The following is a 57,671-nucleotide window of genomic DNA, read 5'->3' on the forward strand; positions in this document are numbered from 1 at the left end:
AGGCCCGCGCGGAGCTTAATCCCCTGCGCGTGCTCGATGACAAGCGCCCAGAGGTCCAAGAGCAGCTTGTCGACGCCCCCCTGATGCTCGACCACCTCAATGCCGAGTGCCGCGAGCACTTTGAAACGGTCACCGGCCTGCTCGATGACATGAGCGTGCCGTACACCATCAACCCGCGCATGGTCCGCGGTCTTGACTACTACACGAAGACCTGTTTCGAGTTCGTCCACGATGGCCTTGGCGCGCAGTCCGGCATCGGTGGTGGCGGCCGCTACGACGGCCTCATGGCCCAGCTTGGTGGACAGGAACTGTCCGGCATCGGCTACGGCCTTGGTGTGGACCGCACTATTCTGGCCCTCGAGGCAGAGGGCGTCGAGCTTGAGGGCGTCGACGAGCGTGTAGCTGTTTATGGTGTGGCCTTGGGTGCTGCGGCAAAGCAGAAAATGGTCAGCATCATTAATGACCTGCGCAAGGCCGGCATTTCTGCCGATATGTCCTTCGGTGACCGCGGCCTTAAGGGAGCGATGAAGGGCGCTGACCGCGCCAACGCCCGCTTCGCGCTCGTCCTCGGTGACCAAGAGCTAGAGGCTGGCTCCGTGGCGCTCAAGGACCTGCGCGCGCACGAGCAGCAAGACGTCCCCGTTGGGGACATCGTCAACCAGCTCCGTCAGCTGGTTTAGCACTCCACCTGGGAGACGGTGAAGCCCATCGTCTTCGCTAGGCCGCCGAGCGAGGTCTCCTTGTACTTGGAGAGCATGTCGCGTCCGGTTTCGGCCATGGTGCGCACCGCGTTGTCGAGGGTGACGTGGTGCGTTCCCTCACCCATGCGGGCCAGGCGAGCGGCATTGATGGATTTGACGGCGCCGATGGCGTTGCGCTCGATACAGGGGATCTGCACGAGCCCGCCGACAGGGTCGCAGGTCAGGCCGAGGTTATGCTCAAGCGCGATCTCGGCGGCGTTTTCCACCTGTTCTGGGGTTGCACCGAGCAGCTCCGCCATGCCGGCCGCCGCCATGGAGGAGGCGGAGCCTACCTCACCCTGGCAGCCCACCTCAGCGCCGGAGATGGAGGCATTGGACTTGATAATGATGCCCACGGCACCCGCAGTGAGCAGGTAGCGGCGAGCATCGGCGCGCGTAAAGTCCGCCATGAAGTCGCGGGCATAATGGAGTACCGCCGGTATGATGCCACAGGCGCCATTCGTCGGCGCAGTAATGACGCGGCCGCCGGCGGCGTTCTGCTCGTTGACGGCGAGCGCGTAGAGGTTTACCCATTCCATCGCGGAAAAGCCACAGGACTCGTCGTCTTGCTTGGCCAACAACTGCTGGTACATCTGCGGCGCGCGGCGGTTGACGCGGAGACCACCAGGCAAGATTCCCTTGGTGGAAATTCCTTCGGTCACGCATTCGCGCATGATGTCCCACACAAGGTCGAGGTGCTGGTAGACGTAGTCGAGCCCACCTTCTTCGCGGTGCAGGACTGCCTCATTGGCGGCGACGATTTCCCAAATGGCCATGTCGTTGGCCGCGCACAGGTGAAGCAGGTGCTCACCAGATTGGAATTCATAAGGAACGGTGTCCTCGGCGGTAGCCGCAGCGACACCGGCCGGAACGCCAGTGTCGGTTTCGAGCTGGGCGTTGTACTCCTCGCGGGACAGAATGAAGCCGCCGCCGACGGAGAAGTATTCCGCGTTCTCGGCGAGGATGGAGCCATCTTCGTCCCAAGCGGTGAAAATGAGGCAGTTCGGGTGCTCTGGCACCGGCTCGTTGTTGAACTCGATGATGTACTGCACATCGCCTGCAGGGCCTGAGATGGAGCCCTCGCTAGGGATGAAGGCATCAGCGCGCGGCTCGGCGTCGAGCGGTACTGACAGCGGGTCCCAACCAGCAAGGCCCAAAATTACGGCGCGATCCGTAGCGTGGCCGCGGCCGGTAGCAGAGAGCGAGCCGCGCAGCACGACGTGGACCTTTGCAGGGTGTTCATCCAGTGTCTCGAGGAAAGCCTTGGCGGCCCGCATGGGGCCGACGGTATGAGAGGAGGAAGGGCCGATGCCGATGGAGAAGATATCGGTCACGCTAATTGTCATGTGGGGTCAAACCTCCTTAGAAGCGTTAAATAAGTTACGCCTTACGATAGTACCGAGAGCCCTCCATACCTGCTTAGTCCGGTTGGCCGTCGTGGCGGGACAGGAGTGCGCGGAAACTGGCAGGATCCGAATCCAGTATGGCTTCGGAACTGTCCTGCGGCGTTTCCTGCGTTTCGCTGAGGGGGCCGGTAAGCCCAGCGACGCGGTCGAGCGGGCGCACCATGAGGTCCGCTAATTCCCCAGCGGCGCGCTCGATGCGCCTTTCATTACGCGCGCCTTCCGCGGTGCCATAGTCCTCCGTGGCTTGGAAGACACCGGTAGGGACCACCGTGGCGTGCAGGTAATTGAGTAGAGGCCGCAGGGCATAGTCCAGGACCAGTGCGTGCCGGCTGGAGCCGCCTGTGGCCGCGATGAGGGTAGGAAGCCCCTCCAGGGAATGCGGCTCTAAGGTATCGAAGAACATCTTGAACAGGCCCGAGTAGCTTCCTTGGAAGACTGGACTGACGGCGATGAGACCGTCGGCATTCAGTACGGCGGACTGTGCCGCGTTCAGACGAGGCGTAGGCGAGACCCAGTTGGTCATGGCTTCGGCCAGCTCACCCGCGAGCTCGCGTAGCTCCACGACGGTGATATCCACGCCCTCACCCCGGGCAGTGACGTGAGTGGTGGTGGCGGATGAAAGGGCGTCGCCAAGCGCGCGCGTCGACGACGGCGAGGACAGCCCAGCCGTAACAAGCACGAGTGAGCGCATTTATTTCTCCTCTCCAGGGCTGACCAGTGCGTGTGGGGCATAGGAGCCGAGCGTGGCGTGCGTTGGCGGGTCAGAAGGTACATGATCTGGGCGGCGTTCCTCAAAGCGGCGGCGCAGTTCCGGCACTACCTGGGTGCCGAGGATTTCGATCTGCTCAAGCACCACCTCTTGCGGCAGTCCGGCGTGATCGATGAGGAAAAGCTGGCGCTGATAGTCACCGACCCAATCAGCAAACTGCAGCGTGCGCTCTACCACTTGCTCTACGGTGCCTACCGTCAACGGGGTCTGAGCCGTGAATTCTTCTAGGGAAGGGCCGTGGCCGTAGACCGGAGCGTTGTCGAAGTAGGGGCGGAAGAAGTCCTTCGCTTCCTGCTCGGTAGACCCGATGAAAACATGTCCGCCGAGGCCCACGATGGCCTGATCGGCACGGCCGTGCCCATAGGATTCATAGCGGTTGCGGTAGAGGTTCACCATCTTCGCGGTGTGTTCTTTGTTCCAAAAGATGTTGTTGTGGAAGAAGCCATCGCCATAGTAGGCGGCCTGTTCGGCAATCTGTGGGGAGCGGATGGAGCCGTGCCAGACAAAGGGTGGGACGCCATCGAGAGGTGCGGGCGTGGAAGTAAAACCCTGCAGCGGGGTGCGGAACTTTCCTTGCCAGGACACGACGGGTTCGCGCCAGAGGCGGCGCAGTAGGTGGTAGTTCTCAACGGCGAGGGGAATGCCCTCACGGATGTCCTTGCCAAACCACGGGTAAACCGGGCCGGTGTTGCCGCGGCCTAGCATGAGGTCGACGCGCCCATCTGCCAGGTGCTGGAGGAAGGCGTAGTCCTCCGCGAGGCGGACGGGGTCGTTGGTAGTGATCAGCGTGGTGGCAGTAGAGAGTTGAAGGTTCTTTGTCTGTGCCGCGATATAGGCCAGGTGAGTGGTGGGTGCCGATGGGACGAAAGGTGGGTTGTGGTGCTCGCCGGTGGCGAAAACGTCGAGACCTACCTCCTCCGCCTTGAGCGCGATCTCCGTTATCGCGCGGATGCGCTCGGCCTCGGTGGGGGTGCGGCCGGTGGTGGGGTCTTGCGTGACGTCACCGATGCTGAATACTCCAAATTGCATGCCAATCTCCTTTCTGTGACGTGTCAACAATAATGTACCAGGAGATTATTCCCATTCGAGGGCGTCGACCAATACTGCGAGATCCCCCGGTGTCGCGATACCCAGCGGACGCTGCGAAGGCTTTCCGTGCTCGGTGAGGAGAACTGCGCTGGCATGGACGCCATCTGCGGTGGGCTCCGTGAGAGCGTCGATGACCTCTTGCGCGCTGGCTGTGCGAGGCAGAAATTCGGCGCGGTCCTTCTTCTCGGCGAATTCCAAAACGGCGCTAATCGACGCCGCGTTGACCACGCCATCGTCTCCCAAATCGGCCGCAATCCACCGCGCGATGACGTTGGTCGTGAGCAGCGCCTGGTATGCCCCCGACTCATAGATAGGTATCTGAGAATAGCCGGTCTGGTTAATGAGCCGCAAGGCCTCCATGATTGGGGTATCTGGGGCAAGGATCGTCACGTCACGGTCAGAAAGAAGGGACTGCGCCGTAGGCGGATCCGTGAGCAGGCGTCGCAGGTTTTCCAGCTGCGTGATGACCTGTGGGTGCGGGGTGGCGATGGGTGCGCCGTCGAAGTAGCGGCCATGGGCAATGGCATTGCGTAGGTTGCCAAAGTCTTTCAGTTGTTCTGCTTGGCGCTTGCCCAATAGATGCTTGTCGTGTGCGCGATCAACAATCCACCAGAAAGAATCTGAATTCTTCGCCCCAATAGCCTGGCGGAGGAATTGTTCTATGTCGCTGAAGTCTTAGAAGGCGACGCGGAGGATGGAAACCGTCACGGCTGCGATGGCAGCTGCTGCCGGGAGGGTGATAACCCACGCGAGGGCGATAGGCTTCATCAGCTTCCAGTTGGCGGCGCGGTTTACGATGCCGACACCAAGGACAGCACCGATGAGGATGTGGGTCGATGAGACCGGGAGGCCCAGGAGGGAGGCTGCCATGACGACGGCCGCGGCGGCCAGCTCAGCGGCGAAACCGGAGGAAGGGTGCATCTGAGTCAGGCCCGAACCGACCGTCTGGATAACGAAGCGTCCAATGAACCAGAGGCCAGAAATCAGGGCGATACCCATGGCCACCATGACTGGGAGGGGGACAGTGACTTCATTGGAAATCTGGTTCGTCTGCAGGACGTCGAAGACGGCGGCGAAGGGGCCAATCGCGTTAGCGATATCGTTCGAGCCATGTGAGAACGCGAAGGCCGAAGCAGTGAAGACCTGCATCCAAGAGAAGAGAAGGAAGGTCGATCGTGACAGGGACTTCTTCTTCAGGGAGCGGGCGAAGATGAACACTGCCATCCAAACCACGGCGCCAATCATGCCCATGACCAGGAAGGTCTCCAGGGTGGAGAAGTCAACGCCGGTGTTCTTCAGACCCTTGAAGAGCATCATCGCGGAGATAATGATGGCGCCCAAAGCGGCTAGCAGCGGGACCCAGTTCTCCAGTGCGCGATGCGCGTTGATGTCCTCGAGATCCTTGTTGAGGTTGTGCAAATCCCGGTAGTAGTCGGACTCGAGGGCCTCTGGGTCGTAATCATCTTCCGCGGTGAGGGCGGCATCACGGGCCATGGCGTTGGTGTAGGAAATCTGCTGTAGTTCGTTCATGCGCTCGAAGCGGGTCTTGTGCTCCTTGCGCAGCGCGGCGCGGCGAACCTTGATCTCGCGCAGGCGCTCGTCTGCGGTGTCGTTGTACACCAAGATGGACGTCTTGATCCACTTGAAGAGCAGGAAGGCGGCAACACCACCAAGAACTGGGGAAAGGACCCAGGAGAAAGCGATGGTGCCAATGCCGCCCCACTGCACCATATCCATGCCGCCCTTGCCGGTGATGAAGCCGACGGTCAGTGCGGCGCCGACGATACCGCCGACGATGGAGTGGGTCGTGGAAACTGGCCAGCCCATGCGGGTGGCGACGAGCAGCCAGATGGCAGCGCCAAGCAACGAGGCCATCATGATGTAGACGAACTCCATGGGGTCGAGCCCGTCAATCGCTTCCAGGTCCACGATGCCGGAGCGGACGGTATCGGTCACCTCGCCGCCTGCGAGGATGGCACCGGATACCTCGAAGACTGCTGCGACCGCGAGGGCCTGCTTCATCGACAAGGTTCCTGCACCCACGGAGGTACCGAAGGAGTTGGCGACGTCATTGCCGCCAATGTTGAAGGCCATGAATACGGCGAAGATGATCGCTGTAACCAGGACTACGCGATTAGCCCCCTCAGCAACTTCGCCGTTGCTCCAAATGATGAAGAAGATCAGCGTGACAGCGGTGATGGCGCCGAAGAACAAGTGCCAGATCCAGTCCTTGTTCTTGCCATTCATCGATTCGAGGTCAGGCATCGTCGGCGTGGCGGTGCTCAAAACGTCGTTCCTTTCATGAAGAGAACGTTGCGTGATGAGGAAGCGCGGGCTGCCGCGGGCAGGGCGGATGCGCCGTGAAAGCAGGGGATAGTGTGCCTGTCGCGGTGCAGGGTGATGGCATCACGCATGGTTCTTTTATGCTTTTAAAGACAGAGCGGAACCCACCGCAAACCGGCGGGAACTTGATCAGGGTAAAGCATCAAGATTGCCAGCAGGTAAACACTTCATGTATTTGAATTTAATCTGCATTTTTGTGGCACATTTGGGGGTGGTGCGACCTTGTGGCGACCGCACTAGCACTATTTAAGCTCAGTATTAAGACTTGTATACGCCTCGGCCCAAGGTGTCGCACTGTTCCATCTTGCCGGTGTTATATCCAGCGAGGAAGGCCTGAGCGCGGTCCTCGGAGGAGCCGTGCGTCCACATGTCTGGGCGTACTTCGCCGCCCGAGCGGCGCTGGATGTTGTCATCGCCCACAGCACGAGCGGTGTTCACGGCATCGGTTACTTGTTGTTCAGTAATCGTCTCGAGCAGAGCGTCTTCGCCCTCATCGGCGTAGTGTGCCCAGAGGCCGGCATAGCAATCAGCTTGCAGCTCAATCTTCACAGCGTTGGAATCCTCGCCGGGCTCGTTGTAATTGGACAAGCTGAGCGTGCCTTCCAGCTTTTGAATGTGGTGGCCAAATTCGTGGGCCACGATGTACATCTGTGCCAGAGGAGCATTCTCGCCGCCGAAATTGCGGAGCTGATCAAAGAAGGCGGTGTCGAAGTAGGCCGACTCATCCGCCGGGCAGTAGAACGGGCCCGTGGCGCCGGAGGCTTGGCCACAGCCGGACATGGTGGTGTTGTTGAAGATGACGCGGCCCGGTTCGATGTACTCGATGCCTGCCTGATCCGGCAACTGCTGGGCCCAGACCTTATCGACGGACTGGGCGGCAAACATGACGCGGCAATCGTCGTACTTATTGCCGTCCTCGGCAGTTTGGCAATGCGCAAATGCGTCTTCGCCGCTTTCCTCTGGTCCCACCTGGGTCTGGTCGGTCTGGGGATCGCTTCCGGTGATGGCGCCAGGATCGCCGCCGAGGAGTAGATAGAGACCAATAAGAAGGAGAGAGCCAATGCCGCCGCCGGTAGCGATCATGCCGCCGCGGCCTCCACCGCCGGAGCTAGCTCGCTTACCATCAAAATTGGCGCCAGATTTAAAAGTCATGCCAGAGATTTTGCCACAAGCTGTAGGTGGTGTCTGCTCGATGAGTGGACTGCCGACAAGCACACGGTGTTCACCCTAGCGCTGAGCAAGTCCGGTGCGGGCGGTAGACTTGGGCCGTTCAAGTACTTGCATCCCTCGGCGCGTGCTGTCTACGCGTGGCGTGTGTGGGTGCGAGCGTCAACGATGAGAAGGGATTGAACGAGAGTGCTGCGTACACATTTGGCAGGCGAACTACGCAAGGAGATGGCAGGGGAGACCGTTACCCTGACGGGTTGGGTCGCTCGCCGCCGCGACCATGGGGGTGTTATCTTCATTGACCTGCGTGACCGCTCTGGCGTTGCCCAGGTGGTTTTCCGTGAATCTGAGGTAGCTGAGCGTGCCCACGATCTGCGTTCTGAATACTGTGTCAAGGTTACCGGCGTTGTGGAGCCGCGTCCGGAAGGCTCGGCTAACGCAAACCTGGCATCTGGTGAGATTGAGGTCAACGTCTCGGTTCTGGAGGTGCTCAATAAGTCCGCAGCGCTGCCGTTCCAGATCGATGATCCGTCTTCTTCCGGTGAGGTCGGTGAAGAGACCCGCCTGAAGTACCGCTACCTGGACCTGCGCCGCGAACGCCAGCACGAGGCGCTGCGCCTGCGCTCTGCCGCTAACCGCGCCGCCCGCGAAGTTCTGGACAGCCACGACTTCACCGAGATCGAAACCCCGACCCTGACTCGTTCCACCCCGGAGGGCGCTCGTGACTTCCTCGTGCCCGCCCGCCTCAAGCCGGGTAGCTGGTACGCACTTCCGCAGTCCCCGCAGCTGTTTAAGCAGCTACTCATGGTGGCCGGCATGGAGCGTTACTACCAGATCGCTCGCTGCTACCGCGATGAGGATTTCCGCGCGGACCGCCAGCCTGAATTTACGCAGCTTGACGTTGAGATGTCCTTCGTGGACCAGGACGATGTTATTGCCCTAGCGGAAGAGATTGTATCCGCTCTCTGGAAGCTCATCGGCTACGAGATTAAGACGCCCATCCCGCGCATGACCTACGCCGATGCCATGAAGTACTACGGTTCTGATAAGCCGGACCTGCGCTTCGACATCAAGATCGTGGAGTGCACTGAGTTCTTCAAGGACACCACCTTCCGTGTCTTCCAGAACGAATACGTCGGTGCTGTTGTCATGGACGGCGGAGCTTCCCAGCCGCGCCGCCAGTTCGACGCTTGGCAGGAATGGGCAAAGCAACGCGGTGCGAAGGGCCTGGCTTATATCACGATCGCCGAGGATGGCACCCTGGGTGGCCCAGTGGCCAAGAACATTACTGATGCCGAGCGCGAGGGCATTGCCGAGCACGTCGGTGCTAAGCCGGGTGACGCCATCTTCTTCGCCGCAGGTGACGTAAAGTCTTCCCGTGCTTTGCTGGGCGCAGCGCGCGGTGAGATTGCAAAGAAGCTGGACCTCATCAAGGACGGCGACTGGGCCTTCACCTGGGTTGTGGACGCACCGCTCTTCGAGCCGGCCGCTGATGCCACCGCTTCGGGCGACGTAGCTCTGGGCCACTCCAAGTGGACGGCAGTCCACCACGCCTTTACCTCGCCGAAGCCGGAGTACCTGGATAACTTTGATGAGAATCCGGGAGAGGCCTTGGCCTACGCCTATGACATCGTCTGCAACGGCAACGAGATCGGCGGCGGCTCCATCCGTATCCACGACCAGGATGTGCAAAAGCGCGTCTTCGATGTCATGGGCATTGGTGAAGAGGAAGCACAGGAGAAGTTCGGCTTCCTACTCGAGGCTTTCCAGTTCGGTGCTCCGCCGCATGGCGGCATCGCTTTCGGCTGGGACCGCATCGTCTCCCTGCTGGGCGGATTCGATTCCATCCGTGACGTCATTGCCTTCCCGAAGTCGGGTGGCGGCGTAGATCCCTTGACCGATGCTCCGGGCACCATCCCTGCTGAGCAGCGCAAGGAGACCGGCGTAGACTTCAAGCCGGAAAAGGCCGCTAAGGCTGCACAAGGGGAGAAGGCTGGGAAGGAGTCTTAAGACCGCGCAGCGCCGGTAATGTAGTTGGGCCTACGACAAGTGGAGGCAGGCAAGCAAGTGAATTCGATGGGACACGAGTCCATGAATAGTTCTGCGGCTGATGCCGTGGTGACGGAAGCATCGCTGATGATTTCCCGCCGCTATGGCGGCGAGCCTGAGCTGAGTGACATTCAACAGCTCACCGGCTCGGGCAATGCTGTGGTACTTCGTGCCCGCACGACACCAAGTGCCTTCTTTCCACATCGGTCGGTCGTCATCAAGTACAACCCGGTCACCGGGCACACTATTGATGACGCTGCGCTTCTACGCGAAGTGGTGGCCTATCAATTCACCACGGCGCTGTCTGAAGAGGTCCGCCCAGGCCCAGTCCTGCTTGCGCACGATGTGGAAAAGCGCATCCTCGTGCTTACCGACGCCGGCGATGGCGACACCTTGGCGGATACCCTCGCCCACAGCAGCGATGAGGATCGCGGTGAGCTGCTCCGATCCCTGGGCAGCGCGCTGGGCAAGATGCACGCAGGAACGGCGGGGCGCGAAGAGGATTACGAGGCCCTGCTGAACCGTCAGCTGCGCCGGCATCCCGAATATGCTGAGCACCAGGCGCTGCGTGATGATTCGCTGAAGCGCTCCATTATGATCGGCGCTGACATTCTCAGTGAGGCCGGACTGGAACCGCCGGAGCACGTCCGCGACTTGGCTCGCAGCGCCATGCAGAGCTTTAGCTCTGGCCGCAACCGCGCTTTTACTCCCTTCGATCTGTCCCCAGACAACATCATTGCGGGGACAACGTTGACCTTCCTGGATTATGAGTGGGCTGGTTTCCGTAACGTTGGTTTCGACGTGGCCTGCGTTGTTGCTGGCTTCCCGCAATTCCTGTTCTCACGGCCGATTACTGATAGTGAAGCGGATGTCTTCATCCAAGCCTGGCAGCGCCGCATCGTCGATGTATGGCCCCAGTTTGCTGATGAGAAGACACTGCATGAATTGCTCGTGGCCTGCCTCATCGGTTGGGCTCTGTCGAGCGTGACAACCATGTATGCCGGTGGGATCGAAGGTGTTGTAGCTCTGGCGGAGGGCAATGCCGAGATTTATCGTGACCCGCGTCGCTCGCTGCTTCGCCGCTCCGATCAAGGGCCCTTCACCGAAGATGAGGCCCTCATCCGCCGTGATCTTTATGAAACCTTCGAGGCGCTGTCGCGGTTTGCCGCGCAGTGCAAGAATGATGGATGCTCCGCGGTGGCCGCATTTGGCCGCGCAGTAGCTTCCCGTCTCCGGGAGTCCTGATGGGGCAGGAGTCACTCTTCGGCGATGACCAGTCAGCGCCACGCCTGCCGGGTGGCCCCGATATGTTTGCAACTCATTCCGGCTCACCCCTTGCCGCTCGTATGCGGCCGCAGAGCCTTGATGAAGTGGTGGGGCAGAAGCACCTACTGGAGCCGGGGACCCCGTTGCGCCGGCTGGTGGAGGGCTCGGGGGAGGCCTCAGTCATCCTCTACGGCCCGCCGGGAACCGGAAAGACAACGCTAGCCTCCCTCATCGCTTCCTCCTTGGGGGATAACTTCATTGGGCTTTCTGCCCTAGACTCTGGGGTTAAGCAAGTCCGCGAAGTGATTACTCATGCGCGCCGCGAGCTCATCGAGGGCCGCCGCACGGTGCTCTTTATCGATGAGGTACATCGCTTCTCCAAAACCCAGCAGGATGCATTGCTGGCTGCCGTGGAGAACCGCACTGTCCTTCTCGTGGCCGCGACCACCGAGAATCCTTCGTTCTCTGTGGTGGCGCCGCTGCTTTCGCGTTCGCTGCTGCTGCACTTGGAGCCGCTTGACGACGCCTCCCTCCGCAGCCTCGCGGAACGGGCGCTGAGGAGTGAGCGCGGTTTGGCGGGGCGAATAACCGCATCGGAAGACGCTTTGGATCAGCTGGTGCTGCTCGCCGGCGGTGATGCGCGACGCACGCTGACCTATCTCGAGGCGGCTGCCGAAGCGGTACCGGATGGCGGCGAGCTCACCGTCGACATTCTCAAAGACAACGTCAACCGCGCGGTGGTGCGCTATGACCGTGACGGGGACCAACACTATGACGTTGTCTCCGCCTTTATTAAGTCCATCCGCGGCTCCGACGTGGACGCAGCGTTGCACTACCTCGCCCGCATGATTGAGGCCGGTGAAGACCCACGCTTCATCGCGCGCCGGCTCATCGTGCATGCCTCCGAAGACATCGGGATGGCGGATCCCACCGCTTTGCCCACCGCCGTGGCCGCGGCGGAGGCTGCGGCCCTGATTGGCCTGCCCGAGGCGCGCATTCCGCTGGCGCAGGCCACAATCCACCTGGCCACGGCGCCGAAGTCGAACTCTGTTATTAATGCCATCAACGCCGCCCAAGCCGATGTCCAGGCCGGTAAGAGCGGGCACGTGCCCGCGCACCTGCGCGACGGTCACTACGAGGGGGCTAAGCGCTTGGGAAACGCCGTCGGCTACCAGTACCCGCACGATGATCCACGCGGTGTGCTAGCCCAGCAGTATTTGCCGGAGACGCTGGCTGATGCCGAGTATTATCAGCCCACCGACCACGGCGCGGAAAAACGGGTGCGCGAGTACCTGGGGAGGTTGCGGGACATCATCCGGGGGCGGCGTCGCTAAGCACAGCACCGGACGGGTAAAGTTGAGCGCTGACTAGAAACCATTCAACAGTGAAGGACTTTTGCTCGTGAAGACTCATGAGATCCGGGAACGCTTTACCCAGCACTTCGTCAAGGCCGGCCACGAGGCTGTGCCCAGCGCATCGCTGATCCTGGATGACCCGAACCTGCTCTTCGTCAACGCCGGCATGGTTCCCTTCAAGCCCTACTTCTTGGGCCAGCAGAACCCGCCTTTTGCTAACGGTACGGCGACCTCTATCCAGAAATGCGTGCGCACCTTGGATATCGAGGAAGTAGGCATCACCACCCGCCACAACACCTTCTTCCAGATGGCAGGCAACTTCTCCTTTGGCCAGTACTTCAAGGAGGGGGCCATTACCCACGCCTGGAACCTTCTGACGAACTCGGTAGAGGATGGCGGCTTGGGGCTCGACCCCGAGCGTTTATGGGTCACGGTCTACCTCGATGACGATGAGGCAGCTGATATCTGGCACAACAAGATCGGCGTTCCCCGCGAGCGCATCCAGCGCCTCGGAATGGAGGATAATTACTGGTCCATGGGTATCCCCGGCCCGTGCGGTCCGTGCTCCGAGATCTATTATGACCGCGGTCCGGAATATGGCCAGGACGGTGGTCCCGTCGCGGACGATAACCGCTACATGGAGATCTGGAACTTGGTCTTCATGCAGAACGAGCGCGGCGAAGGCATCGGCAAGGGCAACTTTGAAATCATTGGTGAGCTGCCCAAGAAGAATATCGATACCGGCATGGGCATCGAGCGCGTCGCCTGCATCCTGCAGGGCGTGGACAATGTTTATGAGACGGATCTGCTGCGCCCGGTTATCGACGTAGCCGAAGAGCTCACCGGTGCGAAGTACGTTCCGGATGCGCCGAAGGAAGACCTGATCCGTTTCCGCGTAGTGGCAGACCACTCGCGCACCGGCATGATGCTCATCTTGGATGGCGTTACCCCCGGTAACGAGGGGCGTGGCTACATTCTGCGTCGCCTGCTTCGTCGCATCATTCGCTCCGCTAAGTTGTTGGGCGCGAAGGGGGCGACCATGGAGCGTTTCATGAACACCATCATGGACACCATGACCCCGTCCTACCCGGAGATCGCAGAAAACCGCGAGCGTATTCTGCGCGTTGCCGTGGCGGAGGAGAAGGCCTTCCTGAAGACGCTGGAGTCGGGCACCAAGCTTTTCGACGAAGCCGTGACCGAGCTGAAGAACACCTCTCGTGCGGCCACTCCGAAGGTCCTCTCCGGCGAGAAGGCTTTTGAACTGCACGATACCTATGGTTTCCCCATCGACTTGACCCTGGAGATGGCGCAGGAAGCCGGTTTGACCGTAGATATGGACGGCTTCGACGCCGCCATGGGCGAGCAGCGCCGCCGTGCCAAGGCTGATAACCAGGCCAAAAAGCATGGTCATGCTGACTTGTCGCTCTACCGCGAGTGGGTGGATAATCACCCGACCCTGTTCACGGGCTATGAAACCTTGGAGTCCGAGGCCAAGGTCATTGGCCTTGTGCGCGATGGCGAGAAGGTCACGGAGGTCGAGACAGGAGACACCGTCGAGGTAGTTCTGGACCAGTCGCCGCTCTACGCCGAAGCCGGCGGCCAGACCGCCGACCGGGGCCGCATTATCGCTGGCGAGACCCTCCTTGAGGTCAACGACGTGCAGAAGATCGGCAAGAAGCTGTGGGTCCACAAGGCCACGGTGACCGCCGGCGGCCTTGAGTTGGGCAATGGCGTGACCGCCGCAGTTGACGAGCAGTGGCGCCACGGCGCCGTGCAGGCGCACTCCGCCACGCACCTCATCCATGCCGCGCTGCGCCAGGTGCTTGGCCCAACCGCCGTCCAGGCTGGTTCCTTGAACCGTCCTGGCTACCTGCGCTTTGACTTCAACTACACCGACCAGCTCACTCAGGAGCAGCTCGATGAGATCGCTTTGGTGACCAACCAGGCGGTAGACCAGCACTTCCCGGTCAACACCATCGAGACCTCCTTGGATAAGGCCAAGGAGATGGGCGCGATGGCCCTCTTTGGTGAGAACTACGGTTCCGAGGTTCGCGTCGTGGAGATGGGTGGTCCCTTCTCCATCGAGCTCTGTGGTGGTACGCACGTAAAGAACACCGCAGAGATCGGCCCGGTGTCTGTCCTCGGCGAATCCTCCGTGGGCTCGGGCGCGCGCCGTATCGAGGCTTATTCGGGCCTGGATGCATTCCGCTACTACTCGAAGGAGACCGCCCTCGTAGAGGGGGTCTCCCGCGAGCTCAAAGTCCAGACTGAGGACCTGCCGGAGCGCATCGCGCAGTTGACGGAGAAGCTCAAAGCCGCTGAGAAGCAAATTGCCGAGCTTCACAAGGCCCGGCTCATGTCCCAGACCGCGGAGATGATCTCGACGGCGAATACCATCAACGATTTCACCCTCGTGGCTGCCAAGCTACCAAAGGGCGTGAACGGCGGTGACCTGCGTACGCTGGCCTCCGATATCAAGAACCGCCTCGGCGATGTCGCTGCTGTGGTCGTCTTGGCGTCGGAGAATGAGGGCGGCAAGTTGCCATTCATCGTGGGGGCTACCAAGGCTGCCAACGAACGTGGTGTCAAGGCTGGGGACTTGGTTAAAGTGGTTTCCGGCTATGTTGACGGCAAGGGTGGCGGTAAGCCCGATATGGCACAAGGCTCCGGCGCCAACGTCGAAGGCCTCCGGCAGGCCTTCGACGCCGTCCGTGATGAGCTCGAAGCCCACTAACGAGCGCGCCTTAATTGGCGTGCAGTTGTAGCTGACTCGCAGAACCAGGAGGAGCACGATGGCCGTAGAACCCGACAAACCAGGTGTGGACGATCCCGGCCCGGGGCGCCGATTGGGCCTCGATGTCGGTACCGTCCGTATCGGCGTGGCGGTATCTGACCGGGACGCGCGCTTGGCCATGCCGGTCGAAACCGTCCGGCGTGAGACCGGGTTTAAGGATCGCGACAAGGGCGATATTGACCGTTTGCTTGACCTGATCCATGAGTATGACGCCGTCGAGGTGGCTGTTGGTTTGCCGCGTGATCTCAAAGGCAATGGCTCATCAAGTGTTAAACATGCCAAGGAAATCGCGTTTCGTATCCGCCGCCGCTTGGCAAAAGATGACAGGATGAAGGAACCTCCGCCCGTGCGAATGGTGGATGAGCGCCTCACTACGGTGGTGGCAACCTCTGCTTTGCGGGCCTCTGGCGTGTCAGAGAAGCGTGGCCGCTCGGTCATTGACCAAGCGGCCGCGGTGGAAATTTTGCAGTCCTGGCTGGATGCGCGCCATTTCGCGTTGAACGGCCACAGCCCTTCAAACGTAGGAGACGAAGTACGTGAGCCGTAAACCTTCACGCATCGGACGCTCGATGGAACCTCAATATGTCAAGCGCCGTCAGCGCGGCATGGCCGTGCTCATTGCGAGCTTGGTCCTCATCATCGGTGGACTCGGCTACATCGGTTTCCGCCTGTTGGGAGGAGGCAGCACCTTGGACTACGAGGGACAAGGTAATGGAGTAACCCAGCTCGTTCAGGTCCCAGAAGGCTCATCCATGGGTGAACTGGCACCCGAGCTGGCAGAAAAGAACGTGGTGAAGACATCCGAAGCTTTCTCCTCAGCGGCCAACTCCAACCCACGCGCAAGCCAAATCAAGCCCGGCTTCTACCGTCTCCAGGAGGAGATGAGCGCGAAGGCAGCCGTCGAAGCGCTGCTCGATGAAGCTAATATGGTGGACCTCCTCGACGTCCAAGGCGGTGCAACGCTGCTCGATGTCAATGTGCTCGGCGGTGATGTTCGCTACGGCATTTACTCCTTGATTTCCCAGGTTTCGTGTAAGGAAGGCGGCTGCGTTTCCGCTGAAGAGCTCGAGAAGATTGCGGCCACCGTGGACCCGGCTGAGCTGGGCGCACCGGAGTGGGCCCTGGAAGAGGTTCGCGCACGAGGCGAGGACCCGAAGCGCCTTGAGGGGCTGATTGCCCCAGGCCAGTATGTGCTCGACCCGAACATGGATGCCCAGGAGATTCTGACGGATCTGATCACCCGCTCGACGAAGAAGTACAACGACACCAACATCGTTGACCGCGCCCAAGCAATTGGTTTGAAGCCCTATGAGCTTCTGACTGCGGCTTCCCTGGTGGAGCGCGAGTCCCCGGCTGGTGAATTCGACAAGGTTGCTCGAGTGATCCTCAACCGTCTCGATGAGCCGATGCGCCTGGAGTTGGACTCCACCGTGAACTATGGCCTCGAGGACGTGGAGCTGGCCACCACCGATGAGGACCGCCACCGCGAGACGCCATGGAATACCTATGCCAAGGACGGTCTTCCTGATTCGCCGATTGCCTCTCCTTCGGAGGAAGCTATCCAGGCCATGGAGAACCCAGCGGAAGGTAACTGGCTCTTCTTTGTCACCGTCGATGACAAGGGCACCACGGTGTTTACCGATAACTACGATGAGCACCTCGCCAACGTTGATGATGCGGTGCGCTCCGGCATCCTGGACAGCCAGCGCGAGGCCGTTGGTGAGGCACCGGCCGAGGAGCAGTAATCTGATGCCGCGCGCCGCAGTCTTGGGCAGCCCCATTGCCCACTCGCTTTCACCAGTCCTGCATAACGCAGGGTATGAGGCCTTGAGCCTGAAGGAGTGGGACTATACCAAGCATGAGGTGACGGACTTGCCCGCCTTCCTCGCCGAAGTAGGCGAGGAGTACTGCGGTTTCTCCGTCACCATGCCGCTCAAGTTCGATGCCCTCGCCTGTGCTGATATCGTCAGCGATCGAGCTGAGCTCATCGGCTCCGCGAACACCTTGGTGCGCACCTCGGAAGGGTGGCGCGCGGATAACACGGATACCGAAGGCGTGCTGGGCGCGCTGGATGAGCTTCTGGGCTCTTCCCAGCCGTCTTCGGCGCTGCTCATCGGCGCCGGCGGTACCGCGCGGCCGGTCCTGTGGGGTCTGGCTCAGCGCGGCGTGAAGCATGTTACCGTGTTGAATCGCTCCGACCGTTTAGCAGAGCTGCGCCCGCTCGCTGAGGCCCTCGGTCTCACGCTCTATGCGGCAGACTTCGAGGATGATCTAGCAGGGCTTGCGAGAGCAGCAGATCTCCTTGTCTCCACCGTGCCCTCTGCTGCGGTGGAGGGATACCTGACGCAGCTGGCCAAGGCGCCGGTCTTTGACGTTGTTTACGATCCGTGGCCTACTCCGCTCACAGTGTATGCGGCCGCTGATGGCTACCCGACCGTCGGCGGGCACATCATGCTGGCGAACCAGGCCTATTCACAGTTTGAGCAATTTACCGGGCACACCGCCCCGCGGGCAGAGATGCTGGCGGCGCTCAACAAGGCGCTCAAGCTGCTCTAAGCAATTCCCCGCAGCTTACCGCGTGCGTCTTGTCCGCCCACGCGGTAGGCTGCGGGACCATGGGGGACGTGCTTTTCTTGGCGTGGGGGTGCACCTTAATTATTTATGACCTGCGTTTCAAACGCCTGCCTAACTATTTGACCCTGCCTGCCGCCGTACTGTCGCTGTGGTGGTTCGACCCTGCCGGGCTGCTGTGGCCAGGACTTTATATTCTGGTTGCCTTGCTGAGCCGTGCCGGAAGCGTGGGCGGGGGAGACCTAAAGCTGGCGCTGCCGCTAGGAATGGTGACCGCCCATGCGGCGGGAGTACCGGGGGTCGCGCTGGCGATGATGGGGGCGTCGTTAAGCACGGTGCTCTGGGGCTATATAGCCAGGGATAGGACACCTGCGCATGGACCCGGGATGCTGATTGCCGCAGGACTTGTCGTGATATTTTGCCCCGACACGGTGTAATAGTCGGCCTAGTGGCCCCGAAGGAAACCCTGGCGTGTGATAATAGTCCGCATGCTTCGTTGGACTACCGCAGGTGAATCTCACGGCCAGGCACTCGTTGCACTCATTGAGCACATGCCAGCCGGGGTTCCCATTTCTCAAGACGATATTGCTCTCCAGCTCTCTCGCCGCCGCCTCGGCTATGGCCGGGGCGCCCGCATGAAGTTCGAGGCCGATGATCTCACTCTGCTCAGCGGCATCCGCCACGGTCTTACCCTGGGAAGCCCCATCGCGATCATGATCGGCAACACGGAGTGGCCAAAGTGGACTACCATCATGTCGCCCGAGGCCTTGGATCTTGAGGACCCAGAGGTCGCTAAAGCTATGGCCTCCGGTCGCGGTGCCCCGCTGACTCGCCCGCGTCCCGGTCACGCCGATTTCGCTGGAATGGTGAAGTTTGATCACTCCGAGGCTCGCCCCATCTTGGAGCGCTCCTCCGCGCGTGAAACCGCTGCTCGCGTGGCCGCAGCCACGGTCGCGCGCAACTTCCTCCGCGAAACCCTGGGAGTCGAGGTGCTGTCCCACGTCATCTCCATTGGTGCCTCTGAACCTTATGAGGGCCCGCACCCTAGCTTCGCGGACCTTGAGGCTATTGATGCTTCACCGGTACGTGCCTGCGATAAGGCCGCAGAGGAATCGATGATTTCAGAAATCGAGACCGCCAAGAAGCAGGGCGATACCCTCGGCGGCATCGTAGAGGTCATCGTGGAGGGCTTGCCGATTGGCTTGGGCTCGCACACCTCGGGTGAAGACCGCCTCGACGCACAGCTCGCCGCCGCCTTGATGGGTATTCAGGCGATCAAGGGCGTCGAGGTCGGCGATGGTTTCGCTGAGGCCCGCCGCCGCGGTAGCGAGGCACACGATGAAATGGTCCGCACTGACAATGGTGTGGATCGTGAGACCAACCGCGCTGGTGGTCTGGAAGGCGGTATGACCAACGGCCAGACGCTGCGTTTGCGTGCGGCGATGAAGCCGATTTCCACGGTCCCGCGTGCCCTGAAGACCGTTGATATGTCCACCGGTGGGGCAGCCACTGCCATCCATCAGCGTTCTGATGTCTGCGCAGTTCCAGCGGCTGGTGTAGTGGCCGAAGCCATGGTAGCTCTCGTCCTTGCGCGTGCCGTGTTGGAGAAATTTGGTGGCGATAGCTTGGCCGAGACCAAGCGAAACATTGCTGCCTACCAGGATTACGTGGCTAGCCGCCTGGATTGGGGTGAGGCATGAACTCCCCGCACGTCGTTCTCGTAGGGCCTCCCGGTTCCGGAAAGACCACGATTGGCAGGCGCCTCTCCCGGGCGCTGAACTGCGAGGTTGTTGACTCCGATGCCCTTATCGAGGCCCGCTACGGCAAGGCTTGCGGCGAGGTTTTCTCTGAGCTGGGTGAACCAGCATTCCGTGAGGTCGAAGCCGAAGTAGTGCGCGAGGCACTCGCCACTACTGGTGTGGTGAGTTTAGGCGGCGGGGCAGTACTGACTGAATCCACGCGAGCCCTGCTCGATGGCCTGACTGTTGTATTCCTTGATATCACTCCCGAAGAAGGCGTAACCCGCACGCTGGGGGATAGCAACCGACCTGTGCTGGAGTCTGCGGACCCGCTGGCGCACTACACCCAGCTTTTGGAAGCGCGCCGGCCCCTCTACAGCGAGGTGGCTGACCTAAAGGTGCGCACGGGTGTGCGCTCCCCGCAGCAGGTGGTGGGTGACATCTTGAGCTTCCTCGAAACCTTCTAGGAAAACGAACCTTCTTTACCCGCTACATGTCAACGCCTCACGAACCTTGCCACCCCAGCCAAAGGAGCACCACCCATGCACACCATTGCTGTTAATGGACCATCACCTTATGAGGTCACTCTTGGCAGTGGCCTGAGTACCGCCATGATTAAGCGCGCCGCGGCGATTGGTGCGGCTAAGGTCGCAATCATCCACCAACCGCCGCTCGCGCAAGCTGCCCATGACCTAGTTGAACAGGCTCGAGCACAGGGGATTAAAGCCACCTCAGTTGCGGTCCCCGATGCCGAAGCCGCAAAGCAGCTCGACGTGCTCGCTCGCTTGTGGGATATTTTCGGCGAGGCAGGGTTTAGTCGCCGTGACGCAGTCATTGGCCTAGGCGGTGGTGCGGTGACAGACCTGGCTGGGTTTGCTGCGGCCACGTGGATGCGCGGTATCCCGGTGATTCAGGCACCGACGACGTTGCTCGCCATGGTGGATGCCGCCGTGGGCGGCAAAACCGGCATCAACACCGCCGCGGGAAAGAACCTGGTTGGGGCTTTCCACGAGCCGGACTCAGTCTTTGTTGATCTGGATCATTTGCGCACGCTACCGGCCGACGAAATAGTCGCCGGTTCTGCAGAAATCATCAAGACTGGCTTCATCCATGACCCGCAGATCATTGAGCACTACCTGAAGGATGCCGCTGCATGTCTTGAGCCCGACGGCCTGCTGCCGGAGCTCATCGAGCGTTCTATTGCGGTCAAGGCACACGTGGTGGGCCAGGACTTGAAGGAATCCGGGCTGCGCGAGACCCTCAATTACGGTCACACCTTCGGCCACGCAGTGGAGCGTCGCGAGAATTACTCGTGGCGCCACGGCCGCGCGGTGGCGGTGGGAATGATGTTCATTGCTCACCTATCCCACGCGCGCGGGCTTATCGATGCCAACCTCGTGGCCACGCACCGCGACATCTTGACCCGGATCGGGCTGCCGACCACTTATGAGCAGGGACATTTCGAGGAGCTGCTGGATGCAATGCGCCATGACAAGAAAAACCGCGGCGGCCACATCCGCTTTGTAGCGCTCACCGGGATCGGGGAAACCACGCGATTGGAAGATGCCACTGATGAGGAGCTGCGCGCAGCCTACGCGCAGCTCACCGCTTAGGAATTTAAGGAGTTCGCCATGACTATTCTCGTCCTCAACGGCCCGAACCTTAACCGCCTGGGCAAGCGCCAGCCAGAAATCTATGGCAGCGAAACCTTGGAGGATATAGAGACTCGCGTCCGTGCGGCGGCGGGGGAGGAAGAGATCGTCTTCTTCCAATCCAACCACGAGGGCGAACTCATTGAACAGGTGCATCGCGCTGCCGATGAGGGCTGGCCGGTCATCATCAACCCGGGTGGTTTTACACATACCTCGGTGGCCCTGCGTGATGCCTTGGCGGAGGTAGCCGATGGCCCAGGATTCGTTGAGGTACACCTCTCCAATGTGCATGCGCGGGAAGCGTTCCGGCAGCACTCTTACATAAGCCCCATCGCTCGCGGTGTTATTGCGGGCCTCGGTTCTTATGGCTATGTCGCGGCACTGGGGTACTTCCTGGCGCATTAGCTATCATGAAGTATCGCTTGAATTGATTGGAGTGGTTCTCTCATGGCATTAGCCGATACTCGTTATAGCAACCGCCGCCGCAAGCTCATGACTGAGCTGACTGGTCAGCGCATTGACGCCATTATCGTTACCCACCTGACGCACGTGCGTTACTTGACCGGGTTCTCGGGGTCGAATGGTGGACTGCTGTTGCGCAAGGACCTCTCCGCGCTCATGGCAACGGACGGTCGCTATACCACGCAGATCGCCGAAGAGGTTCCAGACATTGAAGCCAGCCTCGGTCGCGATGTGGGCCCGCACTTGCTGGGGCAGGTTTCCCAAGATCTACGCGTGGGCTATGAAGCCGACTACCTCACCGTCTCACAACTGGAGCGTCTGGAGAAGGCGAAGCCGGAGGGCGTGACGCTGGTACCGGTCACCGGCGTGATTGAGAAGATCCGCTTGGTCAAGGATCGTGTTGAGCTGCAGAAGCTCGAGGAAATCGCTGCCCTGGCAAATCAGGCACTCACCGATCTCGTGGAGGCCGGGGAGGTTGCCGCTGGGCGCACGGAACGTCAGGTCGCTGCTGATTTGGAGTACCGCATGCGCATGCTCGGTTCGGAACGTGTGAGCTTTGACACCATTGTGGCTTCCGGTGAGAACTCCGCTAAGCCACACCACGGCGCGGATGACCGCGAGTTGCGCAAGGGAGATTTGGTCACGATCGACTTCGGAGCCCACCTGCGCGGCTTTAACTCCGACTGCACCCGCACCTTCGTTATCGGTGAGGTCACTGACTTCGCCCGTGAAATCTACGACATTGTCCTGCGCGCCCAGGAAGCTGGCGTGAAGGCGGCGGTGCCAGGTGCCAAGCTTGTCGACGTCGACGCGGCCTGCCGTGACATCATCACTGAGGCCGGCTATGGCGAGTATTTCGTTCACTCGACTGGCCACGGCATCGGCCTCGACGTGCACGAAGGACCCTCCGCTGCGCAAACCGGCAAGGGCGAGCTGGCCGAAGGAATGACGCTGACCATTGAGCCGGGCATCTACGTTCCGGGTAAGGGCGGTGTACGTATTGAGGACAGCCTCTTTATCACCTCAGGGGCGCCAAAGATCATCACGGCCTATCCGAAGGAACTTCAGGTGCTGTAGCCAGCACCCCTTCGCGCCGCTGGTGCGGCGCGTGAGGTATGCTTAGACACTGTTTTCATAGTTTCGACTACAAGTAATTTGGGAGAGTCATTTCATGGCAGATACCACTGATTTCAAGAACGGCCTCGTTCTGAAGATCGACAACAAGCTGCAGCAGATCGTTGAATTCCAGCACGTCAAGCCTGGCAAGGGTCCTGCATTCGTGCGTACCAAGCTCAAGGATGTGGTCTCTGGCAAGGTCACCGACAAGACCTTTAACGCTGGCGTGAAGGTGGAGACCGCCAACGTTGACCGCCGCGACATGACCTACCTGTACAACGATGGCCAGAACTACGTGGTCATGGATGATAAGACCTACGAGCAGTACGAGCTGCCGTTTGATAAGTTCGGCGACGCTGGCAAGTTCCTCCTGGAAAACATGCGCGTGCAGGTCTCCTTCCATGACGGCGAGGCTCTGTTCGGCGAGCTGCCGATCTCCGTTGACCTGAAGGTTGAGCACACCGAGCCGGGTCTGCAGGGTGACCGCTCCAACGGCGGCACCAAGCCGGCGACACTCGAGACCGGCGCCGAGATCCAGGTTCCGCTGTTCATCGAGATCGGAAACGTTCTTAAGATCGATACCCGTACCGGCGAATACCTCTCCCGCGTCAACAACTAAAATGACCCAACCAGAGCCAAACTATAAGCGGCACACCGCGCGCTACCGCGCGCGCCGCCGAGCTGCGGATATTCTCTTCGAGGCAGAATCACGCGACGTTGATCCGGTAGCTATCGTGGAAGACCGCGTCGAGCTTGCTCGTGATCCGGAAAACGGCGTGGCGCCGATCGCGGACTACACCCGCGAAATTGTCAGTGGAGCAGCTGAAGAGCTGGATGCCATCGACGATGCGATTGCTCGTTACCTCTCCAGCGAGTGGTCGCTCGAGCGCATTCCCGCCGTTGACCGCGCGATCATGCGCGTATCGGTATGGGAAATCCTCTTCAACGCGGATGTTCCGAACGCTACCGCGCTTGTTGAAGGCGTGGAGCTTGCTTCCGAATACTCTAATGACAAGGCCGCGCCTTATATCCACGCGGTGCTGGATGACGTCATCCAATACCAGTCTGCGGATAGCCCGATGGCCTCGGCCTCTTCCGAGGAGTCCGAAGAGCCCGCTGAGACTGCGGAAGACGAAGGCGACTCCGAGTAGAGCCCACGTCTTTCCCTGAAGCCCGAAACTCCGGCCAGTTACCCTTTGCGGACTGGCCGGAGTTTTGTCTTGGACGGGTTCAAGTAGAGAACTGCCCAAGCGTTCTACAAGAGCGAAGAGAGGAAATCCTTCGTCCGTTGGTGCTGAGGATTGTCCAAGACCTGCTCCGGGGTGCCGGTTTCGATGACGCTGCCGCCGTCCATGAAGACGATGTTGTCGGCGACCTCCCGGGCAAAGCCCATCTCGTGGGTCACGACGAGCATGGTCATGCCATCGGCGGCAAGTTCCTTCATCACGCGGAGCACCTCACCGACGAGCTCGGGGTCGAGGGCCGAGGTGGGTTCGTCGAAAAGCATGAGCTTCGGGTCCATGGCAACCGCGCGGGCAATGGCGACACGCTGCTGCTGACCACCAGAGAGCTGTACCGGGTAGGCATCCGCCTTGTGCGCGAGGCCAACCTTTTCCAGCAGCTCCATGGCCTTCTTCTTCGCCTGCTCCGGGCTCTGCTTCTTTACCTGGACGGGGGCCTCGATGATGTTCTCCAGCACGGTGCGATGGCTAAACAGATTGAACTGCTGGAAGACCATGCCGATATCTTGGCGCTGGGCTGCAGCTTCCTTCTCGGAGATTTCATAAAGCACGCCATTGCGCTCGCGGAAACCGATGAGTTCGCCGTCGATGTAGAGGCGGCCGGCCGTGACCTTCTCCAGGTGATTACAGCAGCGTAGGAAGGTGGACTTACCGGAACCAGAGGGGCCCAGTAGGCACGTGACCTCGCCAGGCATGACGGTGAGGTCGATACCTTTGAGAACTTCGAGCTGGCCGAAAGACTTGTGCACATTCTGCGCGGAAATCATGGGAGTCGGCATTAGTTCTTTACCTCCGGGATGACAGAGACGTTGCGGGGGATAGTTCCTTCGGCGTCCGCAAGCGCGGCCAGCTGGCGGCCGGTGAGCTCGCGGGTGGCGCCGCGCTCAAAGCGGCGCTCCAAGAAGTACTGGCCCACCATGAGCAGGGAAGTGATGGCCAGGTACCACGTCGCCGCGACCATGAGCAGGGGGATGGGCTCGAAGAGCGCAGCGGAAATGTCCGTGGCGCGGCCAAAAATCTCCGCCGTGTAGGGAATTGCCACGACAAGAGAAGAAGTCTTGAGCAGTGAAATAAACTCGTTGCCAGTCGGCGGGATGATGATGCGCATGGCCTGCGGGAGCACCGTGCGGCGCATGGTCATCCACCAGCCCATTCCCAAGGCCTTGCTGGCTTCCTTTTGGCCCTCCGGAACAGAAGAGATACCGGAGCGGACAATCTCCGCCATGTACGCGGCCTCGTTTAGGCCCAAGCCCAAAACCGACAGGAGGAATGCGTTATTAAGTACCTCGGTGAGGGAAATCTCTGTGAATCCAAGGTTGATGGATTGATAGAGGGCCGAAAGTAGACCCCAGAAGACCAGCTGTACGTAGATTGGGGTGCCACGGAAGAGCCACAGGAAGACCCACGACACGCCACCCAGCACAGGGTTAGGGGACATACGCATCACCGCGAGGGCCGCACCGCCCACGACGCCAATGATCATCGCCAGAATCGTAATAGCAATGGTGTGCAGTGCAGCGGTGGCAATCCGAGTATCGAAAAGATACTGGAAGTAGGTTCCCCATCCGAAGGCTTCATTGCGCGCCGAGGAGATGATGAACCATACGGCAAGCAACGCGAGGAGGGTAGCAAAGACCCAGCGCCAAGGGTGGCGCAGTGGGCGGGCTTCGATCTTTTCTGGGGTAGTCGAAGCCGACGACTCCGACGCTGCTGGGAGAGAGGAGTTAGTCATTGATCGGCCTTTCGTTAATCATTGCGTGTTCGACGAGTCCGTCGTTAACACCCCATTTATCGAGAATTTCGGCGTATGCCCCGGTATCGATGAGATGCTGGAGCGCCGCCGCTACGGCAGGGCCGAGGTCGGAATCCTTCGGGACGGCGAAGCCGTAGGGCGCGGCGTCGAACATCTCGCCGACCATGGACATACGTCCATCTGAGCGGTTGACAGCCCAAGCAGAGACTGGTGAATCTGCTGAGAGCGCATCCGCGCGGCCCATCAAAACCGCAAGAGCGGCGTTATCGCTTGTGTCATAGGGCAGGATGGTCAGATTGCCATCGCAGGCCTCCTGTTTGGGGCGCAGATCGTCGGTCTCCGACACCGTGGTGCGTTGCACCGCGACGGTGAGGCCACAAGGGTTAGATGGGTCTACCTCGTGGGGGCCATCGGTGAGCTTGGCCCACTGAATACCGGCGTAGAGGATGTCGACGAAATCGAAGTTCTCCCGGCGCTCTTCGGTATCGGTGAACCCGGAACCGCCGAGATCAATCTGTCCCGACTGAACCGCCGGCAAGATCATGGAGAAGTCTTGCTCTACCGGCTGGAACTCGAGCCCCAACACTTGGGCGACTGCATTGGCTAGGTCCATTTCCAAGCCGATGATCGAGCCATCGGAATCCTTGAACTCGAAAGGTGCGAATGGTGGGTTCGTGCCCACGGTGAGGACTCCATCTGCGTCCTCATACATCGCGGCAATCTCGGGAACTTTCTCCACGTTGGGCTCGGACCAGCCTTCTGGCAGCGCCGGCTCCTCGTTGGTGACGCAGCCGGAAAGAACAGTAGCGGCAAGTGCTCCGACGACGCCCACGATGCCCGTTTTCTTAATCATGCTTTAACTCTCTTGGTAGCTTGCGGCTTTGCGCCGGTCCACAACGATGAAAATGGCCACGATGATGCCGCCAATCGCGAACATAAGCAGGATGAGCGGTGTGGAAGCATCTTGGTCAGCGCCCCACGGCCACAACGCGCGCAGGGAGCCGAGCATGAAGCCGGCCATGGCCGCGAGGGTGATATCGCGGTGATTATCCAGCAGGTAGTTCAACACCTTGACGAAAGCCGCGAGGCCGCACACCGCGCCGAGTGCGAAGACACCCACGACGATCATGTTGCGGTCCGAGACTGCACCGATGATCGGCGCGTAGAGGCCCATCGTCAGCAAGATAAGGGAGCCTGAGACACCAGGAAGAACGAGCGCACACACAGCCACCATGGCCGCTATGAAGACCACGACAAGGTTGGGGTCTTCTACTGGGGTGGAGGTGAAGCCGGTGACGAAGAAGATTGCGACGGCGGCGATAACAAGCGCGGCGATGGACGCGGGAGAAAAACGCGACATCATGCTCAGTGGCACGACGATGGAGACGGCGACCATGCCGAGGAAGAGGGCGCTGGATAGCGAAACCTGACCCTCCACAAAGTTATGGAGGATCGTGGAGAAACCGAAAACAGCGGCGAACATGCCGACGGCTACGGAGACGAGGAAGCCCCATTCGACCTTCTTGAAACGGCCGGAGATGAGATCATTGGCGTTATGCAAAGCGCGCTCATAGATGCCGACGATGAGCGCAACGGTGCCGCCGGAGATTCCGGGGACTAACTCGGCCATGCCAATGAGGGCGCCGCGAATGGCGTTAAAAAGATAATGCATAAACCGAAAGTAACCTTGACTGTCTACCCGGTGGGATTGCCGTGCCGGGAAGAGTGGGTGAGCAGATGACTTTTTATTCTCTCACCGCACAACAGGCTTATGCAAACTATTCAATTTACGGAAGGTTATACGCCTTTTACATGGGCAGGCGCTTAGCTATCTCGCCGTAGATTGAACCCAAGATGGCGAAGGCAGCGAGGCCTACAAGGCCATCGAGAAGCACAGTGGCGAAAGTGTTGAGCTGCGGATCATCCGAGAAAGCCGCAGATTTACGCAGCTCTTGGTAGTAGGAGGAACCTTCGATCTTGGGAAGGACCTCTTTATTAGCGCTCGATTCTGCAGCGGTAGCCACGGTGGTACCACCCAGAGTAAGGGCAACCGCGGTGCTCAAAGCGATGATAGTGCGACGCATAGAAACGGGTTCCTCTCAGTTGAAAAAACGCTAACACCCCACAACAGACTCTGTTGTGGGGTGACATTGTGCCCCTGGTGAGACTCGAACTCACACTACACGGGTTTTGAATCCGTTGCCTCTGCCAATTGGGCTACAGGGGCGCACAAGCAACGATAGTAGCGCAGTAGACCAACGTGAACCTAATTGCCTGCCTAAGGCCCTCAACGGTGCCGCTCCATGCAACACGTTAGGATGGGCCGGGTGACTACTTCTCAGCCCCGACTCTTGCTCATTGACGGCCACTCCATGGCCTTTCGCGCATTTTATGCACTGCCCGCGGAGAACTTTTCAACCTCGGGCGGCCAGCACACGAACGCTGTGTACGGATTCCTTTCCATGTTGGCGAATATCCTGGCCGAGGAGAAGCCAGACTTCGTCGCTGTAGCTTTCGATGTGGGCCGCAAGACCTTTCGCACTGACATGTTCCCCGAGTACAAGGCGCAGCGTGAGGCCGCCCCCGAAGAGTTCCGCGGCCAAGTTGAGCTCATCCGGGACGTGCTGGAAACGCTGGGAATCACCACGCTCTCGCGCGAGAATTTCGAGGCAGATGACATCGTGGCCACGTTGTCCACCGAGGCGGGCGCAGATTATGAGACCTTCTTGGTCACTGGTGACCGCGACTATCTGCAGCTTGTCGACGACTCCACGACCGTCCTCTATCCCATGCGTGGGGTGTCCAAGCTGCATCGCTTCACTCCAGAGGCGGTGAAGGAGAAGTACGGCCTGAGCCCCAAGCAATACCCAGATTTCGCAGCCCTGCGCGGCGACCCTTCCGATAACCTGCCGTCTGTCCCTAAGGTGGGGGAGAAAACCGCCACGAAGTGGATTACCCAGTATGGCTCCCTCGATGGCCTCATCGAGCATGCCGAAGAAATCAAGGGCGTGGCGGGGCAGAACTTCCGCGATCGCATCGAGCAGGTCAAGCTCAACCGACAGCTCACCCAGATGGTGACGGATATGGACCTAGAGGTCGGCCCGGCGGATTTGGAATTCAAGGGTGCGGTCGCCAACGAAGTCGCGGCACGTTTCGATGAGCTGGAGTTTGGTACCAACTTGCGCGAGCGAGTCCTCAACGCCGTTCCTCATGACGCCGCCGCCGAGGCTGCTGCGGTAGAGGAAGCACCAGAGGTAACGGTGACCGTGGTGGATACACGGCTGACTGAGTGGATCAAGGGCAAGGAACATGTCGCGGTATTCGTGCAGGGCGATGGGACCCCGGGCGCGGGTGATGCTGCGGCACTGGCACTGGTTGATTCCTCCTTTGAGGGCCGCCAGATTGAGTTAGCAGATCTCGATGCTGAGGACGACGCCGCGCTCGCCGCGTGGTTGTCGTCAGATGCGCCGAAGTATTTGCACGAGGCAAAGGCTGCTTGGCACATGCTGGCGGGGCGAGGGATCGAACTGCGCGGAATCGCCCATGACACAGCCCTCGCTGCCTACCTCCTGCGTCCGGGTCAGCGCACGTATGCGTTGACGGACGTGTACCAGCGCCATCTGCAGAAGTCCCTGGGAGCAGCGACAGAGCAGCTTTCCATCTTGGATGAAAACCCGCTGGTGGATCAGGCCGCTGCCATTATGGAACTAGCAGCAGAACTGACGCGTCAACTCCAGGAGATTGACTCCTTCGAGCTGTATACAGACCTTGAGTTGCCACTCGTGAGCATCCTGGCCCAGATGGAGGCCGCTGGTATTGCGGTCGACCGAGACGTCTTGGAAACGCAGCGCGATGCCTTCATCGAGCAGGTCAATGAGCAGGAACGCGCCGCCCGCGAGTTGGCTGGTGATGAATCACTTAATCTGAACTCCCCGAAGCAGTTGCAGGCGGTGCTCTTCGATACCTTCGATATGCCGAAGACGAAGAAGACTAAGACAGGTTATTCGACCGCCGCTAAGGAAATTGAGCAGCTTGCTGCCACGCACCCGCACCCGTTCCTAGACCACCTGCTGGCGCACCGCGAGTACCAGAAGATGAAGACGACGCTGGAGGGGCTCATCAAGACCATTCAGCCAGATGGTCGTATTCATACCACGTTTAATCAGACGGTGACCTCAACCGGACGCTTGTCGTCGACGGAGCCGAACCTGCAGAATATCCCGGTGCGCACGGAGGCTGGACGCCAGATCCGTTCGGCCTTCGTGGTTGGTGAAGGCTACGAGACCTTGATTACGGCTGACTACTCACAGATTGAGATGCGCGTCATGGCGCACCTCTCCGCTGATCCGGGGCTTATTGAGGCCTACCGCGAAGGTGAGGACCTCCACAACTATGTCGGCTCCAAGGTCTTTGACGTTCCGGTGGATGAGGTAACCCCGGAGCTGCGCCGCCGAGTCAAGGCCATGTCCTATGGCTTGGTCTATGGTCTCTCCGCCTTCGGCCTATCGCAACAGCTGGGAATTCCGGCGCGTGAGGCCAAAGAGATTATGGAGAGCTATTTCGAGCGTTTCGGTGGCGTCAAGCGTTACCTCGACGAAGTTGTCGTGCAGGCCCGAAAGGATGGCTACACCTCCACGGTCTTTGGGCGTCGCCGCTACTTACCGGAGCTGAACTCTGATAATCGTGTTGCCCGTGAAAATGCGGAGCGAGCTGCTTTGAATGCACCCATCCAGGGAACTGCAGCAGACATCATCAAGGTGGCCATGATCCGCGTGGACAGGGCGCTTGAAGGTTTAGCATCGCGTGTGCTGCTCCAGGTTCACGATGAGCTTGTCGTGGAGGTGGCTCCCGGCGAAGCGGAGGACGTGCAGCGCATCTTGGAGCGAGAGATGGACAAGGCTATCGGGTTGACTGTGCCCCTTGAAGTCTCCGTTGGTGTGGGTAAGAACTGGGATGCCGCGGCGCACTAGGCCTTAGGTTAAGCCCACCGCGCGCTCGTCCTCGGTGGGCGTGCGGCGCTCGACCAAGCACCCGGCAAGGAGGTCGAATGGGGTTTGTCCCAGCAGCAGGACACTGAGACCGAGGATGCCCAGGATGGTTGCCTCCACGAAGGGGAGTCCTGTCAATGCCAGAAGTGTGAGGAGGAGCCAGCTGTTGCGAACGGCTGCGCTGCCGATTCCGGGATGCTCAGCAATAACCTCTAGCCTCAGCGACCACTTGCCCAGGGAGGTCTGCTTTGCAGCCTCAATCCACACTCGGAAGACGTAGAAGACGAGCGCAAGGGCGACGATGTCATAGACCGCGCCCGCTCGGCCGGTTAGCACTCCATCGGTGATGAGGTTGATAAGCCACTTGAGCGCCACGATGATGGCGGCGGCGAGAAAGGCATCAATCCACCAGGCCACTGTGCGGCGCACGAAAATCCCGAGGCGTTCTAGAAGCATGCCTGTCAGCTTAGTTCGCTGCAGCCGATTGATTCGATACCAGGGGAGGCAGTGTCTGACCTAACGTGCTTCGCACACGAAGATGGCGGTACCTGGAAAGACCGCACCTCGCTCAGGAGACCACTGGCCCCAAGTGATGTCGAGGCCCTCTGGCCACTCGGGTTCAATGAGGTTGCAGATCTCGAAAGAACCGCGAGCCTGCAGTGCTCGTACCCAATCACCCATCGTGCGGTGGAACTCGGCGTAGGTGAGCTCACCGTTAGCGTCCTGTTCTAGGTAGGCGCGCTCAAAATAGGACAGCTCCGCGGTGAGGTCCTGTGGATTGTCAGGGAAAACCCAACGCATAGGGTGCGGCACGGAAAAGACGAAGCGGCCATGAGGTCGCAGAACACGGTGGACTTCGCGCAGTGCCGCGTCTAGGTCGGCGACGAAGGGTAGGGCGCCGAAGGCAGAAAAGGCGATGTCAAAGACTTCATCACGATAGGGAAGAGCTAGGACATCAGCCTGAACGAGCGGTAGGCCACCCTCGGCATGGGAGAGCATGCCGGACGAGAGATCGAAGCCCGTCGCAAAGCGTGCGCGTCCTTGCAGCCACCGCGTGCAGGGCGCGGATCCGCAGCCGAGCTCGAGGACGGTCGCGGAGGAGACATCGCCAAGCAGCTGCGCATCAGCCTCGTGCAGCATCTCGGGGCACCAGTAGAAAGAGGATAGATACTCGGGATGTTCGGCGTGGTAGGAATCGGCGTCACGATCCCAAAAATCACGATTGGCTGAGGACGCAGAAAAAGTTACAGAAGACATTGATCTTTTTCGATTCTTATTCCATGGCGCATTTGCCGTTTTAGCTGCGAGGATGTAGGGTTGTACGGGCGTGTCTATGACTTGGGACGCGCTGGGCTACTGTAGGAGAGCTCAGCTCGGCTGCGAGTCGGGATTGAAATCCATCTTAAGTCTTGCGCATCTGCGCTGCTTAATGACGCTTTTCAAGAGACACGTAACTGTCCAATTACGATCTCCTACGTTTATTCGGAGCATAACTACATGCCAACTTCTAACACCCCTCAGGTTGCGATCAACGACATCGGAACCGCAGAGGATTTCCTCGCTGCCGTCGACGCCACCATCAAGTACTTCAACGATGGTGACATCGTCGAGGGCACCGTGGTCAAGGTTGACCACGATGAGGTCCTGCTCGATATCGGCTACAAGACCGAAGGCGTCATCCCGTCCCGCGAGCTCTCCATCAAGCACGACGTCAACCCGGATGAGGTTGTCGAGGTCGGCGACCAGATCGACGCACTTGTTCTCACCAAGGAGGACAAGGAAGGCCGTCTGATCCTGTCCAAGAAGCGCGCACAGTACGAGCGCGCTTGGGGCGCCGTCGAAGAGCTGCACGCCAAGGAAGAGCCGGTTACCGGTACCGTCATCGAGGTTGTCAAGGGTGGTCTCATCCTCGACATCGGCCTCCGTGGCTTCCTCCCGGCTTCCCTCGTTGAGATGCGCCGCGTTCGCGACCTGGAGCCGTACATCGGCCAGGAGCTCGAGGCCAAGATCATCGAGCTGGACAAGCAGCGCAACAACGTTGTCCTGTCCCGCCGCGCATACCTCGAGCAGACCCAGTCCGAGGTCCGCTCCGAGTTCCTGCACCAGCTGCAGAAGGGCCAGGTCCGCAAGGGCGTTGTCTCCTCCATCGTCAACTTCGGCGCCTTCGTCGATCTCGGCGGTGTCGACGGCCTGGTTCACGTTTCCGAGCTGTCCTGGAAGCACATCGACCACCCGTCTGAGGTTGTCACCGTGGGCGACGAGGTCACCGTCGAGGTTCTTGACGTCGACCTGGACCGCGAGCGCGTGTCCCTGTCCCTGAAGGCAACCCAGGAGGATCCGTGGCGCGTCTTCGCCCGCACCCACGCTGTGGGCCAGATCGTCCCGGGCAAGGTCACCAAGCTCGTTCCGTTCGGTGCCTTCGTTCGCGTCGAGGAGGGCATCGAGGGCCTCGTCCACATCTCCGAGCTGGCTCAGCGCCACGTGGAGGTTCCGGACCAGGTTGTCAACGTTGGCCAGGAAGTCATGGTCAAGGTCATCGACATCGACCTCGAGCGTCGCCGCATCTCCCTGTCCGTTAAGCAGGCAGACGAGGACTACACCGACGAGTTCGATCCGTCCAAGTACGGCATGGCTGACTCCTACGACGAGCAGGGCAACTACGTGTTCCCGGAGGGCTTCGACCCGGAGACCAACGAGTGGCTCGAGGGCTACGACGAGCAGCGCCAGGCTTGGGAGGCTCGCTACGCAGAGTCCGAGCGTCGCTTCAACCTGCACACCGCTCAGATCGAGCGCAACCGTGCTGCAGCCGCTGAGGCCGCCGAGTCCGCTGCCAACTCCAACTACTCTTCCGAGTCTCAGGATGCAGCTCCGGCATCCGATTCTCAGGCAGAGGTTGGCGGCTCCCTCGCTTCCGACGAGCAGCTTGCTGCTCTGCGCGACAAGCTCGCTGGCAACTAAAAACTAAGTCCTCTCGGATAGGCTCCGCCGCTTAGTCCGAGACGATGTAGTTCTTGCAGAAAGGCCGCTTCTCCCCGCTGTGGGAGGGGCGGCCTTTCGCGTATCCTAAGCCGGTATGAAACTCATTGGACTCACCGGCGGAATCGGCAGTGGAAAATCGACTGTGGCGCAGCTTCTCGTGCGCCACGGCTGGGAATTAGTGGATGCCGATCAGATAGCCCGGGACATTGTTGAACCGGGTCAACCAGCGCTCGCTGAGTTAGCGGACGCTTTCGGGGAGGATATCCTTCAAGCCGATGGAAGCCTCGATCGAGGGCAGCTGGCTTCTCGCGCCTTCGCCAGCCGGGAGAAGACCAATCTCCTCAACTCCATTACGCACCCGCGTATTCAGGAGGAGACCCAGGCCCGCTTTGACTCCGCGCGCCGCGCTGGAGCCGATTTCGTGGTTTATGACATGCCGCTCCTCGTGGACAAGGGTCTACACAAAGATATGGACGCCACCATCGTCGTTGACGTTGAAGTGGCGGAGCGGGTGCGCCGTCTTGTGGAGTATCGCGGGCTGGATGAGGAGGATGCACGCCGCCGGATAGCGGCGCAGATCCCAGACGATGTGCGTCGTGCCGCTGCTGATTTCATCATTGATAACAACGGTGCTCGCGATAAGCTCGATTCGCAGGTTGACGGGCTCGTCGAAAAGCTCCGCGCTTTCCTAAGAGCAAGCAGCGCTACGTGGTCAGAAAGCTAGTGGTATTTGGATTTTCTTTGCTTTCTCTTGCAGAGGCCGGAGTAGTGCACATCACGTATCCTGCGCCGGAGAGCGCCAACTTTTAAAGGATATGGTGGCCAAAATTTACCTTGTGCTCGCACCCCGTTCACTTTCCCTGCTTAATCTGCACCTTCATGGGAACGTGGGATGTTGGGCCTTTTGATAATCACGCCGCGTGCGAAGTGCTCGCGGCAATCCGTGATGGCTCCTTCGATCTTGATACGTTTAAGAGAAGCTGCGTGGATTCTCCCATCGATGTCGACGATGCTGGGGTAATCATCGCCCTGGGTGCATTGGCCACCACGCCTGTAGATAGGCTCCCCGCTGGAATTAGCGCGGATGACGTCAAGGTATTGCGCACACCGCAGACCCGGGCCTGGTTGCGCAAGAAAATCAACACAGCGATGGAACCCAACAGTTCCCCGATTTATGCGCTGTGGGAAACCACGGGTGAGCTTGAACTGTGGTTGCGCAGGACGCGCGCCGCGTTGCCCTAAAATGCAGTGAGGTCTCGTTCCACAGGCACAGATGAGGCAGGTTGCCCAGCCTGTGGGGCCTAGCAGGTTTCGTGGTGGGCGCGTTAGACTGGTCAGCATGGCTTTTGCTGCTGAACACCCCATCCTGCCCGTCTCCGAACATCGCCCTGTTGGTGAAATCGAGCGGCGCTCAGCCGAGTTCCGTGTTGAGTCCGAATTCCAGCCCGCTGGCGACCAACCCGCCGCCATCGCGGAACTGGATGAGCGTCTCAGCCGCGGCGAGCGGGACGTGGTACTCATGGGTGCCACGGGTACCGGTAAGTCCGCGACCGCCGCCTGGCTCATCGAAAAGCAGCAGCGTCCAACACTCGTGATGGCGCCGAATAAAACGCTGGCAGCGCAGCTGGCGAATGAGCTGCGCCAGCTTCTCCCGCACAACGCGGTGGAGTATTTCGTCTCTTATTACGACTACTACCAACCGGAAGCCTATATCGCGCAGACGGATACCTACATTGAAAAGGATTCCTCCATTAACGGGGACGTGGAACGCCTGCGCCACTCCGCCACGTCAGCTCTTTTATCCCGCCGTGATGTGGTTGTGGTTTCTTCTGTGTCGTGCATCTATGGCCTGGGCACGCCGCAGTCCTATCTCGATCGTTCTGTTGTGCTGGAGGAAGGGGAGGAGATCGACCGGGATCGCTTCCTGCGCTTGCTCGTGGATATCCAGTATGAGCGCAATGACGTGGGCTTTACGCGCGGAACCTTCCGCGTCAAGGGCGATACCGTGGATATTATCCCCGCCTATGAAGAGCGCGCTGTGCGCATCGAGTTCTTCGGCGATGACGTGGACGAGCTCTACTACATCCACCCCTTGACGGGCGACGTGCTGGAGCGGGTCGACGAGGTAAGAATCTTCCCCGCAACGCACTATGTAGCTGGGCCAGAGCGCATGGCTCGTGCCATCGAGGACATCAAGGAGGAACTCACGGAGCGCCTCGCGGAGCTGGAGAACCGCGGCAAGTTGCTCGAAGCGCAGCGCCTGCGCATGCGTACCGAATATGACCTTGAGATGATCGAACAGGTGGGCTTTTGCTCCGGCATTGAGAACTATTCGCGCCACGTTGACGGACGTCCCGCTGGTTCCGCGCCGGCGACGCTCTTGGATTATTTCCCCGAGGACTTCCTCACTATCATCGATGAGTCTCACGTGACCGTCCCGCAGATCGGCGGCATGTTTGAGGGCGATATGGCCCGCAAGCGCAACCTCGTGGAGTTTGGCTTCCGTTTGCCTTCTGCCGTAGACAACCGGCCGTTGACCTTCGATGAGTTTGAGGAGCGCGTGGGCCAAACCGTCTACATGTCGGCCACACCAGGTGACTTCGAAATGACGGCTTCCGGCGGCGAGTTCGTGGAACAGGTCATTCGCCCCACCGGCCTCGTAGATCCCAAGGTGACGGTCAAGCCCACCAAGGGCCAGATCGATGACCTCATCGATGAGGTCCGCGCCCGCACCGCTAAGCAAGAGCGTGTACTGGTCACCACCTTGACTAAGCGCATGGCAGAAGACCTCACCGATTACCTTCTGGAGCATGGCATCAAGGTGCGCTACCTCCACTCGGATATCGATACGCTGCAGCGCGTGGAGCTATTGCGGCAGCTGCGCTTGGGTGAATTCGATGTCCTCGTGGGCATCAACCTGCTGCGCGAGGGCCTCGACCTCCCTGAAGTGTCACTCGTCGCCATTTTGGATGCCGATAAGGAAGGTTTCCTGCGTTCCACTACTTCGCTTATTCAGACAATTGGCCGCGCCGCCCGAAACGTCTCTGGTGAGGTCATCATGTACGCGGATAAGATTACGGACTCGATGCAGGAGGCCATCGAGGAGACTGAGCGCCGCCGTGAGAAGCAGATTGCCTATAACAAGGAGCACGGCATCGACCCGCAGCCGCTGCGCAAAAAGATCGCCGATATCTTGGATCAAGTCTATGAGAACGCCGACGAGCAAGGGCAGGACGCGGATCCCACGGCGATCGTCGACAAGCCGGATGTGTCCTCCATGGCTGCCGACGAGGTGCAGGCGCTTATCGACGACCTAACGACTCAAATGCGCGAGGCAGCCCGCGAGCTCAAGTTCGAGTTAGCAGGGCGCTTGCGCGATGAGATTGCTGATCTGAAAAAGGAGCAACGCGGTCTTAAGGAGGCCGGGATCTAGTGGCGCGCGTCAGGGCTCAGAGTTTTGCCCACTCAATGTGCGGGTAAAACCCATCTCTGTGCAGAAGACCGTGTCATACTATTAAGGATTAATCGCTACTTATAAGGAGAATTATGCTGAGCTACAACGTGATCGCCGTCGGAACCGATGGCTCGCAGACTTCCATGCGCGCTGTCCAATCTGCCGCATCAATGGCGCGCGCCTATGACGCCACGCTGATTATCGTGTCCGCTTTCTACAACCACTCGGGTTCGATGCTCGGCGCCCCGAACTCAGAGGACGCACGAGTACCGGTGGTGAGCGAAGAGATGTCCGAAAGCTTCCTCAACAATGCCGCGGAGATTGCGCACGGTGAGGGTGCGAAGCGCATTGAAATCATTGCTAAGTCCGGTGATCCTGTGAATTCGCTCCTCGAGGTGGGCAAGGACTACGACGTGGATATGTTCGTCGTGGGCAACAAGGGAATTCACTCGGTGCGGGGTCGCGTCTTTGGCTCTGTAGCGACGGAGCTCACTCGTAAAGCCCACGCCGACGTCGTGGTGGTCAACACCACTGACTAGGACAGAACATGGCGCGCTGCGCCTCGTGCGCGCTGATCGACGTGAACGCGCCAGCGTTGTTAGACTAGCGGGTGCGCAAAAGCTTTAAAATTTTGTCAAGCGGTGGCCTCATGGTTGGGGCCAGCGAAGAAAGGTCATCATGAGCGATTACAACAAGATCGTGGTCGGCACCGACGGTTCCAAGTCCTCCCTGCTTGCAGTGGAGCGCGCCGCCAAGATCGCCGCAGCCTTCGATGCCACTCTCATCATCGGTTGCGCCTACTACGAGAACCAGGAGCAGGCTTCCAAGACTTTGCGCCAGGATTCTGTGACGATTCTCGGTGATGAGAAGGCCCAGGCCAACCTCGCCTCCGGCAAGGAGCACGCAGAGAAGTTCGGCGTGACGAAGGTGGAGACCGCTGTGCGCCCGGGCACCCCGGTTCAGGCCCTGATGTCCATTGTCAACGACAACAAGGCAGACCTGCTCATCGTGGGTAACCGTGGAATCAATTCCCTGACCGGCCGCCTGCTTGGTTCGGTTCCGGCGGATGTCGCACGTCAGTCTGATTGCGATGTCATGATTGTCCACACCGTCAACTAACGCTTCATTGCGTTCACGGCGCGCAGCGCTCAGAGACCTTCAAAGAAGAAGCCTCCTGGGCCGCTGCGCGCCTTTTCTTATCGTCCTAACTGGAAGGAAGCGTGCGGTAGGCACGGGCAAGGGCGTTACCGTCAGTGCCTTGAATGAGCGGAATATTGAAAGAAGACTGTTCGTTGACCTTCACCAAGGGAGCGAGCGAACCATGGGAGAGCAGCTGCTCCTGCGGGGTGAGGTTGCGTATGGCAACTGCGGCCACATGGTTGGGGTGCTCCGCTGCCGCGTCGGCATAGGTTAAGGGATCGTGCTGGCCATCATCACCGATGAGCAGCCAACGCAGTTTGCGGAAAGCGATGAACAGGTTTCGCAATTGGACGCGCTTGTGCTCGAGGCCATTGCGGAAGAGGCCGGTGGGTGTCGGCCCCCAATCCGTCAGCAGTAGCGGGCCGCGAGGGAACCCGTTTTCCGCCATGAAATTCACCAAAGTGTCATAGGTGTTCCACGCACCGGTGGAGAGGTAGATGAAGGGAGCCTCTGGGTGCTGTTGGGAGATCTCGCGGTAAAAGCTGGCCATGCCTTCTACGGGTTTGCGCGTATTGGTGCGCTTGACCCAGGAATTCCACGCCGCAATCATCGCGCGTGGTAGCCACGTCACCATGATGGTGTCATCGATATCGCTGACCACACCGAAGGTCGTGTCTTTGTCCACGATGAGGACCTCCGCGCTGGCCTCCGCGGCGCCCTTGGCACGGATGGTGACCCCGTGCCAACCGGGTTCTAGCCCGTGGTCATGGACTAGCACGTCGATATAGCCGTTGTCGTTCGTGGCGCCCGCTACCGTCTTCCCGCCAACAGTAACTTCGACCTCGTGGTGAGTGACTTGGATGGTGAAGAACTGGCGGTATCCGCGTTGAGCCCACGTATCGCGCTCTTCGGCGGCAGGGTCATGCATGAGAACCCGCCCCAGCACGTGGACGAATTCCTCATTGCCGTAGCCGGCATAGCCAGTAACACTGGGGCGCCAGCCCTTGCGTGCTGAGCGCTTGAGAGAATAAGCATTCGCGGTGGATTCGACTTTGCGGGCGATATCGGAAAGTGCCATGCGCACCAGATTAACGGAAAACCTCCGCGTAGCGGCCGGCGATGGTGAGGGATTGCGTCGCACGCGTCAGCGCCACGTAGAGATTGTGCAAGCCCTGCGGGGACGCTGCCACGATGTCATCCGGGTTGACTACGGTGACGTGGTCAAACTCCAGGCCTTTGATCTGCTCAACATTGGCCGCGGTGATCACAGCGCGTAGGCGCCCGTCAGCGTCCTGGATGGTTGCTGGCTGCAGGTCGCTCTCGCCGTCCTGCCAGATAACGTCCACACCGTCGCGCACCGCGATTCCTGGCGTGGCCTCCGGGTTAATGGATTGAAGGAGTTGGTTGGCCAGCTCCGTGATCGGGCGTGGGGTTCGGTAGTTAACGCTCAGGCCGTGCAATCGGAAGCGCTGGCCGACGAAAGGTTCGAGTGTCTCGCCCCAATCATCAACGCCGGCGGGGGCTCCAGTCTGGGAGGTATCGCCGACGAGCGTCATCCACCGGGAGGGGCTGCGACGGAAGATCATGCGCCACTCCATCGGGGTCAGCTCCTGGGCCTCATCGACGATGACGTGCCCGTAGGCCCACGTGTAGTCCTCGCGGGCACGTTGAGCGGTGGTGCGGGAATCCCGAACTTCGTGGCGTCGAGCGAGGTGCTCGGCATCGATGACGTCGTGGGCGGAGAGAATCTCCGCTTCGAACATGTCATCATCGTTGTCGGTGGAATCGGAGGAGCTCAGAATATCGAGGGCATCTTCTGCTTCAGCAACTTGCTCACGCCATTCCTTCTCCTCGGCAGCGCGTTCTGCCTCTGGGTCAGGCATACCGATGAGGACAGCGAGCTCGTCGAGAAGCGCAGCATCGGACGCCGCCCAAGCCCTGCCATCCTCGCGGTAGAGGGCACCTCGGGTTTCCTCATCGTAGGCGCTGGCCGCCGAATCGATGCGTTCGGTGCTGCTCAGTAGTTCGGCGAGTACCTCGGTAGGCGCGAGATGGGGCCAGAACTCGTCGATGAGTTCTGTGACCTGTGGTTCCTCGGCTAGATCATCGTGGAGCTGGTCCACGTCCGCGCGGGAGAGCAAGTTGGCGCCTCCCAGCGGATCAGAACCGATCCGTTCGGCCATCTGTTGGGCCAACGATTCAATGAGGTGTTCCGCAAACGCCGCTTGAGCATCGTTGTGCGGCTTGCGGGAGCGCCGTGCGCGGGTTCGTGCTGCCTTCACCATCTGGGGGTCCACGGTGAGCTCGAGCCGATCGATCTCCAGCGTGCGCGGATGCTCGGGCAAACGCTGGTGGTCCTTCACCGCGTTGCCGAGGATCTCCACCATGGCTTCGGAACCCTTAATCTCGCGGGCGAGTAGAGACTCAGCGTGCGTGGCCTCGATGCCGGGGAAAAGGGAAGAAATGGTGGAGAGCACAACGCCGGTCTCACCAAGTTCCGGGAGCACTCGGGAAATGTATTCCAGGAAGGTGGAATTGGGGCCCACGATGAGCACGCCCGTGGCGGCTAATTGTTCGCGGTAGGTGTAGAGCAAGTAGGCCACACGGTGCAGCGCTACCGCAGTCTTGCCGGTTCCTGGTCCGCCTTCAACTACCATGACACCGCGCGTGCTGTCACGGATGATTTCATCTTGCTCGCGCTGGATGGTCTCCACGATGGATGGCATATGGCCGGTTCGGGCGCGCTGCATGACGTGGTGGAGGGCGGATTCGCTAGCGACATCGCTGCTTTCTGCAGCGTTGTCTCCTTCGAGGATCTCGTCGCTGATACCGGTGACAGTGCGACCAGTAGTCCTGATGTGCCGGCGTACGTGAACCCCTTCAGGGTGTGCAGTGGTTGCCAAGTAGAAGGGCCGTGCCATCGGGGCACGCCAATCCAAAAGAAGCGTGCGGTAATCCTCCTCCCGGGCATCGAGTCCCATACGGCCGATATAGCGGCGGTCTAGGCCTTCTGGGGTGGGGTTATCGCCAGGTGCATCAATGTCGATGCGGCCGAAAACTAGACCGAGTTGGGCGATGTTAAGCCGATCTAATTTTGCTTGCAGGCCGTGGTATTCGGTTTCGCGGCGCACGAGCGCATCAGCATCTGGGGTATGAGGGTCGACGGCTGCTTGCACCTCGTTGAGGCGCACATTGGCGGCGTGGACCTCGTTGTCCAGACGCTCGAAGAGGCCATCGACATAGGCTTGCTCGCTAGCTATTTCCGCGCTCTGCTCGCTCGCGTGGGCGTCGACTTTCCCGGTGTGAGTCGCGAATGAAGATTCAGACACAAGGCTCCTTGGGTGCGTATGAAGACTTCTCGAGGACAGACGGGAAGTTAAAAGGAGATAAGGATGGGTGGACAGGAAAAAGAACAACGGCCCAGCATACTAGCTGAGCCGTTGATGTCTCCACCGCGGTCATTATCGCGGTGTGTTGCGGGGCTTTCCGCAGCGTAGGAGGGAGAGCTTAGAAGCGGTCTCCAAACTTCTTGAAAGCCTTATCCAGCTTCTTGGAAGCTTCCTTCTGCAGCTTTTCGGCGCGCTTGCGAGCCTTCTTCTGGGCACGCTTTCCATCGAGCGAATCCGCCTTGGCCAGTGCTTCGTCAGCGCGGTCCTGTGCCTTGCCGGCTGCCTTTACCAGACCCTTGCGGGCGGTTTCGGTGTTGTCACGTGCAGCGTCGAGCCAATCATCCTTGTTGTCTTCAAAGAACTCACGAGCGGTTTCAGCCTTGTCCTCGACGAAGGAGCGCGCGGAGTCGATGAAGTCCCGGCCAGCGGACTCCCAATCATCACGGTTGTCCTCGACGTATTCCTTGGTGGTTTCGAACCAGTCATTGGCCTTGGTGGTCACATCAGAAGAAATCTCGTTGGCGCGGTTGGAGAAGTCTTCTGCGAACTTCTGCTGCTCGGACTTACCCGGCAGAGCCTGCTGGATCTTCTTGTTGGCACGCTCCGAGGCCTTGGCAGCACGCCAACGCACGGAGGGCTTGCCCTCAGTGTCCTGCGTAACAATGGCCAAGGCGCCAAGCAGGGCGGTGTTGGTGATGAAGCTGTTGCGCTGTGCTTCCTTGTCCTTCTTGGAATCGGCGGTCCAGAAAGCATTGCCCACCAGGTTAGGGACGTGGGTCAGCGCGAGCACTGCAGCCGAGGTACGCGGGGCCTTGCCCAGCGCCAAAGTGGTACCTGCAGCGGTCTTTGCACCGCCGAGTGCGCGGGTAACCAGCTCTGGGTCATTCGGGATGTAGCCTGCGTATTCGCGGGGCAGCACCTTGCGTAGGCGCTTGAGCACGGACTCGGTGTCCGCGACGTGCTCCGAGGTGTTGCGGAGCGTATCCACACCATCCCAAACAAACACGGAGGCCAGCATAGGACGGGCAAATTTACGAATCATAACGTGCTCCATTCAATAGATCTGTAAAGACGTTCGTCACACCATAGTACGCGGGTTAAACAATTGCCGCTGTCAGCGCAGCAGTTAATACGCAGTTACCAACGGCGCTTCCACCACGCATCTATGTGCGGGCGCTCCGCGCCAAGCGTCGTGGGTGCGCCGTGCCCGGGGCGGACGATCGCTTCGTCCGGGTAGACATCGAAGAGCCGACGGGTGACATCCTTGTACAGGCGCACGAAGTCACCTTCCGAGGTGGTCTTGCCCACGCCGCCGGGGAAGAGGGAATCACCGACGAAGAGGTTGGTAACGCCATCAATCTCTGCGGCAATGGCCGCACCTCCGGGGGTGTGTCCGCGCAGGATAATGACGGGCAGATCGTGGCCGGCGAAAGAAAGCGTATCGCCATGCTCCAATTCGACGTCGACGGGGGCGGGTAAGGCAGGCGAGTCCAAGAAAGAGGAGTAGTGCACGGCGCCGGTTTTATTCAGGACCTCTTTGAGCGCGCGCACGTGGTCCCAGTGGCGGTGCGTGGTGAGCACTGCGGTGATTTTAACGCCGTGCTCGGCGGCCAAAGCAAGCAGTGCCGGGGCGTCAGCGGAAGCGTCGATAATCAGCGCCTCGTCACCAGCACACAACAGGTAGCAGTTGTTGTCCATTTCAGAAACGGAAATTTTATGAAGCTTCAGGGCGTTGTTCATAAGTCCAACCATACGGGTAGATTCTGAGTGAGAACTCTCTGAACACACATTCTTTTGTGTAGGAAGGCAGCAACTAGTGGCTGATCGTTTGGTCGTACGAGGTGCGCGTGAGCACAACCTCAAGGGCGTGGATATCGACATTCCACGCGATAACCTGGTGGTGTTTACCGGTCTATCAGGCTCCGGCAAGTCCTCACTCGCCTTTGACACCATCTTCGCCGAGGGCCAGCGGCGCTACGTGGAGTCCTTAAGCTCTTATGCGCGTATGTTCCTTGGCCAAATGGATAAGCCGGACGTCGAATTCATCGACGGTCTATCCCCGGCGGTGTCGATTGACCAAAAATCCACCAACCACAACCCGCGTTCCACCGTGGGAACCATCACAGAAATCTATGACTACCTGCGTTTGCTCTTTTCCCGCGCGGGTACTGCGCACTGTCCTGAGTGCGATGCCGTCATTGAGCGCCAAACCCCGCAGCAGATCGTGGATGAGGTCTTAAGCCACGAGGAGAAGCTGAAGTTCCAGGTCCTTGCCCCTGTGGTGCGCCGCCGTAAGGGCGAGTTCGTTGACCTCTTCGCAGACCTCGCGGCGCAGGGCTACTCCCGTGTTCGGGTGGATGGTGAGCTTTATCAGCTCAGCGATCCGCCGAAGCTGAAGAAGCAGATCAAACACGACATCGATGTCGTCGTGGACCGCCTGCAGGTGAAGGCTTCCCAGAAGCAGCGGCTGACGGATTCGGTGGAGACGGCACTGCGCTTGGCAGACGGCCTCGTCACCCTGGATTTCGTTGACCACGAAGAGCTCACGCACACCTACTCGGAAAAAGCTGCCTGCCCCAACGGCCATACGCTGACCATTGAGGAATACGAGCCCCGCGCGTTCTCGTTCAACGCGCCTTTCGGTTCCTGCCCGGTGTGCGATGGCTTGGGCACGCGCCTTGAGGTGGATGTGGATCTGTTGATCCCGGATCCGGATGCCCCGGCTGTGGAGGCCATCCAACCTTGGACGTCGAGCCCCAATGCGCGGTACTTTGTCAAACTAGTTGAAGGCCTAGCGAAAGCCCTGGACTTTGATCCGCGCACCCCGGTGTCCGAGCTGAGCAAGGAGCAGCGCCACGCGCTGATTTATGGCACGGATGTGGAAGTCAGCGTGCGCTATAAGAACCGCTATGGCCGCCAACGCAACTGGTCCGCACCGTTCGAGGGCGCCATCGGCTTCTTGGAGCGCAAACTCGATCAGGCGGATTCCGAATCACAAAAGGACCGTCTGCTTCAGTACACCCGCCGCGTACATTGTAACGCTTGCGGCGGTACTCGGCTGAAGCCGGAAATCTTGGCGGTGCGCTTGGCCTCCACCGCGCATGGCGAGCAGTCCATCGCTGGCTTGACGGCGCTGTCCATCGAGGAGGCAGCGGAGTTCCTCGACTCGCTCGTGCTGGGCCACCGCGAGGAGATCATCGCCGGTGCCGTGCTCAAAGAAATCCAGGCTCGCCTGCGCTTTCTTCTCGACGTCGGCCTGAACTACCTCACCCTCGACCGTGGCGCCTCCACGTTGTCCGGCGGTGAAGCACAGCGCATTCGCCTTGCCACCCAGATTGGTTCTGGTCTGGCGGGAGTCTTGTATGTCCTGGATGAGCCCTCCATCGGTCTGCACCAGCGCGATAACCAACGCCTTATCGCCACGTTGAAGCGCTTGCGCGATATCGGAAACACCCTCATCGTGGTGGAGCACGATGAGGACACCATCCGGGAGGCAGACTGGCTTGTCGACGTTGGCCCGCGCGCCGGCGAATTCGGCGGAACTGTGGTTTACCAGGGCGAACCCGCCGGTATTGAAGCCGTGGAGGAGTCCCTGACAGGGCAGTACCTGTCAGGTAAGAAGAAGCTCACGGTCCCGGATACTCGCCGCGAGATTGACCCCGAGCGCATGCTCAAGGTGGTCGGCGCGCGCGAGAATAACCTCAAGGGTATTGACGTCGAGATTCCACTGGGCGTCCTCGTCTGCGTCACTGGTGTGTCTGGCTCAGGAAAGTCCACGGTGGTCAACCAGATCTTGGCCAAGACCTTGGCGAATAAACTCAACCGTGCACGCCAGGTGCCCGGTCGCGCCAAGCGCGTTGAAGGCGTGGAGCACCTAGACAAGCTGGTGCAGGTGGACCAGAGCCCCATCGGCCGCACCCCGCGCTCGAATCCGGCAACCTACACAGGGGTCTTCGACAAGATTCGTAATCTTTTCGCGGAAACCCAGGAGGCGAAAGTCCGCGGCTACAAGCCAGGCCGGTTCTCCTTCAACGTTAAGGGCGGACGCTGTGAGGCCTGCCAAGGCGACGGCACCATCAAGATTGAGATGAACTTCCTGCCCGATGTTTACGTGCCGTGCGAGGTTTGTGATGGTGCTCGTTATAACCGCGAGACCCTCGAGGTCCTCTATAAGGGCAAGAACATCGCCGAGGTTCTCGATATGCCGATTTCGGAGGCAGCCGAGTTCTTCGAACCCATCACCTCTATTCATCGCTACCTCAACACCTTGGTGGAGGTAGGCCTGGGATATGTCCGCTTAGGGCAGGCCGCCACGACGCTTTCTGGTGGTGAGGCGCAGCGCGTGAAGCTGGCATCCGAGCTTCAGAAGCGCACGAATGGGCGCACGGTCTACATTTTGGATGAGCCGACGACCGGTTTGCACTTTGAGGACATCCGCAAACTTATGCTCGTCATCCAGGGGCTGGTGGACAAGGGCAATTCGGTCATCATCATTGAGCACAACTTAGACGTCATCAAGGCCGCCGACTGGATCGTAGATATGGGGCCAGAAGGTGGTTCCGGTGGCGGCACTGTCGTGGCCCAAGGCACGCCGGAGGACGTGGCGCAAGTAGAAGGCTCCTATACGGGAGGGTTCCTCAAGGAGATGGTGTAATGGTGGGGCTGAAGCGTGCGAACGCGGCTGCGTTAGTCTTCGGCTTCGCTGTGGTCGCAACGGCGACTGGCTGCTCTGAACCCGGACAAAGTCGAGATCAGCCAGCAGCTGAAGCGTCTCGAACAGACGATGCACAAAATTTCGATGTGTCATCGGAACTGCGAGCGGTCATCGCTGACGTAGAAAGCGAGTTTGACGTCCGTGCCGGTGTGTCCGTGGCGGATCAAGAGGAGACGTTCAACGCAGGGCTCAAGGGTGATGAACCCGCATGGTCGACCGTGAAGGTTCCCATCGCCATCGCTGCTCTGCGTGATGGAGCCAGTCCCGAGCTCGTGGACCTCGCGATTAAAGAATCTGATAATGACGCAGCCTACGCACTGTGGTCCCACGTCCAATGGACTGAAGGGGATGCCGGCAGCGCAGTGAAAGCCCTATTGAAGGAGTATGACACAACCGGCGAATTTGCCGAGCCCTTTGGCTATTCCACGTGGGTGCTCGAAGAACAAGCTAAGTTCGGCGCGCACTTGCCGTGCATACCAGAAGCTGAGCAGGTGTATGAAGCGATGGATGACATCGTGGAGTGGCAAGACAATGGGCTTGATAAGCTGCCGGACACCCGCGCCAAAGGCGGATGGGGATTATCTGAAACTGATAACGGATATACCCACCGTCAAATTGGAGTTCGAGAAACTGCAGGCGGCGGGACTGCGGAAAATGGCGCCGTGGGTCTGGCCATTGAGGTGACCATGCCAGGGGAATACGCAGAAGAAGCGATACCCGCCCTCGACACGCTAGCTGCCGGAGTGGACCGAGTGGTTTCTGAGGCGCTGGAAGCCGGGGCGCTAACGCCACAGGTAGGCTGCGCGCAACCCAGTGCGCCATCTGCGGTGAAAGGGACGTCCTCAAGCACTGCGAGAGAGGTATCGGCAACCACCTCGGCACGCCGATTTGGTTCGCGATGATCGCGGTGATAAAGTAGTGCCCACTACCGCCCGTAGCGCCTCCTCCAGGAGGTACTTGGGCCGCAAGCGGAGTTTCTCCCACCCGATGCCGCGCAGGATGAATTATCCGGCGCAGGATAAAGGTTAAGAGTAGGCGCCATTTATTGGCGCGTGCTTGAGAAGAAACTCCCGGATGCCTACGGCACCGGGATTTATTCGTTTGTGGTCACGGTAGGCACACTACTAGCCCCACAATCGAGGAGAACCACAATCAGCGCTGAAGCTCGCATTAATGAGCGCATCCGAGTACCCGAGGTCCGTCTTGTTGGCCCCGGTGGTGAACAGGTGGGCATTGTCCGCACGGACGATGCTCGCAAGCTCGCATACGAAGCAGACCTTGACTTGGTCGAGGTTGCCCCGAACGCGAAGCCGCCCGTAGCCAAGATCATGGATTACGGCAAGTTTAAGTACGAGCAGGCCCAGAAGGCCCGCGAGTCCCGTAAGAATCAGCAGCAAACCGTGGTGAAGGAACAGAAGTTCCGTCCGAAGATTGATGATCACGATTACGAGACCAAAAAGGGCAACGTGGTGCGCTTCCTGGAGAAGGGCTCCAAGGTAAAGGTAACCATCATGTTCCGTGGTCGCGAGCAGTCGCGTCCGGAGCTCGGTTTCCGGCTGCTGGAGCGTTTGGCCGACGACGTCGCAGAGGTTGGCGTCGTGGAGTCACGCCCCAAGCAGGATGGTCGCAATATGACCATGGTTCTTGGGCCCGTCCGCAAAGGCAAGAAGTAGACCACGCTCCACTTAGGATTTAAGGATTTAATTCTCATGAAGCAGAAGACTCACAAGGGCACCGCCAAGCGCATCAAGGTGACCGGCTCCGGCAAGCTGCGTCGCGAGCAGGCTAACCGCCGCCACCTCCTGGAGGGCAAGCCTTCCAAGCGCACCCGTCGCCTGAAGGGCACCGAGGACGTTGCCAAGGCAGACACCAAGCGCGTCAAGCGCCTTCTCGGCCGCGCATAGTCAGCGCCGAAACACTCCATTTCCACACACCACAATCAAGATAAGGAAGTATTACTGTGGCACGAGTAAAGCGCTCAGTTAACGCCAAGAAGAAGCGTCGCGCGATTCTGAAGTCCGCTAAGGGCTACCGCGGCCAGCGCTCCCGCCTCTACCGCAAGGCCAAGGAGCAGTGGCTGCACTCCATGACTTACGCTTACCGCGACCGTCGCGCCCGTAAGTCTGAGTTCCGCAAGCTGTGGATCCAGCGCATCAACGCTGCTGCTCGTATGAACGACATCACCTACAACCGCCTCATCCACGGCCTGCGCCTGGCTGAGATCGAGGTTGACCGCAAGATCCTGGCTGAGCTTGCCGTTAATGACTTCGAGGCTTTCTCCGCACTGTGCGAGGCCGCCAAGGCTGCACTGCCGGAGGACGTTAACGCTCCGAAGGCTGCTTAAGCTTTCACTAGCCTGCTCACGCCCACCGCTTTCTACTTCAAGAAAGGGTGGGCGTTTGGCGTTCCAAGCTTCAATTGGGGCACAGCACAGCCAATGGGGAATAGGCCCCAGTGGGGTGAAGAAAAAGGGGACATAGCGTGTGCTTTGTGTTACCTTAATCAAGTTCCCACGTTCTCTTCCTGTGTGTGCAGGCTTAAAAAGGAGTCTTTCTCATGACGAACCCCAACGGCGGTTTCCAGCAGAACAACCCGAATGCTTCTGGCAATAACCCTCAGTACTCCAATCCGTTCGACTCCAACGGAAACCAGTACCAGGGCGGCAACTACGGACAGAATCTGCCGGCTCAGCAGGGCGGGTACCAAGGGCAGGGCCAGTACTACTCTCAGCAGGCCCCGGTCAACGCACCGCAGAAGTCCTGGCTGGCAGCGTTGCTCCTTGCATTTTTCCTTGGCGGGTTTGGCGCTCACAACTTCTATATTGGTCGCACAGGACGCGCCATCGGCCAGCTATCGCTCTGCGTCTTTAGTGTTTTGACGTCCTGGCTCGGTATCGGAGCTATCTCGGCGGGTATCCTCTGGATCTGGGTGATTATCGAGTTCATCATGATCATCGCCGGTGCAGGCGGTTATGACCGAGACTCCAATGGCATCCCGCTGAAGAAGTAGTCTTTAGCAATACTCGTGTGGCCCACCGCCTCCTACAGTTTGGAAAGCGGTGGGCTTGCTGCATTGTGGTGTACCCACTCGATCGGCGACCTCGCAGGCGGCCTCGGTAGGGTGGAGGCCATGAAACTGGACTTTGAGAATGCCTTCACCGAGCGCACGCCGCGGATAGTCAATGCCGCCAAATTGCATCGCGCCGCTAGCCGTCGGAAGGCAGAGCGCTTCCTTATTGAGGGTGAGAATGCTGTCGATGCAGCGGTGTCGACAGGCTCGGCCACGGATGTTTTCGTAACGGAGAAGGCCGCCGAACGCTTTGCACATATCGTGCAAACCTGCGGCTACATGGACGTCTATGTCCATCCCATCACCGACAAGGCAGCAAAGCACCTCTCCGATACGGCGACGAGCACAGGCCTTTTTGCAGTGTGCCGTCCTGTCCTGTGGAGTGCAGGTAAAATCCTGGCGGGCAAGCCGCGTTTGGTCTCAGTCCCAGTGCTTACTTCCGAGCCGGGAAATGCAGGTACCTTGATCAGGACTTCGGATGCCATGGGCGCCGATGGCGTCATCTTCGCGGGCGAGACGGTCGATCCATTGGGCTGTAAAGTCGCGCGCGCATCAGCAGGCTCACTCTTCCATATACCCGTGGCGCGTGATCCCAATATCAAAGATGTTTTGGGTAAGTTACGGTCCTCCGGTATGCAGGTGCTGGCAACGGCCGCTGACGGTGAAGTAGATCTGGCTGAAGCCGATCTTTCCCAGCCCACCGCATGGCTGTTTGGAAACGAAGCTCATGGACTAGGGGAGCTGTTGGATGAAGCCGACATGCGCGTGCGCATTCCAATTTTGGGCCGTGCAGAGTCGTTGAACCTTGCCACGGCAGCCAGCATCTGCTTGTACGAATCTGCCAAGCAGCAGAACCGCTAGTCTTTCCTTGGGCTGGGGCTGGTGGCCACAGAAGTCGGGGAGCACGGTAAGATAGCTCGCGTTAGTTTTTGTGCGAGAAGAAGGTAATCAAGGCACGTGTCCGACACACCTCAGATCGAATTGACCGAAGAGGCCCTCGAGGCCGCCGCGCAGAAGGCCATTGCCGCCTTCGAGGCTGCATCCGACCTCGACGAGCTCACTTCCGCCCGCCGTGAGCATCTTGGTGACGGCGGCTATATCCCGCAGGCCCGCCAGTCGCTGGGGCAGCTGCCAAAGGATCAGCGCAAGGACGCCGGTCGTGCGGTGAACATGGCGCGAGGCAAGGTGGAGAAGACCTTTGCCCAGGTCCGGGAAACGCTCGAGCAGGAGGCTCGCGCCGCTCAGCTCAAGGCGGAGAAAGTCGACGTCACCGTCCCAACTACCCGGGCGCAGACCGGTGCCCTGCACCCAATTACTGCGCTGTCGGAGCGTATTGCCGACATCTTCGTGGGCATGGGCTGGGAAATCGCCGATGGCCCAGAGGTCGAGGCTGAGTACTTTAACTTCGATGCTCTGAACTTCAAGCCCGACCATCCGGCACGTACGTTGCAGGACACCTTCCACGTGGGTAAGGAGGGCTCCAAGCAGGTTCTCCGTACACACACGTCGCCGGTGCAGGTACGTACGATGCTTGAGCGTGATGTACCGCTCTACATCGCCTGCCCAGGCCGAGTTTTCCGTACCGACGAGCTCGACGCGACTCATACGCCGGTCTTCCACCAGGTGGAAGGCCTTGCCGTGGATAAAGGACTGACCATGGCCCACCTGCGCGGCACTCTGGAGCACTTGGCCAAAGTTCTCTTCGGCCCAGAGACCACTACTCGCATGCGTGTGAACTACTTCCCGTTCACTGAGCCTTCTGCCGAGGTCGATGTGTGGTTCCCGAACAAGAAGGGTGGTGCCGGCTGGATCGAGTGGGGTGGCTGTGGCATGGTCAACCCCAACGTTTTGCGTGCGGTTGGCATCGATCCGGAGGAGTACACCGGCTTCGCCTTCGGCATGGGCCTCGAGCGCACCCTGCAGTTCCGCAATGGTCTCACCGACATGCGCGACATGGTGGAAGGCGATGTCCGCTTTACCTTGCCATTCGGCGTGCAGGCATAGGAACCCAGAGAAAGGATAGAAAGAAAACAATGCTTATTTCCCAAGACTGGGTTACCCGCCTCCTTGGCACCGCAAACTCTGGCTGGAACGTATCCGCCGAAGAGCTAGACTCCGGTTTTGTCCGCGTCGGCTTCGAAACCGAGGGCTATGAAGCTCTTCCGGAGACCACGGGGCCGCTGGTTATTGGCCAGGTCGTTGAGATTGAAGAGCTCACCCAGTTCAAGAAGCCAATCCGTTACTGCCAGGTGAGTGTTGGCCAAGCCAACGGCACCGGCGAGCTACAGGGCATTATCTGCGGCGCTCGTAACTTCCGCCTCAATGACTATGTCGTGGTTTCCCTGCCGGGTGCTGAGCTGCCGGGAGGCTTCAAGATTGCTGCCCGTGAGACCTATGACCACATCTCCAACGGCATGATGTGCTCCGCGGCTGAGTTGGGCTTTGGTCCGAAGGCCGATGGCATCATTGTTCTGGGAGAGGAAGTCGCCGACAAGATCGGTGAAGACGCTCGCCCCATTATTGGCCTCTCCGATACGGTTTTCGACGTCAACATCACCCCAGACCGTGGCTATGCTTTGTCGGCCCGTGGCCTGACACGTGAGATTGCCTCCGCCTTTGACGTGGCTTTCGCAGACGTGGCTCAGGATCCGAGCGTTGCCGGTATCGATATGTCCGATGTACCGGCGCCGAAGGGCGAGCTGATCGCCGTCGATCTGCGCGAAGAAACCAAGGCACAGCGCTTTGGTCTACGCAAGGTTAGCGGCATTGATCCCGCTGCCCGCACGCCCTTCTGGATGGCGCGCGAGCTCATGCTCTCTGGCCAACGCAGCGTCAATCTGGCGACCGACGTCACCAACTACGTCATGCTGCTCCTCGGTGCACCGATGCACGCCTTCGACGCAAACGTCGTGAGCGGCGACCTCGTGGTGCGCAACGCTAGCGAGGGAGAGACGTTTGAGACCCTCGACCATGTCAAGCGTGAGCTTTCGGCGGGTGACGTGGTCATCTGCGATGACAACGGAATTCAGTCCCTGGCGGGTGTCATGGGTGGCACGACTTCCGAAATCTCCGAGACGACCACTGACGTGTACCTCGAATCCGCCATTTGGGATCCGATTACCGTGGCTCGCACGTCGCGCCGCCACAAGCTGTCCTCGGAAGCCTCCCGCCGTTTCGAGCGTGGCGTCGACCCGGCCATCGTGGAGGTTGCTCTCGACGTTGCGTGTGCGCTGCTCCAGCAGATCGCGGGCGGCACCATTGAGGAGGGCCGGACGCTCGTGGGGGACGTCGCCAAGCGCGAGCCCATCACGCTGCGCGCAGCCAAGCCGAGCGAGTATGCCGGCGTTGGGTACTCCCGCGAGACCGTGGTAAAGCGCCTTACTGAGGTGGGCTGCGAGGTCTCTGGCGAAGAAGAGCTTTCCGTCGTCCCCGCGTCTTGGCGCACCGACATCGAAATGGATGTGGATCTCATCGAGGAGATTCTGCGTCTGGAGGGGCTCGAGGATATTCCGACCATTCTTCCTACCCCGGTAGGAGGTCGTGGCCTTACTCCGGCACAGAAGCGTCGCCGTGCAATCGGACACGGCTTGGCTTATGCGGGCTACGCCGAGGTTCTGCCTTCGCCGTTCATTGCCAACGACACCTTCGACACCTGGGGTTTGGATAAGGAAGACCCGCGCCGCCGCACTGTTGCCGTGCAGAATCCTCTCGAAGCGGATAAGGCCGTTCTGTCCACGACGTTGCTTCCGAATCTCCTGGAAGCAATCGCCCGCAACGTGGCTCGTGGCCGAAGTGACCTCGCCCTCTTCGGTCTCCAGCAGGTGGCAATCAAGCGCGCCGATGCGTCTCCGATGCCTTCGGTGGAGTCGCGCCCGGAGGATTCCGTCGTGACCGAGCTCGTGGAGTCGCTGCCGCTACAGCCGTTGCATGTGGCCACGGTCGCTACCGGCAACATTGAGCACGAGGGCCCGTGGGGCTCCGGTCGTGCTTATAGCTACGCAGATGCCATTGAATCCGCGCGCCAGGTCGCCCGCGCTGCTGGTGTTGACATCACTGTCAAGGCAGCCGAGCAGCTCCCGTGGCATCCGGGCCGCTGTGCCGCTTTGGTCCTCGCTGCAGACGAGGAGACCGTCGTGGGCTATGCCGGCGAGCTGCATCCGCAAGTACTCGAGGCACTCGAGCTTCCAGCCCGCACGTGCGCCATGGAGCTCGATGTCACCGCACTGCCGTTGCACGAGAAGTTCCCAGCACCAGTCCTCTCCTCCTTCCCAGCCCTGCACCAGGACATCGCGCTGGTGGTGGATGAGGATACCCCGGCGGAGGCAGTCCGCCGAGTGGTTGAGGAAGGCGCCGGCGAGCTCTTGGAATCCGTGGAGCTTTTCGATGTCTTCCGCGGTGAGCAGCTCGGTGAAGGCAAGAAGTCCCTTGCCTTCCAGCTCTTGTTCCGCGCGGATGACCGCACGCTGACTGATGAAGAGGCTAACGAGCACCGACTCGCTGCTGCAGACCTAGCCAAGCAGCGTCTTGGCGCAGAGATGCGCGCTTAGCGTTCACTGGCACCTTCGGTTCCTTAACCCGGCTCACGCACCCCGTGAACCGGGTTTTCTCATACCGCAACGAGCGAAGGGATGGGGATAGATCCCCTAGCACTGGATGCAGTGTGGCTTGGCTCATAACCTCAAAGGGGCAGCGTTTCCACACCGAAAGGATTGTTCACACCATGCGTTTGATTTCACGTCTTACAGCTACCGCCGCCGTCGTCGGCGTACTGACCATCGCCCCACATGCCTCTGCAGACTTGTCCCAGGGTTTCTCTAATGCTGATGGCACCGTCAACTGCGAGGCAGCGAATATTGAAGGAACTTACATCGCCTGCTTGTCGAATGGCGCTCGCGCCACTAGTCCAGAATGCAACCCACCGGGTCAGTTGGCCCCACGCTTCTTTTACCACACAGGCCGCTCCAAGGCTGATTGCTTCAACCAGGGGCTAACGCCTTCCAGCTTCAAGCGCCTGCAGCCCGGCCAAGTTCACCAATTCAATGAGGTCACCGCCATCGCGGACGCCCAGGGTGGCATCCACTTCGTTGGCCCACAGGGGTACCTGGGCTACGCAGGAAAGAAGGCCGTATCAGGAGCCGAAGGGCTCGGGCAGGTCTCATCCCGCGTCATGTAGGTTTCGCTCCTATCTCTATTGCAAGGCTCGGATTTCGCAGGACACTGCGGAGATCCGGGCCTTATTCTCGGTGGAATGAAGAAAAGTGCTTCCAATTTAAGTGAATAACATACGGCGGGCTGCATTATTTGCTACTGTGGCTGCATGACTATTTCAGTAGCTATCGCCGGAGCCACGGGATATGCAGGAAGCGAAATTCTGCGTCTCTTGCTGTCGCACCCAGCGTACCTTGCGGGTGATCTGCTCATCGGCGCGCTGACGGGGCACTCCAATGCTGGTCAGCGAGTCTCCGAACTCATGCCGCACCTGCCGCAGTTAGCAGATCGCGTCATCGAGGACACCACTCCGGAAGTCTTAGCGGGCCATGACATCGTTTTCCTCGGTTTGCCGCATGGGCATTCCGCGGAGATTGGCCGCCAGTTGGGGGAGTCCGTCACCGTCATTGATTGCGCCGCCGATTTCCGCCTCCGCAACAAGGAAGATTGGGATGCATTCTATGGCGGGGAGTACGCCGGTGCATGGCCTTATGGAATTCCTGAAGTTCCCGGCAACCGGGACAAGCTTAAAGGCAGCAACCGTGTGGCCGTCCCCGGGTGTTTCCCCACCGCGATTACTCTCGGCGCTCTGCCCGCCGTGGCGAAAGGGCTGATTGAACCGGACCTGTCCGTTATCGCGATTACCGGTGTTTCCGGAGCGGGAAAGAAGGCCTCCGTGGCCCAGCTCGGCGCGGAGACGATGGGCAATCTCAAGGCTTATAAGCCGGGTGGGACCCATCGACACACTCCGGAAGTCCTGCAGAACTTACAGCCCTTTACCCAGGATTCGGTTTCGGTGAGCTTTACTCCGGTGCTCGCGCCGTTGCCGCGTGGCATCTTGGCGACGATTACGGCGCCTCTGAAGGGGGACGTCGACAAGCACAGCGTTGCTCAAGCCTTCCGCGACTTCTATGCGGAAGAGCCGTTCTGCCTGGTTCTGCCGGAAGCTCAGCAGCCGGAAACGCAGAACGTAGTGGGTACCAACATGGTCCACATCCAGGCGCACGTGGACGAGCGTGCTCAGCGCCTGGTGATAACCGCGGCCCTAGACAACCTGTGCAAGGGCACCGCCGGTGCAGCTGTCCAGTGCATGAACCTGACTTTGGGCTGGGAGGAAACCTTGGGTCTGCCGCAAGCGGCCGTCGCACCTTAATCACTCGAAATACTCGCGCGCGTTCCCCGCGCTATCCAATTCCCCGGGGACTTCCGTTCTGTTAAGACAAGGAGAACATAAAGATGATCACCGCACCCGCCGGCTTCCTGGCAGCGGCCACGAGGGCTGGGATTAAGCCCTCGGGAAAGCCAGATATGGCACTCGTGGTTAACCAAGGGCCGAATTTCGACGCCGCTGCGGTCTTCACCCGCAACCGCGTAGTGGCCGCACCCGTGAAGCTTTCCCGCGAAGCAGTAGCCGATGGCACACTCCAAGCAGTTATTTATAACTCCGGCAACGCTAATGCCTGCAACGGCGAGCAGGGGGACAAGGACGCCGCGGCGATGGTTGCCGCTGTCTCCGAGCATACGGGTATTCCTGTAGCTAACATTGCTGCCTGCTCGACGGGTCTTATCGGAGAGCTGCTTCCCATGGAGAAGGCATTGGCCGGTATCGAAGCGGTTGCCGGGGATCTCGGTTCTGATGAATCGCACGGTCAGGCCGCCGCGGAGGCAATCATGACCACCGATACCGTGGTCAAAGAATCGCTCTTTAAGGCCGAGGGTTGGAGCATAGGCGCCATGGGCAAGGGTGTGGGCATGATGGCTCCCTCTCTGGCCACCATGTTGGTATGCGTGACGACGGATGCCGTGGCCTCCCCACAAGCCTTGCGTTCGGCGCTGCAGACCGCTAGTGATCAGACCTTCAACACGCTTGACGTTGACGGCTCGACCTCCACCAATGACACGGTCATCATCCTGTCCTCTGGTGCTTCCGGTGTAGAGCCTAGCCAGGAAGAGCTGGATGCTGCTGTTCTGGCGGTGTGTTCCGATATCGCGGATCAGCTCCAGGCAGATGCCGAGGGGGTGACCAAGCGCGTGAAGATCACGGTCGAAGGAACCTCCACCGATGAACAGGCGCTGAACGCCGCGCGCACCTTGGGGCGCGACAACCTTTTCAAGTGTGCGATGTTCGGCTCGGATCCCAACTGGGGCCGCGTGCTCGCCGCAGTGGGCATGGCGGATGCTGATATGGATCCGGAGAATATTTCCGTGTTCTTCAATGACCAGGCCGTGTGCGTTAAGTCCACCGGTGCGCCCGGCGCGCGCGATGTCGACCTTTCTGGCGCCGACATTGACGTGCGCGTGGACCTCGGAACCGGAGGAAGCGGTACTGCCTTTGTGCGTACCACCGACTTGTCCCACGACTATGTGGAGATCAACTCCGCGTATAGCTCTTAGTTCTCACAGGGAGGAAGAATGCTTCCGGGATTAAGCAATGCTGACCGCGCCACGGTGCTCGCGGAAGCTTTGCCATGGCTGCAGCACTACCGCGACAAGATCGTCGTCGTCAAGTACGGCGGGAACGCGATGGTGGATGACTCGCTCAAGGCCGCCTTTGCCGCCGACATGGTTTTCCTGCGCACCGTAGGCGCTAAGCCTGTGGTTGTGCATGGTGGCGGCCCGCAGATCAATGAGATGCTGGGCAAGCTCGGCATTGAGGGAGAATTCAAGGGCGGCTTCCGCGTCACCACCCCGGAAATCATGGACGTGGTCCGCATGGTTCTTTTCGGCCAGGTGGGGCGCGGTCTGGTGAACCTCATCAACTCCCACGGTCCCTACGCCGTGGGAACATCCGGTGAGGACGCGGGTCTGTTTAAGGCCCGCAAGCGGCTTGTCGACGTCGACGGCGAGCCCACCGATATCGGCATGGTGGGAGACATCGTCAGCGTCGATCCCTCCGCCGTCATGGACATCATCGAGGCTGGGCGCATTCCGGTGGTCTCGACCATCGCTCCCGGAAATGACGGCGAGGTCTACAACATCAACGCGGATATCGCCGCCGGTGCATTGGCACGAGCACTGGGTGCTGAGCGCCTTGTCATCCTCACCAATGTGGAGGGCCTGTACACCGACTGGCCCAATCGCGATTCACTGGTGTCGAAAATTGAGGTCGACAAACTCAAAGCCCTGCTCCCAGGCCTGGATTCGGGCATGATTCCGAAGATGGAGTCCTGCCTCATGGCCGTCGAGGGTGATGTGAGCGCCGCCCACGTCATCGACGG

The 57,671-nt window shown here is 59.9% G+C and carries 53 protein-coding genes and 1 tRNA gene (2 of these 54 cut by a window edge); 36 read left to right on the forward strand and 18 right to left on the reverse strand.

Translation table 11 applies throughout. The features are described 5' to 3' along the window. A protein-coding gene (gene hisS, locus HMPREF2537_RS07850) for a histidine--tRNA ligase (protein WP_070527395.1) crosses the window boundary here: on the forward strand, positions 1–680 show its 3' portion. Its footprint begins 598 nt before the window's first position; 680 of the gene's 1,278 nt are visible here — the last part of the coding sequence; its start codon lies beyond the left edge, outside the window; the stop codon is at positions 678–680. Here the strand turns inward: hisS and HMPREF2537_RS07855 are convergent. From HMPREF2537_RS07855 to HMPREF2537_RS07880, 6 genes are all read right to left on the reverse strand, one after another. Further along, positions 677–2,086 (reverse strand): L-serine ammonia-lyase, encoded by a 1,410-nt coding sequence (locus tag HMPREF2537_RS07855; RefSeq protein WP_070527398.1) that lies wholly within the window; start codon positions 2,084–2,086, stop codon positions 677–679. The genes hisS and HMPREF2537_RS07855 overlap by 4 nt on opposite strands. Before the next feature lie 73 nt (positions 2,087–2,159). Further along, complete coding sequence (locus tag HMPREF2537_RS07860) at positions 2,160–2,837, reverse strand: FMN reductase (RefSeq protein ID WP_070527401.1); 678 nt, start codon at positions 2,835–2,837, stop codon at positions 2,160–2,162. Then, positions 2,838–3,944, reverse strand: coding sequence for an LLM class flavin-dependent oxidoreductase (locus HMPREF2537_RS07865; protein ID WP_070527404.1), 1,107 nt, complete (start codon positions 3,942–3,944; stop codon positions 2,838–2,840). A gap of 45 nt (positions 3,945–3,989) precedes the next feature. Continuing rightward, on the reverse strand, positions 3,990–4,580 hold the full coding sequence (locus tag HMPREF2537_RS07870) for a CBS domain-containing protein (RefSeq protein WP_246820267.1): 591 nt from the start codon (positions 4,578–4,580) through the stop codon (positions 3,990–3,992). A 99-nt stretch (positions 4,581–4,679) separates the two neighbouring features. Next, entirely contained in the window at positions 4,680–6,290 is a 1,611-nt protein-coding gene (locus tag HMPREF2537_RS07875) for an inorganic phosphate transporter (protein ID WP_070527410.1), read from the reverse strand. Between the two features lie 315 nt (positions 6,291–6,605). Beyond that, the gene (locus HMPREF2537_RS07880) at positions 6,606–7,499 is read right to left on the reverse strand and encodes a KPN_02809 family neutral zinc metallopeptidase (protein ID WP_070527413.1); all 894 of its coding nucleotides are present in this window, start codon (positions 7,497–7,499) and stop codon (positions 6,606–6,608) included. A gap of 204 nt (positions 7,500–7,703) precedes the next feature. Between HMPREF2537_RS07880 and aspS the strand changes: the two genes are divergently transcribed. The 15 genes from aspS (at position 7,704) to nusB (ending at position 23,669) form a co-directional block, all read left to right on the forward strand. Further along, complete coding sequence (aspS, locus tag HMPREF2537_RS07885) at positions 7,704–9,524, forward strand: aspartate--tRNA ligase (protein ID WP_070527416.1); 1,821 nt, start codon at positions 7,704–7,706, stop codon at positions 9,522–9,524. Between the two features lie 81 nt (positions 9,525–9,605). Then, on the forward strand, positions 9,606–10,808 hold the full coding sequence (locus HMPREF2537_RS07890) for a phosphotransferase (RefSeq protein ID WP_246818740.1): 1,203 nt from the start codon (positions 9,606–9,608) through the stop codon (positions 10,806–10,808). Continuing rightward, positions 10,808–12,163, forward strand: a complete 1,356-nt coding sequence (locus tag HMPREF2537_RS07895; RefSeq protein ID WP_070527422.1) for a replication-associated recombination protein A — start codon at positions 10,808–10,810, stop codon at positions 12,161–12,163. Before HMPREF2537_RS07890 ends, HMPREF2537_RS07895 begins: the two co-directional genes overlap by 1 nt. 67 nt (positions 12,164–12,230) lie before the next feature. Continuing rightward, entirely contained in the window at positions 12,231–14,918 is a 2,688-nt protein-coding gene (alaS, locus tag HMPREF2537_RS07900; RefSeq protein ID WP_070527425.1) for an alanine--tRNA ligase, read from the forward strand. 58 nt (positions 14,919–14,976) lie between these two features. Beyond that, positions 14,977–15,525 carry a Holliday junction resolvase RuvX gene (ruvX, locus tag HMPREF2537_RS07905; protein ID WP_070527428.1) on the forward strand — a complete coding sequence of 183 codons (549 nt, stop codon included), beginning with the start codon at positions 14,977–14,979 and terminating at the stop codon, positions 15,523–15,525. 22 nt (positions 15,526–15,547) lie between these two features. Beyond that, positions 15,548–16,723 carry an endolytic transglycosylase MltG gene (mltG, locus tag HMPREF2537_RS07910; protein ID WP_070527621.1) on the forward strand — a complete coding sequence of 392 codons (1,176 nt, stop codon included), beginning with the start codon at positions 15,548–15,550 and terminating at the stop codon, positions 16,721–16,723. A 4-nt stretch (positions 16,724–16,727) separates the two neighbouring features. Further along, on the forward strand, positions 16,728–17,534 hold the full coding sequence (locus HMPREF2537_RS07915) for a shikimate dehydrogenase (protein WP_070527431.1): 807 nt from the start codon (positions 16,728–16,730) through the stop codon (positions 17,532–17,534). Positions 17,535–17,593: 59 nt separating this feature from the next. Then, a complete protein-coding gene (locus HMPREF2537_RS07920; RefSeq protein WP_070527433.1) occupies positions 17,594–17,986 on the forward strand; it encodes a prepilin peptidase in 393 nt (130 codons plus the stop codon). Between the two features lie 51 nt (positions 17,987–18,037). Further along, positions 18,038–19,249: a chorismate synthase gene (gene aroC / locus HMPREF2537_RS07925; RefSeq protein WP_070527437.1), complete on the forward strand. Its 1,212-nt coding sequence runs from the start codon at positions 18,038–18,040 to the stop codon at positions 19,247–19,249. Then, positions 19,246–19,755 (forward strand): shikimate kinase, encoded by a 510-nt coding sequence (locus HMPREF2537_RS07930; RefSeq protein WP_070527440.1) that lies wholly within the window; start codon positions 19,246–19,248, stop codon positions 19,753–19,755. The genes aroC and HMPREF2537_RS07930 overlap by 4 nt, the downstream gene beginning before the upstream one ends. A 75-nt stretch (positions 19,756–19,830) precedes the next feature. Continuing rightward, a complete protein-coding gene (aroB, locus tag HMPREF2537_RS07935; protein ID WP_070527443.1) occupies positions 19,831–20,901 on the forward strand; it encodes a 3-dehydroquinate synthase in 1,071 nt (356 codons plus the stop codon). Positions 20,902–20,919: 18 nt separating this feature from the next. Beyond that, positions 20,920–21,345, forward strand: coding sequence for a type II 3-dehydroquinate dehydratase (gene aroQ / locus HMPREF2537_RS07940; protein ID WP_070527446.1), 426 nt, complete (start codon positions 20,920–20,922; stop codon positions 21,343–21,345). 42 nt (positions 21,346–21,387) lie between these two features. Further along, entirely contained in the window at positions 21,388–22,479 is a 1,092-nt protein-coding gene (locus tag HMPREF2537_RS07945; RefSeq protein ID WP_070527449.1) for a M24 family metallopeptidase, read from the forward strand. Positions 22,480–22,573: 94 nt separating this feature from the next. After that, a complete protein-coding gene (gene efp / locus HMPREF2537_RS07950; protein ID WP_070527452.1) occupies positions 22,574–23,137 on the forward strand; it encodes an elongation factor P in 564 nt (187 codons plus the stop codon). Position 23,138: 1 nt separating this feature from the next. Continuing rightward, complete coding sequence (nusB, locus tag HMPREF2537_RS07955; protein ID WP_070527455.1) at positions 23,139–23,669, forward strand: transcription antitermination factor NusB; 531 nt, start codon at positions 23,139–23,141, stop codon at positions 23,667–23,669. Positions 23,670–23,773: 104 nt separating this feature from the next. On the opposite strand, the gene HMPREF2537_RS07960 is transcribed toward nusB, so the two are convergent. The 6 genes from HMPREF2537_RS07960 to HMPREF2537_RS07985 form a co-directional block, all read right to left on the reverse strand. Beyond that, entirely contained in the window at positions 23,774–24,538 is a 765-nt protein-coding gene (locus HMPREF2537_RS07960) for an amino acid ABC transporter ATP-binding protein (protein WP_070527457.1), read from the reverse strand. Continuing rightward, positions 24,538–25,491: an amino acid ABC transporter permease gene (locus HMPREF2537_RS07965; RefSeq protein WP_070527460.1), complete on the reverse strand. Its 954-nt coding sequence runs from the start codon at positions 25,489–25,491 to the stop codon at positions 24,538–24,540. The genes HMPREF2537_RS07960 and HMPREF2537_RS07965 overlap by 1 nt, the downstream gene beginning before the upstream one ends. Then, on the reverse strand, positions 25,484–26,365 hold the full coding sequence (locus HMPREF2537_RS07970; RefSeq protein ID WP_070527463.1) for an ABC transporter substrate-binding protein: 882 nt from the start codon (positions 26,363–26,365) through the stop codon (positions 25,484–25,486). The genes HMPREF2537_RS07965 and HMPREF2537_RS07970 overlap by 8 nt, the downstream gene beginning before the upstream one ends. 3 nt (positions 26,366–26,368) lie before the next feature. Beyond that, positions 26,369–27,184: a DUF368 domain-containing protein gene (locus tag HMPREF2537_RS07975; protein WP_070527466.1), complete on the reverse strand. Its 816-nt coding sequence runs from the start codon at positions 27,182–27,184 to the stop codon at positions 26,369–26,371. 136 nt (positions 27,185–27,320) lie between these two features. Beyond that, positions 27,321–27,596, reverse strand: coding sequence for a hypothetical protein (locus HMPREF2537_RS07980; RefSeq protein WP_070527469.1), 276 nt, complete (start codon positions 27,594–27,596; stop codon positions 27,321–27,323). A gap of 69 nt (positions 27,597–27,665) precedes the next feature. Further along, positions 27,666–27,739: transfer RNA gene (locus tag HMPREF2537_RS07985), tRNA-Leu, on the reverse strand. 91 nt (positions 27,740–27,830) lie between these two features. Here HMPREF2537_RS07985 and polA point away from each other — a divergent pair. Further along, the gene (gene polA, locus HMPREF2537_RS07990) at positions 27,831–30,482 is read left to right on the forward strand and encodes a DNA polymerase I (RefSeq protein ID WP_070527472.1); all 2,652 of its coding nucleotides are present in this window, start codon (positions 27,831–27,833) and stop codon (positions 30,480–30,482) included. Positions 30,483–30,485: 3 nt separating this feature from the next. Here polA and HMPREF2537_RS07995 read toward each other — a convergent pair whose 3' ends face one another. Continuing rightward, positions 30,486–30,956, reverse strand: coding sequence for an RDD family protein (locus tag HMPREF2537_RS07995; protein WP_070527474.1), 471 nt, complete (start codon positions 30,954–30,956; stop codon positions 30,486–30,488). Positions 30,957–31,016: 60 nt separating this feature from the next. Next, on the reverse strand, positions 31,017–31,757 hold the full coding sequence (locus HMPREF2537_RS08000) for a class I SAM-dependent DNA methyltransferase (RefSeq protein ID WP_070527477.1): 741 nt from the start codon (positions 31,755–31,757) through the stop codon (positions 31,017–31,019). A 240-nt stretch (positions 31,758–31,997) separates the two neighbouring features. Here HMPREF2537_RS08000 and rpsA point away from each other — a divergent pair, with 240 nt between their 5' ends. From rpsA to HMPREF2537_RS08030, 6 genes are all read left to right on the forward strand, one after another. After that, complete coding sequence (gene rpsA / locus HMPREF2537_RS08005; RefSeq protein ID WP_070527480.1) at positions 31,998–33,458, forward strand: 30S ribosomal protein S1; 1,461 nt, start codon at positions 31,998–32,000, stop codon at positions 33,456–33,458. Positions 33,459–33,573: 115 nt separating this feature from the next. Continuing rightward, positions 33,574–34,203, forward strand: coding sequence for a dephospho-CoA kinase (gene coaE, locus HMPREF2537_RS08010; RefSeq protein ID WP_070527483.1), 630 nt, complete (start codon positions 33,574–33,576; stop codon positions 34,201–34,203). 155 nt (positions 34,204–34,358) lie between these two features. Further along, the gene (locus tag HMPREF2537_RS08015) at positions 34,359–34,721 is read left to right on the forward strand and encodes a DUF4259 domain-containing protein (RefSeq protein ID WP_246818739.1); all 363 of its coding nucleotides are present in this window, start codon (positions 34,359–34,361) and stop codon (positions 34,719–34,721) included. A 97-nt stretch (positions 34,722–34,818) separates the two neighbouring features. Then, positions 34,819–36,912, forward strand: a complete 2,094-nt coding sequence (gene uvrB, locus HMPREF2537_RS08020) for an excinuclease ABC subunit UvrB (RefSeq protein ID WP_070527489.1) — start codon at positions 34,819–34,821, stop codon at positions 36,910–36,912. A gap of 113 nt (positions 36,913–37,025) precedes the next feature. After that, positions 37,026–37,472, forward strand: a complete 447-nt coding sequence (locus tag HMPREF2537_RS08025; protein ID WP_070527492.1) for a universal stress protein — start codon at positions 37,026–37,028, stop codon at positions 37,470–37,472. 139 nt (positions 37,473–37,611) lie between these two features. After that, on the forward strand, positions 37,612–38,052 hold the full coding sequence (locus HMPREF2537_RS08030) for a universal stress protein (protein WP_010190091.1): 441 nt from the start codon (positions 37,612–37,614) through the stop codon (positions 38,050–38,052). 85 nt (positions 38,053–38,137) lie between these two features. On the opposite strand, the gene HMPREF2537_RS08035 is transcribed toward HMPREF2537_RS08030, so the two are convergent. The 4 genes from HMPREF2537_RS08035 to HMPREF2537_RS08050 all read right to left on the reverse strand — a co-directional run bounded on the left by HMPREF2537_RS08035 (position 38,138) and on the right by HMPREF2537_RS08050 (position 43,202). After that, positions 38,138–39,151, reverse strand: coding sequence for an App1 family protein (locus HMPREF2537_RS08035; protein ID WP_070527624.1), 1,014 nt, complete (start codon positions 39,149–39,151; stop codon positions 38,138–38,140). A 10-nt stretch (positions 39,152–39,161) separates the two neighbouring features. Then, complete coding sequence (locus HMPREF2537_RS08040; protein ID WP_070527496.1) at positions 39,162–41,402, reverse strand: HelD family protein; 2,241 nt, start codon at positions 41,400–41,402, stop codon at positions 39,162–39,164. A gap of 178 nt (positions 41,403–41,580) precedes the next feature. Next, complete coding sequence (locus HMPREF2537_RS08045; RefSeq protein ID WP_070527498.1) at positions 41,581–42,504, reverse strand: DoxX family protein; 924 nt, start codon at positions 42,502–42,504, stop codon at positions 41,581–41,583. A 95-nt stretch (positions 42,505–42,599) separates the two neighbouring features. Next, positions 42,600–43,202: an MBL fold metallo-hydrolase gene (locus HMPREF2537_RS08050; protein ID WP_070527501.1), complete on the reverse strand. Its 603-nt coding sequence runs from the start codon at positions 43,200–43,202 to the stop codon at positions 42,600–42,602. A gap of 76 nt (positions 43,203–43,278) precedes the next feature. Here HMPREF2537_RS08050 and uvrA point away from each other — a divergent pair, with 76 nt between their 5' ends. From uvrA to argB, 13 genes are all read left to right on the forward strand, one after another. After that, positions 43,279–46,116, forward strand: a complete 2,838-nt coding sequence (gene uvrA, locus HMPREF2537_RS08055; protein WP_070527504.1) for an excinuclease ABC subunit UvrA — start codon at positions 43,279–43,281, stop codon at positions 46,114–46,116. Between the two features lie 146 nt (positions 46,117–46,262). Continuing rightward, positions 46,263–47,078: a serine hydrolase gene (locus tag HMPREF2537_RS08060; protein WP_246818738.1), complete on the forward strand. Its 816-nt coding sequence runs from the start codon at positions 46,263–46,265 to the stop codon at positions 47,076–47,078. Positions 47,079–47,279: 201 nt separating this feature from the next. Beyond that, positions 47,280–47,849, forward strand: a complete 570-nt coding sequence (gene infC / locus HMPREF2537_RS08065; protein ID WP_083298996.1) for a translation initiation factor IF-3 — start codon at positions 47,280–47,282, stop codon at positions 47,847–47,849. Positions 47,850–47,885: 36 nt separating this feature from the next. Then, positions 47,886–48,080, forward strand: a complete 195-nt coding sequence (rpmI, locus tag HMPREF2537_RS08070; protein WP_010190075.1) for a 50S ribosomal protein L35 — start codon at positions 47,886–47,888, stop codon at positions 48,078–48,080. A 56-nt stretch (positions 48,081–48,136) separates the two neighbouring features. Continuing rightward, a complete protein-coding gene (rplT, locus tag HMPREF2537_RS08075; RefSeq protein WP_005323264.1) occupies positions 48,137–48,520 on the forward strand; it encodes a 50S ribosomal protein L20 in 384 nt (127 codons plus the stop codon). 212 nt (positions 48,521–48,732) lie between these two features. Next, the gene (locus HMPREF2537_RS08080) at positions 48,733–49,185 is read left to right on the forward strand and encodes an NINE protein (protein ID WP_070527512.1); all 453 of its coding nucleotides are present in this window, start codon (positions 48,733–48,735) and stop codon (positions 49,183–49,185) included. Positions 49,186–49,305: 120 nt separating this feature from the next. Further along, a complete protein-coding gene (locus tag HMPREF2537_RS08085) occupies positions 49,306–50,106 on the forward strand; it encodes a TrmH family RNA methyltransferase (RefSeq protein WP_070527627.1) in 801 nt (266 codons plus the stop codon). A 96-nt stretch (positions 50,107–50,202) separates the two neighbouring features. Next, positions 50,203–51,249 carry a phenylalanine--tRNA ligase subunit alpha gene (gene pheS, locus HMPREF2537_RS08090; RefSeq protein WP_070527515.1) on the forward strand — a complete coding sequence of 349 codons (1,047 nt, stop codon included), beginning with the start codon at positions 50,203–50,205 and terminating at the stop codon, positions 51,247–51,249. 29 nt (positions 51,250–51,278) lie between these two features. Further along, complete coding sequence (gene pheT, locus HMPREF2537_RS08095; RefSeq protein WP_070527518.1) at positions 51,279–53,792, forward strand: phenylalanine--tRNA ligase subunit beta; 2,514 nt, start codon at positions 51,279–51,281, stop codon at positions 53,790–53,792. A 173-nt stretch (positions 53,793–53,965) separates the two neighbouring features. Next, on the forward strand, positions 53,966–54,418 hold the full coding sequence (locus HMPREF2537_RS08100) for a hypothetical protein (protein WP_070527520.1): 453 nt from the start codon (positions 53,966–53,968) through the stop codon (positions 54,416–54,418). Positions 54,419–54,562: 144 nt separating this feature from the next. After that, positions 54,563–55,606 (forward strand): N-acetyl-gamma-glutamyl-phosphate reductase, encoded by a 1,044-nt coding sequence (gene argC / locus HMPREF2537_RS08105; RefSeq protein ID WP_070527522.1) that lies wholly within the window; start codon positions 54,563–54,565, stop codon positions 55,604–55,606. 83 nt (positions 55,607–55,689) lie between these two features. After that, complete coding sequence (argJ, locus tag HMPREF2537_RS08110) at positions 55,690–56,847, forward strand: bifunctional glutamate N-acetyltransferase/amino-acid acetyltransferase ArgJ (protein ID WP_070527526.1); 1,158 nt, start codon at positions 55,690–55,692, stop codon at positions 56,845–56,847. 18 nt (positions 56,848–56,865) lie between these two features. Then, positions 56,866–57,671, forward strand: partial view of an acetylglutamate kinase gene (argB, locus tag HMPREF2537_RS08115; RefSeq protein WP_070527529.1) — the 5' portion only. The gene runs 130 nt beyond the window's last position; the window shows 806 of its 936 coding nt (coding positions 1–806); its start codon is at positions 56,866–56,868; its stop codon lies beyond the right edge, outside the window.

Source organism: Corynebacterium sp. HMSC074E01, assembly GCF_001808885.1.
Taxonomy (GTDB): Bacteria; Actinomycetota; Actinomycetes; order Mycobacteriales; family Mycobacteriaceae; genus Corynebacterium.

What these genes read in the sequence shown, in the direction of transcription:
- HMPREF2537_RS07855 (WP_070527398.1), bottom strand. Translation starts at nt 2,086, where the DNA reads ATGACAATTAGCGTGACCGATATCTTCTCCATCGGCATCGGCCCTTCC.
- HMPREF2537_RS07860 (WP_070527401.1), bottom strand. Translation starts at nt 2,837, where the DNA reads ATGCGCTCACTCGTGCTTGTTACGGCTGGGCTGTCCTCGCCGTCGTCG.
- HMPREF2537_RS07865 (WP_070527404.1), bottom strand. Translation starts at nt 3,944, where the DNA reads ATGCAATTTGGAGTATTCAGCATCGGTGACGTCACGCAAGACCCCACC.
- HMPREF2537_RS07880 (WP_070527413.1), bottom strand. Translation starts at nt 7,499, where the DNA reads ATGACTTTTAAATCTGGCGCCAATTTTGATGGTAAGCGAGCTAGCTCC.
- HMPREF2537_RS07890 (WP_246818740.1), top strand. Translation starts at nt 9,606, where the DNA reads ATGAATAGTTCTGCGGCTGATGCCGTGGTGACGGAAGCATCGCTGATG.
- HMPREF2537_RS07895 (WP_070527422.1), top strand. Translation starts at nt 10,808, where the DNA reads ATGGGGCAGGAGTCACTCTTCGGCGATGACCAGTCAGCGCCACGCCTG.
- ruvX (WP_070527428.1), top strand. Translation starts at nt 14,977, where the DNA reads ATGGCCGTAGAACCCGACAAACCAGGTGTGGACGATCCCGGCCCGGGG.
- mltG (WP_070527621.1), top strand. Translation starts at nt 15,548, where the DNA reads ATGGAACCTCAATATGTCAAGCGCCGTCAGCGCGGCATGGCCGTGCTC.
- HMPREF2537_RS07915 (WP_070527431.1), top strand. Translation starts at nt 16,728, where the DNA reads ATGCCGCGCGCCGCAGTCTTGGGCAGCCCCATTGCCCACTCGCTTTCA.
- HMPREF2537_RS07920 (WP_070527433.1), top strand. Translation starts at nt 17,594, where the DNA reads ATGGGGGACGTGCTTTTCTTGGCGTGGGGGTGCACCTTAATTATTTAT.
- aroC (WP_070527437.1), top strand. Translation starts at nt 18,038, where the DNA reads ATGCTTCGTTGGACTACCGCAGGTGAATCTCACGGCCAGGCACTCGTT.
- HMPREF2537_RS07930 (WP_070527440.1), top strand. Translation starts at nt 19,246, where the DNA reads ATGAACTCCCCGCACGTCGTTCTCGTAGGGCCTCCCGGTTCCGGAAAG.
- aroB (WP_070527443.1), top strand. Translation starts at nt 19,831, where the DNA reads ATGCACACCATTGCTGTTAATGGACCATCACCTTATGAGGTCACTCTT.
- aroQ (WP_070527446.1), top strand. Translation starts at nt 20,920, where the DNA reads ATGACTATTCTCGTCCTCAACGGCCCGAACCTTAACCGCCTGGGCAAG.
- HMPREF2537_RS07945 (WP_070527449.1), top strand. Translation starts at nt 21,388, where the DNA reads ATGGCATTAGCCGATACTCGTTATAGCAACCGCCGCCGCAAGCTCATG.
- efp (WP_070527452.1), top strand. Translation starts at nt 22,574, where the DNA reads ATGGCAGATACCACTGATTTCAAGAACGGCCTCGTTCTGAAGATCGAC.
- nusB (WP_070527455.1), top strand. Translation starts at nt 23,139, where the DNA reads ATGACCCAACCAGAGCCAAACTATAAGCGGCACACCGCGCGCTACCGC.
- HMPREF2537_RS07960 (WP_070527457.1), bottom strand. Translation starts at nt 24,538, where the DNA reads ATGCCGACTCCCATGATTTCCGCGCAGAATGTGCACAAGTCTTTCGGC.
- HMPREF2537_RS07965 (WP_070527460.1), bottom strand. Translation starts at nt 25,491, where the DNA reads ATGACTAACTCCTCTCTCCCAGCAGCGTCGGAGTCGTCGGCTTCGACT.
- HMPREF2537_RS07970 (WP_070527463.1), bottom strand. Translation starts at nt 26,365, where the DNA reads ATGATTAAGAAAACGGGCATCGTGGGCGTCGTCGGAGCACTTGCCGCT.
- HMPREF2537_RS07975 (WP_070527466.1), bottom strand. Translation starts at nt 27,184, where the DNA reads ATGCATTATCTTTTTAACGCCATTCGCGGCGCCCTCATTGGCATGGCC.
- HMPREF2537_RS07980 (WP_070527469.1), bottom strand. Translation starts at nt 27,596, where the DNA reads ATGCGTCGCACTATCATCGCTTTGAGCACCGCGGTTGCCCTTACTCTG.
- polA (WP_070527472.1), top strand. Translation starts at nt 27,831, where the DNA reads ATGGGCCGGGTGACTACTTCTCAGCCCCGACTCTTGCTCATTGACGGC.
- HMPREF2537_RS07995 (WP_070527474.1), bottom strand. Translation starts at nt 30,956, where the DNA reads ATGCTTCTAGAACGCCTCGGGATTTTCGTGCGCCGCACAGTGGCCTGG.
- HMPREF2537_RS08000 (WP_070527477.1), bottom strand. Translation starts at nt 31,757, where the DNA reads ATGTCTTCTGTAACTTTTTCTGCGTCCTCAGCCAATCGTGATTTTTGG.
- rpsA (WP_070527480.1), top strand. Translation starts at nt 31,998, where the DNA reads ATGCCAACTTCTAACACCCCTCAGGTTGCGATCAACGACATCGGAACC.
- coaE (WP_070527483.1), top strand. Translation starts at nt 33,574, where the DNA reads ATGAAACTCATTGGACTCACCGGCGGAATCGGCAGTGGAAAATCGACT.
- HMPREF2537_RS08015 (WP_246818739.1), top strand. Translation starts at nt 34,359, where the DNA reads ATGGGAACGTGGGATGTTGGGCCTTTTGATAATCACGCCGCGTGCGAA.
- uvrB (WP_070527489.1), top strand. Translation starts at nt 34,819, where the DNA reads ATGGCTTTTGCTGCTGAACACCCCATCCTGCCCGTCTCCGAACATCGC.
- HMPREF2537_RS08025 (WP_070527492.1), top strand. Translation starts at nt 37,026, where the DNA reads ATGCTGAGCTACAACGTGATCGCCGTCGGAACCGATGGCTCGCAGACT.
- HMPREF2537_RS08030 (WP_010190091.1), top strand. Translation starts at nt 37,612, where the DNA reads ATGAGCGATTACAACAAGATCGTGGTCGGCACCGACGGTTCCAAGTCC.
- HMPREF2537_RS08035 (WP_070527624.1), bottom strand. Translation starts at nt 39,151, where the DNA reads ATGGCACTTTCCGATATCGCCCGCAAAGTCGAATCCACCGCGAATGCT.
- HMPREF2537_RS08045 (WP_070527498.1), bottom strand. Translation starts at nt 42,504, where the DNA reads ATGATTCGTAAATTTGCCCGTCCTATGCTGGCCTCCGTGTTTGTTTGG.
- HMPREF2537_RS08050 (WP_070527501.1), bottom strand. Translation starts at nt 43,202, where the DNA reads ATGAACAACGCCCTGAAGCTTCATAAAATTTCCGTTTCTGAAATGGAC.
- rpmI (WP_010190075.1), top strand. Translation starts at nt 47,886, where the DNA reads ATGAAGCAGAAGACTCACAAGGGCACCGCCAAGCGCATCAAGGTGACC.
- HMPREF2537_RS08080 (WP_070527512.1), top strand. Translation starts at nt 48,733, where the DNA reads ATGACGAACCCCAACGGCGGTTTCCAGCAGAACAACCCGAATGCTTCT.
- HMPREF2537_RS08085 (WP_070527627.1), top strand. Translation starts at nt 49,306, where the DNA reads ATGAAACTGGACTTTGAGAATGCCTTCACCGAGCGCACGCCGCGGATA.
- pheT (WP_070527518.1), top strand. Translation starts at nt 51,279, where the DNA reads ATGCTTATTTCCCAAGACTGGGTTACCCGCCTCCTTGGCACCGCAAAC.
- HMPREF2537_RS08100 (WP_070527520.1), top strand. Translation starts at nt 53,966, where the DNA reads ATGCGTTTGATTTCACGTCTTACAGCTACCGCCGCCGTCGTCGGCGTA.
- argC (WP_070527522.1), top strand. Translation starts at nt 54,563, where the DNA reads ATGACTATTTCAGTAGCTATCGCCGGAGCCACGGGATATGCAGGAAGC.
- argJ (WP_070527526.1), top strand. Translation starts at nt 55,690, where the DNA reads ATGATCACCGCACCCGCCGGCTTCCTGGCAGCGGCCACGAGGGCTGGG.